This window comes from Amycolatopsis pretoriensis (assembly GCF_900107925.1).
GTDB classification, from domain to species: domain Bacteria; phylum Actinomycetota; class Actinomycetes; order Mycobacteriales; family Pseudonocardiaceae; genus Amycolatopsis; species Amycolatopsis pretoriensis.
On sequence record NZ_FNUJ01000018.1, the window covers coordinates 1 to 57,157 of the forward strand.

General features: G+C 66.9%; 52 protein-coding genes and 2 pseudogenes (1 of these 54 cut by a window edge). 27 read left to right on the top strand and 27 right to left on the bottom strand.

Annotated elements, in window-relative coordinates:
- From BLV96_RS51105 to BLV96_RS46590, 3 genes are all read right to left on the bottom strand, one after another.
- Window positions 1-137: FAD-dependent oxidoreductase (locus tag BLV96_RS51105; RefSeq protein WP_143051144.1), on the bottom strand; the 137-nt coding region annotated here is incomplete at its 3' end.
- A gap of 361 nt (window positions 138-498) precedes the next feature.
- Complete coding sequence (locus BLV96_RS46585) at window positions 499-1,323, bottom strand: helix-turn-helix domain-containing protein (RefSeq protein ID WP_086673363.1); 825 nt, start codon at window positions 1,321-1,323, stop codon at window positions 499-501.
- Complete coding sequence (locus BLV96_RS46590) at window positions 1,316-1,963, bottom strand: carboxymuconolactone decarboxylase family protein (RefSeq protein ID WP_244180979.1); 648 nt, start codon at window positions 1,961-1,963, stop codon at window positions 1,316-1,318. The genes BLV96_RS46585 and BLV96_RS46590 overlap by 8 nt, the downstream gene beginning before the upstream one ends.
- Before the next feature lie 29 nt (window positions 1,964-1,992).
- Here BLV96_RS46590 and BLV96_RS46595 point away from each other — a divergent pair, with 29 nt between their 5' ends.
- On the top strand, window positions 1,993-2,898 hold the full coding sequence (locus tag BLV96_RS46595) for an alpha/beta fold hydrolase (RefSeq protein ID WP_086673365.1): 906 nt from the start codon (window positions 1,993-1,995) through the stop codon (window positions 2,896-2,898).
- 156 nt (window positions 2,899-3,054) lie between these two features.
- Here BLV96_RS46595 and BLV96_RS46600 read toward each other — a convergent pair whose 3' ends face one another.
- Entirely contained in the window at window positions 3,055-4,002 is a 948-nt protein-coding gene (locus BLV96_RS46600; protein ID WP_244180980.1) for an NAD(P)/FAD-dependent oxidoreductase, read from the bottom strand.
- A gap of 158 nt (window positions 4,003-4,160) precedes the next feature.
- On the bottom strand, window positions 4,161-4,967 hold the full coding sequence (locus BLV96_RS46605; RefSeq protein ID WP_158104081.1) for a DUF1684 domain-containing protein: 807 nt from the start codon (window positions 4,965-4,967) through the stop codon (window positions 4,161-4,163).
- A 719-nt stretch (window positions 4,968-5,686) separates the two neighbouring features.
- Between BLV96_RS46605 and BLV96_RS46610 the strand changes: the two genes are divergently transcribed.
- From BLV96_RS46610 to BLV96_RS46620, 4 genes are all read left to right on the top strand, one after another.
- A complete protein-coding gene (locus BLV96_RS46610; protein WP_158104082.1) occupies window positions 5,687-7,087 on the top strand; it encodes an MFS transporter in 1,401 nt (466 codons plus the stop codon).
- 292 nt (window positions 7,088-7,379) lie between these two features.
- Window positions 7,380-8,543, top strand: coding sequence for a 4-hydroxybenzoate 3-monooxygenase (locus BLV96_RS46615; protein ID WP_086673372.1), 1,164 nt, complete (start codon window positions 7,380-7,382; stop codon window positions 8,541-8,543).
- Window positions 8,544-8,557: 14 nt separating this feature from the next.
- A complete protein-coding gene (locus BLV96_RS50185) occupies window positions 8,558-8,701 on the top strand; it encodes a hypothetical protein (RefSeq protein ID WP_158104083.1) in 144 nt (47 codons plus the stop codon).
- A 347-nt stretch (window positions 8,702-9,048) separates the two neighbouring features.
- Window positions 9,049-9,558: a DoxX family protein gene (locus BLV96_RS46620; RefSeq protein ID WP_086673374.1), complete on the top strand. Its 510-nt coding sequence runs from the start codon at window positions 9,049-9,051 to the stop codon at window positions 9,556-9,558.
- A gap of 539 nt (window positions 9,559-10,097) precedes the next feature.
- Here BLV96_RS46620 and BLV96_RS46625 read toward each other — a convergent pair.
- Window positions 10,098-10,778, bottom strand: a complete 681-nt coding sequence (locus BLV96_RS46625; protein WP_158104084.1) for a TetR/AcrR family transcriptional regulator — start codon at window positions 10,776-10,778, stop codon at window positions 10,098-10,100.
- A gap of 245 nt (window positions 10,779-11,023) precedes the next feature.
- Between BLV96_RS46625 and BLV96_RS50375 the strand changes: the two genes are divergently transcribed.
- Window positions 11,024-11,605 carry an SDR family NAD(P)-dependent oxidoreductase gene (locus tag BLV96_RS50375; protein ID WP_208608525.1) on the top strand — a complete coding sequence of 194 codons (582 nt, stop codon included), beginning with the start codon at window positions 11,024-11,026 and terminating at the stop codon, window positions 11,603-11,605.
- A 143-nt stretch (window positions 11,606-11,748) separates the two neighbouring features.
- On the opposite strand, the gene BLV96_RS46635 is transcribed toward BLV96_RS50375, so the two are convergent.
- Window positions 11,749-12,201 (bottom strand): Lrp/AsnC family transcriptional regulator, encoded by a 453-nt coding sequence (locus BLV96_RS46635; RefSeq protein WP_086673377.1) that lies wholly within the window; start codon window positions 12,199-12,201, stop codon window positions 11,749-11,751.
- A gap of 106 nt (window positions 12,202-12,307) precedes the next feature.
- On the opposite strand from BLV96_RS46635, the pseudogene BLV96_RS51110 reads away from it, so the two are divergent.
- A pseudogene (locus tag BLV96_RS51110) lies at window positions 12,308-13,453 on the top strand (pyridoxal phosphate-dependent decarboxylase family protein); the annotation flags it as partial.
- Window positions 13,454-13,750: 297 nt separating this feature from the next.
- On the opposite strand, the gene BLV96_RS50380 reads toward BLV96_RS51110, so the two are convergent.
- Together BLV96_RS50380 and BLV96_RS46655 are read right to left on the bottom strand one after the other, a co-directional pair.
- A complete protein-coding gene (locus BLV96_RS50380) occupies window positions 13,751-14,539 on the bottom strand; it encodes a GDSL-type esterase/lipase family protein (RefSeq protein WP_086673382.1) in 789 nt (262 codons plus the stop codon).
- A gap of 235 nt (window positions 14,540-14,774) precedes the next feature.
- Window positions 14,775-15,356, bottom strand: a complete 582-nt coding sequence (locus BLV96_RS46655; RefSeq protein WP_086673384.1) for a helix-turn-helix domain-containing protein — start codon at window positions 15,354-15,356, stop codon at window positions 14,775-14,777.
- A 223-nt stretch (window positions 15,357-15,579) separates the two neighbouring features.
- Here BLV96_RS46655 and BLV96_RS46660 point away from each other — a divergent pair, with 223 nt between their 5' ends.
- Entirely contained in the window at window positions 15,580-15,951 is a 372-nt protein-coding gene (locus BLV96_RS46660; RefSeq protein WP_086673386.1) for a peptidase inhibitor family I36 protein, read from the top strand.
- A 242-nt stretch (window positions 15,952-16,193) separates the two neighbouring features.
- Window positions 16,194-17,387: an IS110 family RNA-guided transposase gene (locus BLV96_RS46665; RefSeq protein WP_086673388.1), complete on the top strand. Its 1,194-nt coding sequence runs from the start codon at window positions 16,194-16,196 to the stop codon at window positions 17,385-17,387.
- 104 nt (window positions 17,388-17,491) lie between these two features.
- On the opposite strand, the gene BLV96_RS46670 is transcribed toward BLV96_RS46665, so the two are convergent.
- The 5 genes from BLV96_RS46670 to BLV96_RS46690 form a co-directional block, all read right to left on the bottom strand.
- Window positions 17,492-18,655 carry an epoxide hydrolase family protein gene (locus tag BLV96_RS46670; protein WP_086673390.1) on the bottom strand — a complete coding sequence of 388 codons (1,164 nt, stop codon included), beginning with the start codon at window positions 18,653-18,655 and terminating at the stop codon, window positions 17,492-17,494.
- Window positions 18,656-18,746: 91 nt separating this feature from the next.
- The gene (locus tag BLV96_RS46675) at window positions 18,747-19,442 is read right to left on the bottom strand and encodes an alpha/beta fold hydrolase (RefSeq protein WP_086673392.1); all 696 of its coding nucleotides are present in this window, start codon (window positions 19,440-19,442) and stop codon (window positions 18,747-18,749) included.
- A gap of 107 nt (window positions 19,443-19,549) precedes the next feature.
- Complete coding sequence (locus tag BLV96_RS46680) at window positions 19,550-20,500, bottom strand: GlxA family transcriptional regulator (protein ID WP_244180981.1); 951 nt, start codon at window positions 20,498-20,500, stop codon at window positions 19,550-19,552.
- A gap of 737 nt (window positions 20,501-21,237) precedes the next feature.
- Window positions 21,238-22,419, bottom strand: a complete 1,182-nt coding sequence (locus tag BLV96_RS46685) for an amidohydrolase family protein (RefSeq protein WP_086673396.1) — start codon at window positions 22,417-22,419, stop codon at window positions 21,238-21,240.
- A 418-nt stretch (window positions 22,420-22,837) separates the two neighbouring features.
- Entirely contained in the window at window positions 22,838-25,558 is a 2,721-nt protein-coding gene (locus BLV96_RS46690; RefSeq protein ID WP_244180982.1) for a TIM-barrel domain-containing protein, read from the bottom strand.
- A 612-nt stretch (window positions 25,559-26,170) separates the two neighbouring features.
- Here BLV96_RS46690 and BLV96_RS49515 point away from each other — a divergent pair.
- Entirely contained in the window at window positions 26,171-26,563 is a 393-nt protein-coding gene (locus BLV96_RS49515; RefSeq protein ID WP_143051147.1) for a glycosyltransferase, read from the top strand.
- Window positions 26,564-26,879: 316 nt separating this feature from the next.
- Entirely contained in the window at window positions 26,880-27,362 is a 483-nt protein-coding gene (locus tag BLV96_RS46700) for a hypothetical protein (RefSeq protein ID WP_086672149.1), read from the top strand.
- Window positions 27,363-28,001: 639 nt separating this feature from the next.
- On the opposite strand, the gene BLV96_RS49520 is transcribed toward BLV96_RS46700, so the two are convergent.
- From BLV96_RS49520 to BLV96_RS46710, 3 genes are all read right to left on the bottom strand, one after another.
- Window positions 28,002-28,154 (bottom strand): acyltransferase domain-containing protein, encoded by a 153-nt coding sequence (locus BLV96_RS49520; RefSeq protein WP_208608526.1) that lies wholly within the window; start codon window positions 28,152-28,154, stop codon window positions 28,002-28,004.
- Window positions 28,155-28,206: 52 nt separating this feature from the next.
- Window positions 28,207-29,712 carry an AMP-binding protein gene (locus tag BLV96_RS46705; RefSeq protein WP_208608527.1) on the bottom strand — a complete coding sequence of 502 codons (1,506 nt, stop codon included), beginning with the start codon at window positions 29,710-29,712 and terminating at the stop codon, window positions 28,207-28,209.
- Window positions 29,713-29,983: 271 nt separating this feature from the next.
- Window positions 29,984-30,559 (bottom strand): TetR/AcrR family transcriptional regulator, encoded by a 576-nt coding sequence (locus BLV96_RS46710; RefSeq protein ID WP_086672146.1) that lies wholly within the window; start codon window positions 30,557-30,559, stop codon window positions 29,984-29,986.
- 306 nt (window positions 30,560-30,865) lie between these two features.
- On the opposite strand from BLV96_RS46710, the gene budC reads away from it, so the two are divergent.
- The 6 genes from budC (at window position 30,866) to BLV96_RS46740 (ending at window position 36,436) form a co-directional block, all read left to right on the top strand.
- Window positions 30,866-31,699: a meso-2,3-butanediol dehydrogenase gene (gene budC, locus BLV96_RS46715; RefSeq protein ID WP_086672143.1), complete on the top strand. Its 834-nt coding sequence runs from the start codon at window positions 30,866-30,868 to the stop codon at window positions 31,697-31,699.
- Window positions 31,696-32,094 carry a winged helix-turn-helix transcriptional regulator gene (locus BLV96_RS46720; RefSeq protein ID WP_086672142.1) on the top strand — a complete coding sequence of 133 codons (399 nt, stop codon included), beginning with the start codon at window positions 31,696-31,698 and terminating at the stop codon, window positions 32,092-32,094. The genes budC and BLV96_RS46720 overlap by 4 nt, the downstream gene beginning before the upstream one ends.
- A gap of 684 nt (window positions 32,095-32,778) precedes the next feature.
- Window positions 32,779-33,264 (top strand): hypothetical protein, encoded by a 486-nt coding sequence (locus BLV96_RS46725; RefSeq protein ID WP_091390433.1) that lies wholly within the window; start codon window positions 32,779-32,781, stop codon window positions 33,262-33,264.
- A gap of 2 nt (window positions 33,265-33,266) precedes the next feature.
- Window positions 33,267-35,168, top strand: coding sequence for a S8 family serine peptidase (locus BLV96_RS46730; RefSeq protein ID WP_086672140.1), 1,902 nt, complete (start codon window positions 33,267-33,269; stop codon window positions 35,166-35,168).
- Between the two features lie 302 nt (window positions 35,169-35,470).
- Window positions 35,471-35,971: a rhodanese-like domain-containing protein gene (locus BLV96_RS46735; protein ID WP_086672138.1), complete on the top strand. Its 501-nt coding sequence runs from the start codon at window positions 35,471-35,473 to the stop codon at window positions 35,969-35,971.
- 39 nt (window positions 35,972-36,010) lie between these two features.
- Complete coding sequence (locus BLV96_RS46740; RefSeq protein ID WP_086672135.1) at window positions 36,011-36,436, top strand: MFS transporter; 426 nt, start codon at window positions 36,011-36,013, stop codon at window positions 36,434-36,436.
- A gap of 202 nt (window positions 36,437-36,638) precedes the next feature.
- Here the strand turns inward: BLV96_RS46740 and BLV96_RS46750 are convergent, their stop codons facing one another.
- Window positions 36,639-37,490, bottom strand: coding sequence for a LysR family transcriptional regulator (locus tag BLV96_RS46750; RefSeq protein ID WP_086672131.1), 852 nt, complete (start codon window positions 37,488-37,490; stop codon window positions 36,639-36,641).
- A 116-nt stretch (window positions 37,491-37,606) separates the two neighbouring features.
- Here BLV96_RS46750 and BLV96_RS46755 point away from each other — a divergent pair, with 116 nt between their 5' ends.
- Both BLV96_RS46755 and BLV96_RS46760 read left to right on the top strand, forming a co-directional pair.
- Window positions 37,607-38,413 carry an EamA family transporter gene (locus BLV96_RS46755; protein ID WP_086672129.1) on the top strand — a complete coding sequence of 269 codons (807 nt, stop codon included), beginning with the start codon at window positions 37,607-37,609 and terminating at the stop codon, window positions 38,411-38,413.
- 29 nt (window positions 38,414-38,442) lie between these two features.
- Window positions 38,443-39,711 (top strand): alpha/beta fold hydrolase, encoded by a 1,269-nt coding sequence (locus tag BLV96_RS46760; RefSeq protein WP_086672127.1) that lies wholly within the window; start codon window positions 38,443-38,445, stop codon window positions 39,709-39,711.
- A 601-nt stretch (window positions 39,712-40,312) separates the two neighbouring features.
- Here the strand turns inward: BLV96_RS46760 and BLV96_RS50195 are convergent.
- Entirely contained in the window at window positions 40,313-40,504 is a 192-nt protein-coding gene (locus BLV96_RS50195) for a hypothetical protein (RefSeq protein ID WP_086672125.1), read from the bottom strand.
- On the opposite strand from BLV96_RS50195, the gene BLV96_RS51610 reads away from it, so the two are divergent.
- Complete coding sequence (locus BLV96_RS51610) at window positions 40,496-40,600, top strand: rhodanese-like domain-containing protein (RefSeq protein WP_425266228.1); 105 nt, start codon at window positions 40,496-40,498, stop codon at window positions 40,598-40,600. The genes BLV96_RS50195 and BLV96_RS51610 overlap by 9 nt on opposite strands.
- 29 nt (window positions 40,601-40,629) lie before the next feature.
- On the opposite strand, the gene BLV96_RS46770 is transcribed toward BLV96_RS51610, so the two are convergent.
- From BLV96_RS46770 to BLV96_RS46790, 5 genes are read right to left on the bottom strand one after another with little or no spacing between them, the layout of a single operon-like run.
- On the bottom strand, window positions 40,630-41,739 hold the full coding sequence (locus BLV96_RS46770) for a glycoside hydrolase family 88 protein (RefSeq protein WP_208608529.1): 1,110 nt from the start codon (window positions 41,737-41,739) through the stop codon (window positions 40,630-40,632).
- Window positions 41,740-41,741: 2 nt separating this feature from the next.
- Window positions 41,742-42,983, bottom strand: a complete 1,242-nt coding sequence (locus tag BLV96_RS46775) for a CaiB/BaiF CoA transferase family protein (protein WP_086672121.1) — start codon at window positions 42,981-42,983, stop codon at window positions 41,742-41,744.
- Window positions 42,980-44,122: an acyl-CoA dehydrogenase family protein gene (locus BLV96_RS46780; protein ID WP_244180984.1), complete on the bottom strand. Its 1,143-nt coding sequence runs from the start codon at window positions 44,120-44,122 to the stop codon at window positions 42,980-42,982. Before BLV96_RS46780 ends, BLV96_RS46775 begins: the two co-directional genes overlap by 4 nt.
- A 3-nt stretch (window positions 44,123-44,125) precedes the next feature.
- Window positions 44,126-45,292 carry a CaiB/BaiF CoA transferase family protein gene (locus tag BLV96_RS46785; protein WP_086672119.1) on the bottom strand — a complete coding sequence of 389 codons (1,167 nt, stop codon included), beginning with the start codon at window positions 45,290-45,292 and terminating at the stop codon, window positions 44,126-44,128.
- On the bottom strand, window positions 45,289-46,629 hold the full coding sequence (locus tag BLV96_RS46790) for an MFS transporter (protein ID WP_086672116.1): 1,341 nt from the start codon (window positions 46,627-46,629) through the stop codon (window positions 45,289-45,291). The genes BLV96_RS46785 and BLV96_RS46790 overlap by 4 nt, the downstream gene beginning before the upstream one ends.
- A gap of 194 nt (window positions 46,630-46,823) precedes the next feature.
- On the opposite strand from BLV96_RS46790, the gene BLV96_RS46795 reads away from it, so the two are divergent.
- Window positions 46,824-48,023: a PucR family transcriptional regulator gene (locus BLV96_RS46795; protein ID WP_086672114.1), complete on the top strand. Its 1,200-nt coding sequence runs from the start codon at window positions 46,824-46,826 to the stop codon at window positions 48,021-48,023.
- 155 nt (window positions 48,024-48,178) lie between these two features.
- Here BLV96_RS46795 and BLV96_RS51510 read toward each other — a convergent pair.
- Window positions 48,179-48,799, bottom strand: a pseudogene (locus BLV96_RS51510) (N-acyl-D-amino-acid deacylase family protein); the annotation flags it as partial.
- 810 nt (window positions 48,800-49,609) lie between these two features.
- On the opposite strand from BLV96_RS51510, the gene BLV96_RS46805 reads away from it, so the two are divergent.
- Window positions 49,610-50,947, top strand: a complete 1,338-nt coding sequence (locus tag BLV96_RS46805; RefSeq protein ID WP_091390437.1) for a S53 family peptidase — start codon at window positions 49,610-49,612, stop codon at window positions 50,945-50,947.
- Window positions 50,948-51,083: 136 nt separating this feature from the next.
- Here the strand turns inward: BLV96_RS46805 and BLV96_RS46810 are convergent, their stop codons facing one another.
- Together BLV96_RS46810 and BLV96_RS51405 are read right to left on the bottom strand one after the other, a co-directional pair.
- On the bottom strand, window positions 51,084-51,755 hold the full coding sequence (locus BLV96_RS46810) for an IS3 family transposase (RefSeq protein ID WP_086672111.1): 672 nt from the start codon (window positions 51,753-51,755) through the stop codon (window positions 51,084-51,086).
- Window positions 51,643-51,957, bottom strand: a complete 315-nt coding sequence (locus BLV96_RS51405) for an IS3 family transposase (protein ID WP_086672110.1) — start codon at window positions 51,955-51,957, stop codon at window positions 51,643-51,645. The genes BLV96_RS46810 and BLV96_RS51405 overlap by 113 nt, the downstream gene beginning before the upstream one ends.
- 602 nt (window positions 51,958-52,559) lie before the next feature.
- Between BLV96_RS51405 and BLV96_RS46820 the strand changes: the two genes are divergently transcribed.
- From BLV96_RS46820 to BLV96_RS46840, 5 genes are all read left to right on the top strand, one after another.
- Window positions 52,560-53,003 (top strand): peptidase inhibitor family I36 protein, encoded by a 444-nt coding sequence (locus tag BLV96_RS46820; RefSeq protein WP_158104064.1) that lies wholly within the window; start codon window positions 52,560-52,562, stop codon window positions 53,001-53,003.
- A 22-nt stretch (window positions 53,004-53,025) separates the two neighbouring features.
- Window positions 53,026-54,732, top strand: a complete 1,707-nt coding sequence (locus BLV96_RS46825; protein ID WP_086672106.1) for an AMP-binding protein — start codon at window positions 53,026-53,028, stop codon at window positions 54,730-54,732.
- 180 nt (window positions 54,733-54,912) lie between these two features.
- Window positions 54,913-55,176, top strand: coding sequence for an acyl carrier protein (locus BLV96_RS46830; RefSeq protein WP_086672104.1), 264 nt, complete (start codon window positions 54,913-54,915; stop codon window positions 55,174-55,176).
- Window positions 55,173-56,399: a cytochrome P450 gene (locus BLV96_RS46835; protein WP_086672102.1), complete on the top strand. Its 1,227-nt coding sequence runs from the start codon at window positions 55,173-55,175 to the stop codon at window positions 56,397-56,399. The genes BLV96_RS46830 and BLV96_RS46835 overlap by 4 nt, the downstream gene beginning before the upstream one ends.
- Window positions 56,396-57,157, top strand: partial view of a beta-ketoacyl-[acyl-carrier-protein] synthase family protein gene (locus tag BLV96_RS46840; protein WP_086672100.1) — the 5' portion only. 243 nt of this gene lie beyond the right edge of the window; 762 of the gene's 1,005 nt are visible here — the first part of the coding sequence; it begins with the start codon at window positions 56,396-56,398; its stop codon lies off the right edge, out of view. Before BLV96_RS46835 ends, BLV96_RS46840 begins: the two co-directional genes overlap by 4 nt.

Below are 57,157 nucleotides of genomic sequence, written 5' to 3' on the forward strand. Positions count from 1 at the left end.
ATCAGCGCGCCGCCGAACTGCGTGCCCTCGAACACCAGCGGTTCCAGCTGGGCTCGTGCCGCGTAAACGGCAGCGGTGTATCCGGCAGGACCCGACCCGACGACGATCAGGTTCCGGACTCGTTCTTCCTCAGGCATGACACCCTCCACGGTCAGGGACGCCGGCACGGCACCCGCGCCGACCACCCGACCGATGCTCCCGGCGACTCACCGGACTCGGCAATGTAACTTGCCAAAAACGCAACGAGCCAGGACACGGCCTCCCCCGAGCTTTCAGCACATCGATATCGGCCGAGAACCACCGCCGGCTCGACGCCCGGCGAACAGCAAGATCTTCCATCCCGGTGCGTGCTCACCGGGAGCCACGTTCAACCCCGCCGCCACCACGGCCAAGTTACACAGAGCGGGTTGAGCACAGTGGACATAGAGACCGAAACCGCACCGGGTGCACACCCGCCTTCCTGAGGACCTTTCGGCTCGTCGACATCGCCTGTGGCGCTCAGAGAACGGCAGCCCGATCCGTTCCAGCTGCCTCGGCCAATCCCCGGGCACGCTCCCGGGTCTCGTCGTTCATCGGGAAGAAGCACTCGATACGTAGTTCCTGCAGCGTGACATCCTGCGGTGTACCCAACGTGGTCACCGTGGAGAAGTAGTCGAATCGTCGTCCATCGCGTTCGTACCGGATCGGCACGATCGGGAGGATAGGGGCTGTCGCGTCCATCACCCGCAAATGCGACGGCACGCCCGGGTAATCCAACACTTCGTCAAGGATTCCCTGTGCCCGCTCGTCAAGGACACCACCGATCGCCTCTCGCCGGGCTCGCCGAACCAAAGCCTCGGTGACCTCCAGCCAGTTCGTGACATGCTGTCGTACGCCGTCCGGGTGAAATAGCCGGCGGAGCACATTGGGCGGCCCGGGTGGCTGTTCCGGCTGTTCACCCTGGATGAAGGCGAAGAACCGGCGGGCCGCGGCGTTGACGTGCCGGATGTCCCAGCTGCGATCCATCACCAGAGCCGGGTACGGTTCTTGCTGGACCAGGATGGTTTCCAGTGCTTCCCGCACTGCGGCCAAGGATGGTGCGTCCAATGCGGACTCCGTGTACTCGGGGGAGAATCCGGCGCTGAGCAGCAACGTGTTGCGCTCCCTCAGGGGGACATCGAGCACTTCCGCGAGCTTCAGCACCATGGCACGGCTCGGGTTCGCACGTCCCGTTTCCACGAAGCTCAAGTGACGGACCGACACCGCGGCCTCGGCGGCCAGCGCCAGCTGGCTCAGCCGCCGAGTACCGCGCCACTGTTTGAGCAGGGAACCTACGTCACGCACCCGCCAAGTATCCCGCCTTCCAGGCGTGCGGCAACACCGCGTCCTCCAGCGGCGGCTGGGAGAGGCTGGCCGTGTAGTTCGTCATCGTAGAGATCGCCACGGCGGTGATCACTTCGAACACCTGCTCTTCGGTGAAGCCCGCCGCCTTGAACATCTGCACCTCCGTGTCCTCGACGTGCCCCCGCTTCCCGATCAACGACTGGGTGAACGCCGATAGCGCCGCCATTCGCTGGTCGGCGGGGACCTCGCCCTGCCGGATTGCCTCGACGACGGCCGGCTGGACACCGTCCTGAAGCGCCTCCAGCGTGTGGAATGCCACCGCCCACTCGCTGCCGTTGGCGACCGCGTTGGACAGCAGCAGTACCTGCCGCTCATCCGCTCCGAACGTGCCACCGCCGCGGAAGTGCCCGAAGGCGGAGAAGAAGGTGTTGATCAGCGCCGGCGAGTTCGCCATGAGGCCGGCCGCGGCGGGCACGAAACCGAATGCGCCTTCGAGAACCTTGAGCGGCTCCCTCGCGGCTTCGGCGGCGGTGGCAGCAGTGTGGATCTGGTAACTGGTCATGACCCGAGTCTGCTGCACCTGGCATCCCGAACCAATTCCCTCGGAGGTAAACATCGTCAAGCTGAGTGACAGCGGCATGCAGCGCCCGACCATGCGACAATCGATCCATGGGTTTCTCCTCGGCAAAGCGCGTGAGCACCTCCACTTTGGACGTGGCCTACGAGCAAGCGGGCCGACCGGACGGCATCCCGGTCGTCCTGCTTCATGGTTTCCCCTACGACGTGCGGGCATTCGACGAGGTCGCACCCCTACTGACTGCCCGGAACGCTCTGGTTCTAGCTCCCTACCTCCGGGGATTCGGCACGACGTCGTTTCGAGCTGAGTCAGCGATGCGCTCAGGACAGCAGGCCGCTTTGGGACACGACCTCATCGAGTTCATGGACGCACTCGGGATTGGCTCCGCGGTCCTCGCCGGTTACGACTGGGGCGGCCGGGCGGCATGCGTCACGGCCGCGCTGCATCCGGAGCGCGTGCGCGGGCTGGTCACTGTGGACGGCTACAACATCCAGGACATCGCCGCCGCGAACGAACCCAGCAGGCCCGAGTGGGAGCAAACCTTCTGGTATCAGTTCTACTTCCACTCCGAGCGGGGGCGGCAAGGACTGGAACGCAACCGCGAAGAGCTCTGCGCACTGCTGTGGCGCACTTGGTCGCCGACGTGGTACGGAGCGGAGGAGGCTTTTCCGGCGAGCGCGTCAAGTCTGCACAACCGCGACTTCGTCGAAGTGGTCGTCCACTCGTACCGGCACCGCTACGGGCTCGTCGAGGGTGATCCCCGTTACCAGCGGGCAGAGGATCTTCTCGCCGAGCAACCCCGCATTACGGTTCCTACTGTCATGTTGGAAACGGGGGCCGACGGACTACTTGGTCCGAGCTCGTCCGGTGACCGCTCGTACTTCACCGGACCGTACGAGCACCGTCTCCTCGAAGGTGTCGGGCACAATCCTCCTCAGGAAGCGCCGGAGGAGTTCGCGGACGCGGTCGCGGTCTTCCTCCGGCGCGAGTTTGGATGACTATCGACTGCACGGTGCTAGTCAGCATCGATGTCGGTTGCCGAATTTCAACCGGCTCGTCGTGATCTGGAACTGGTGTTGCACCGACCAGCAGTCCGGTTACCGCACGAACGGGTGGTTCCCGGACGCAACCCATCGAGTTTCCCCCCTACGCCCTCAATCTTCGCGAGCCGCCTGCACCGCGTTCTCAGCGTCCTCGATGGTCAGATTGGCGTTGATCGTCGCGGCCGCGGTAACTCCGGAAGCAGCCGATTGCATGACACCGGCCGTCACGTCCAGCACGTTGCCGGCCACCCACACGCCCTCGACACCGGTGAAACCCGTGGGATCGGCTTCGACCTGCTCACCGATCCCGAGCGGGTGCTCGACCGTCCTGATCCCGAGCGGGCCCAGCAGTTCGTGCCGAGACTCGAACCGCGGGCCGACGACGACAACCGATCGAGCGTGCGTCTCCCCCGATTCCATCCGGACGCCGACGATCCGGTCATCGTCGATTTCGACGGCCGCGACTTCGCCGTGCACGACCTCGATGCCCCGGGCCGCGAGCCGGGCGAGCTCTTCTTCGGACAGTTCGGGAGCGGCGTGCTGGAACAGGATGACGTCGTCGCTCCACTGCCTCCACATGAGAGCTTGCATGGCGGCCCCGGGTCCCGCGCCGAGGATCGCCAGCGGCTGATCCCGGTGCTCCCAGCCGAAGCAGAACGGGCAGTGCACAACATCGCGACCCCACCGCTCGCGCATGCCGGGGATGTCCGGGTAGCGATCCACCAGCCCCGTGGTCACCAAAACCCGGCGCGCTGTGTACCGTGCGCCGATCCTGGTGGACACCACCAAACCGCCGTCGCCACGCCGCTCGATGCCCTCAACGACGTCCTCGACGATTGTACCGCCGTAACCCCGAACCTCCGCCCGGCCCCAGGTGAGTAGCTGCAGCGGAGGTGCACCGTCGCGAGTCAGGTAACCGTGTGAGTGCGCCGCCGGCGCGTTGCGCGGGTGCCCCGCATCGATCACGACGACGGAACGGCGCGCACGGACGAGTGTCAGCGCCGCGCCCAGCCCCGCCAGGCCACCGCCGACGATCACGACGTCCAGAGCCGTGTCCAAACCGGCCTGCGATGAAGGATTCTTCTGTGTATCAGCCATGTGCCCGACTATCCACTGTACACGAACTATCGGCAACTGGAGTTGCCAAAAGCGCAAATGTCGGGCCGGCGGCCGGCTGACGCTGAGTCAACCGGGACGCCCGAGACCCTCTTGGACAATCACATCTCTTTTTCCAGAGGGATCTTCTCCCCCGCCTCCACCGCGAACGGCAGCCGGTTACGCGGCGGCGCGGCAGGGCAGACCGGGACGAAATCCGAGAACGCGCAGGGCAGGTTGTAGGCACGGTTGAAATCAAGCGTAACCGTGCCATCGGCAGCCGGCGCCTCGATGTTCAGAGCACGGCACAGCGGGTAAGTCGTCACGCCGCTGGTCGCGTCGGCGAAGACGGTGTTCATGCCCGCCGTACCTTGGAGTACGAGCAGCTCGTGCTCTTCGGCACCGTATTCGAACCGGACCACACCAGGGGTATCGTGTTTGTGACGTCGCCAGCTCACGCTGTCCAGCGTGACCGACTGCACTTCGGCGTGCGGCTCGAACCGACCCTTGAGCACCCACGCCGGGTTGGCGTCGAACGTGGGAACCCCCTTGAAGCCGCGGCGCTTTGGCGGATCCGGCTCGTAGCCCACGATCATGTACAGCTCGCGATAGGTGATCCCCACCTCGACGTCACCAGCCACGATGCGCACTTCGTCGTCGACACCGACCAGGGAGAAGCTCTTCTCCGTGGTGAACTTCTCGTCTCCGAACGTCATTTCGAGACCCTGCGGGTCGATGTGCACGTCGCCGCCCTCATGCCACCACAAGCCGGGAATCCCGTCGTAGCTGCGCGGAGTCCCGTCCAGCCAATTCATCGACACGGCGGACAACCAGCCGAACGGCCGACTCAGCCACTGCTCCCAGCCGTCCCTCCACACGCGCCAATCGGCAAGGTATTTCTCCACATCTTTCACGTTGTTTTCCAGCACGGCACTACCTTCCATTTTGGGTGTTCCCAGCGACATCTTCACGGCGCCGCCGGAGAAGTGGCAAACTAGTTTGCGGATTTGGCAAATCCAATTCGATAGCCTGCGACCGCTGCCACGAGCAAACCGCCGCACAAAAGGGGCAGCACGCGGAGCCACCTGCCGACCTCCGAGAGCACCGGCCGCCGCGGCACCAGCGAGCGGCGCCAGCACGCACCAACCCGGCGAGGACCGGCCCGAGTCCCGAGCGCCGGCCGGCTCCTGCGGACCGGCAGATTTCCGCCACACGCCGACTGCAACGGCGGCTACGACGACCAGCGCGGACACTACGAGAAGCGCCCTGGCGGGCAGCCCGGCGGTCACGAGCGAGCCAGCCAGCATCGAGCCGACTGCCCCGATCGCTGCCGGACCAGGGCACCGGAGCCAGTGCACGTCGCCGCGTGATGATGAGAGTTACGACACCCGCCACCACGGCTAGCCCGACGATCACCGGGGATCGGTGGTCGCCTGACCGGGAGACCGCCCGAGCAGTACGGCACACCCAGCGCCTACGTCCTCTCTGCGAGCAAACGCCTCGGTCCGAGGACCGCTTACGGGAATATAAGGACAGTCAGGCGGACAGTCTCATCTTCTTTGCGTAAATGGCAACTGTTGTTGCTCATTTACCGCTGTCGCCGCAAAGTCGGTCGAGCGCAAGGACACACAAGGAGGGTGAGGACGAGATGACTTTTTCCCATGCCGAGGCCGCTGAGATCGGCTCGCGGCTCCGCTCGAGGATGCGCTGGGCCGGGATCGCGATGCTGAGCTTGTCGCAGCTTGTGCTGTCGGTGGACACCAGCGTCGTGAACGTGGCGCTGCCCCGGATTCAGTCCGCGCTGGGATTCTCCAGCGCCGGGCTGAGCTGGGTCGTCACGGCCTACGCTCTGGCTTTCGGCGGCTTGGTCCTGCTGAGTGGCCGGATCGGCGCGATCATCGGACCTCGCCGCGCCCTTCTGCTCGGGACGGCGATCTTCGTAATCGGGTCCGCACTCGGCGGCCTGGCGTCCTCCCCGGGGATCCTGGTGACAGCCAGGGCCATCCAAGGCGTGGGGGCCGCCCTCGCCGCACCGAGCACGCTGGTGCTAATCATGGGCATCACAGAACCGGGCACGCAGCGAGCACGGGCGATGTCCTTCTTCGTAGCCGCGCTCGGCAGCGGCGCCGCTATCGGCCTGGTGCTCGGCGGGGTACTCACCACCACGCTCGGCTGGCGCTGGGTCATGTTCGTCAATGTCCCGCTCGGCTTGTTCGTGCTGGCTGGCGTGCGCTGGACTGTTCCGCGGCTGCCGCGGGCCACCGCACGGCTCGACCTCATGGGCGCGGTTTCGTCGACCGTGGCGATGGCAGCCCTGGTCTACGGCCTGACGTTGGCCGCGTCCGACGGCTGGAGCAGCACGAGGACCTTGAGCTCGTTCACAGTCGCGATCGTGGCGCTTGGTATCTTGATCGCCGCGGAGCGGCGGCACCCCAGTCCGGTACTGCCCCTCGGCTTCTTCAGCCGGATGCGGTCGGCAGCGCCGTTCCTGGCGATGCTGCTGATTCCCGCGGGGCAGTTCGGCTTTCTGTACTTCGCCGCGTTGTTCACCCAGGACGCGCTTGGCTACAGCCCGCTGCTGACCGGCCTGGTCGTTCTGCCGTTCACAGCCGCGCTGGTGCTCGTCAACGTAGTGGTGCCCCGCCTGGTGGCTCGCTTCGGCGAGCGGGTGACGGGTGGCGCCGGGATGGCCGCGCTGACTCTCGGCCTTCTGTGGATGTCGCTGCTCGACGCGAGCAGCACGTTCCTCAGCGGTCTGCTCGGTCCGTTCCTCGTGCTGGGGGTCGGAGCCGGACTCACGGTCGCGCCGCTGACCAGCGTGCTACTGGCCCAGGGGCCGGAAGAACGCCTCTCGGCGGCGTCGAGCCTCAACCAAGGTCTGCAACAGTTGGGCGGGGCGGTCGGCCTGGCCTCCCTCACTACCGTCTTCACGGCCGCCGGCGGCGGCGTAGACGGCATCACGACGGCCCTGCTGGCGGGCACGGCGTTCCCGGCGCTTGCCTTTCTCCTGTTCACGACCGGGGCTCGCCGGATCGGAGACACCCGCTGACCGTCGGCGGTCTGGATCCAGCCCAATCTGCTCGTTGTTGACGAGCACCACGTCGAGCAGACCGGTCCCGGCAAAGGCGACAACAGCGTCGTGGTCACCGGCCGCTATCCGCTTCTCGCACCGCACGCACCGACTCGGTGACGAGGGGCGGCCGCCGTCGCCGTGGTGCACGAAAGCGCAACTTCACCATCTGAAATACCCCTGTGCCCACCGAGCAATTGTCCGATGGCCATCAGGCGGAGGAAGGTCGTCAGTCGTTGACGGGCCGCCGGCCGTCGAGCAGGAGCGAAACATGATCGACGAGACTTCCGTACTTATCGTGGGCGCCGGACCGGCAGGCTTGGTGCTGGGCAACGTGCTCCAAGCCAATGGGATCCGCACCCTCATTCTCGAACAGCACACCCGTGCGCGGGTACAAGCCCGAGCCAAGGCGGGTTTCCTCGGGCCACGCACCGTGCGGGTGCTGACCAGGCACGGACTCGCTACAGGGCTCCTCAACAAGGGACGCGCGCACGGCGTGTGCGCGTTCCGGGATGCTCGCGGGGAGTTCGCACTCGACTACGGCAAGCTCGGGCACGGCGAAGTTCACACGATTTACCCGCAGCAAGATCTCGTCACCGATCTGATCGCCGAGTACCTCGGGCGCGGCGGAGAGGTCAAGTTCGGTGTGACGGTCACCGAGGTGGACGCCGAGGCGGCCACAGTCCGCTTCAGCCACGCAGCTGGGAGCGGGGAGGCCCGGGGCCGGTTCCTCGCCGGCTGCGACGGAAGCAACGGTGTGACCCGGGAAGCTCTGGCTGGGCCGCGTCACCTCTGCGACCATGGCATCGGCTGGCTGGCGATCCTCGCCGAAGCTCCCCAGAGCATGCAAGCGGTCACCTACGCGATCCATGACAACGGGTTTGCCGGCCACATGGCTCGCAGCCCTCAGGTCACCCGCTACTACCTGCAAGTTCCGCCGGGAGAGAAGACAGCGGCTTGGACCGACGACCGTATCTGGGCCGAGCTGGCGGTCAGGATGCGCACCGCTCAGTTCGGCAAGCTGCGTCAAGGACCGATCAGCGAGCGGAGGGTTGTGCGGCTGCGCTCGGAGGTCGCTCATTCCCTGCAGGGAGGCCGGATGTTCCTGGCAGGGGACGCCGCGAGTGTCATCAGTCCGTCAGCCGCCAAAGGCGCCAACCTGGCCATCTTCGAAGCAGCGGTTCTCGCGGACGCCTTCTGTTCCGCGCTCTCGCTCGACGATGAGACCGGTCTCTCCGGTTACTCGGCCACTTGCCTGCCCCGGATCTGGCGCGCGCAGGAGTTCTCCCACTGGATGATCGGCCTCTTGCACGGCCCGGCCGGGCCTGAACCGTATACGGGTTTCCACCGTGGACTACGCCGGTCCCGGCTCGACACCTTGCGTGACGGCCGTACCCATCAAGTGCTCTTCGCCGAGAACTACGTAGGCATCTGATTAGCGGAATGGAAATGACCGCGACTACCGCTCCCGCCCTCGACCTGGTGGACGTAGCCCGCGTGACCGCAGCGGTGGAACTCATCAAGATCGCCACCTTCGCGTCGGTCCTCGAAGAGTCCGTGCCGTCGTCGACCGAGGCCGAACGCGCGCAATGAGCGGATCACGTCAGCTTTCCGCACGCCGCGGTGCTTGTCTCGTCAAACACGCTTGAAGGGATCGCGAGCAAATTGTGCACACGGATCGAAGGTCGCCATATCGGTTCGGCCGATATCCATACTTACTTATCTTCACAAGCTAGTCAGTAAATTCAATTCAGAGTACATGCTGAGAACTTCGCAGTCGAGCAGTCTTTTGGGCAGATCGAACAGCCGAACGCACTTCATGCCGAATATTTAATGGCCTACAGGCGATCCGGACCCTATTCTGAAAAAGTTCCGAACATCCGAGTTCCGCACACAGCAGTCGCATCGAAACTGTTCCTCCAATCCGATGGGATTCATTCATGACCGAGACCACAGCGGAAGCTGCGAACCCGACCCGGCCGACCGTAACGAGCCACCCCGGCGATAAGGCTCTGGGAGTGGTCCGGATCGTCGTCGGGTTCATGTTCGCCTGCCACGGCGCACAGAGCATATTCGGCCTTTTCGGCGGGCACCGGGCCGAGTTCGCGGCGTGGCCGAGCTGGTGGGCTGGCGTCATTCAACTGGCCGGAGGCCTTCTGCTGACAGTGGGATTGTTCACCCGCGTGGCTGCCCTGCTCAACTCCGGGTCAATGGCCTATGCCTATTTCACGGTGCACCAGGCGGCGGCCCTGCTGCCGCTGCAGAATAAGGGGGAGCCGGCTGCTCTATACAGCTGGATCCTCCTGCTTTTCGCGTTCCTGGGGCCGGGAGCTCTGGCACTCGACGGGATGCGGCGCCAGCAGTCTCGTCGAAGTTCGATGACTTACCGTTACGTCTTTAGCGGACCACGATCGGCCGACGACGCGAAGGTCTCGAGACAGACAATGTAACCGATGCCCCAAGACACTACGGCTCGCTGTAGCGGCCTGATCACCAGCCAGGTGATTCAGGCCTGCGAGCGAGTTGGTTGTGCCATGAGTGACCTCAGCTGGGTTAATTTGTCCACATGTGCATCACAAAGACGAGCCGCGTCACCGGCGACGAAATAGCACGGCCAAGTCGAAGAACTCGACGACCAGAGCGCCAGGATCGATGTAACTGCGTCCGCTCCCAGGTCAGTGACGACTCTTCGCCGACTCACTCCGCATCCACCCGGGCGGAAGTGAGGACCGAGCACCAGTGCACGTGGCCCGTGCGTGATGCGCGGCCAGCCTGACCAGCAATGAAATCCAGCGTTCACCCGAGAGGTCACTGCCACGCAGGGAATCCAAAGTGGGCACAATCAGCACGATACCTCCGCTCTCGGGCACACCGAGAGCGATACCGGCGACCTGGCAGTTCCGTTTCGGAAATGGCATCGCTCCCCGCCCGTCCGTTGATCCGGCGCAGGACGTCTCGACCGACGTGAGGTCGACTGCCAATCTGTCGGTCAGGGATTCGCCGCGCCCGGTTCGAGATCCGTGCCGGTGCGAGGCAGCAGCTGATCCACTTCGGCCTCGAAGAACCGGTCGGCGTCGACGCCCATCCGCTCGAGCACACCGTTGAGCTCGAGGCTGATCACGCCGCTGAGCCGGGTCCAGATCGTCAGCGCATGCAGCATCACTTCACCCGGGTGCCCTTGTACGGCCGCGGGCAGCGCGTCGGCGAGCGCCTCGGGACGCGGAAGTTCGGCGACTAGCAGGCAGATGGCATGAAACGGCCGCCGCTCCGGCGACACGATCGCGTCAGCCTCCGAAATCCGATTGTCCCCCAGGATGCCCTGGATGATCCGATACTGGATCGGGTGATCCACCGCCCAGTTCCGCGTCACAACGAGCAGCCGCCGCAGCCGTAGTCCGGGCTCCAAGCCGGCCGTATCGGCCAGTGTCCGCTCGGTCAGCGACGCGCTGGCCTCGAAGCTTTCGGCAATGAGCGCGCGGATAAGCTCCTCCCGGGACGGGAAATACCGGTACAGCGCTGCCGGCGACAACCCCAGGTTTTGCGCGATACCGGTCATCGAGACCGCAGCGAGGCTGTCATCGGCGATCTGCCGGTAGGCCTGGGCGTGGACGTCTGCCACCAATGCCGCGCGCAGCCGTTCGCGTCGGCTGGATCCGGTCTGTGCTCCCACTCGCCAGACCATACCCACGTGTCCACCGTCACACACGTGTTGCCATCGTCACCAAGTAAATGGACCATAACATTCCGACTTGCACGGCAGCCGACGAAGGATCACGATTGGACACCAGTGACTTCAGCGACCAGGTAGTGATGATCACCGGAGGGGCGGCGCACTGGGAGCGGCCATCGCGCGGCGGTTCGCCGCGACCGGAGTGACCCTGGCCCTGGTCGGGCGCACTCCCGACTCGCTGGAACATGCGGCAGCCACCTTGCCCGGCGACGCCAAGCACCTGGTCATCGCAGGCGACGCGACAGACCCAGGGGGGGATCGAATCGACGGTCGCCGACGTGGTCTCGGCACTAGACCACCTGGACATTCTGGTCAACGGCGCCGGGCGGGTCGTGCAGGGCACCGTCGAGCAGATCGACCTCGGTTCGTACCGCGAGATGATGGCCACGCACGTCGACGGCATGATCTACACGTCTCGGGCGGCTCTGACACACCTTCGCAACCGCCGCGGCTGCATCATCAACATCGGCTCGGTGTCGGGCCTTCGCGGTGACTGGAGTCAAGCCGCTTACAACGCCGCCGAAGGGGCGATCACCAACCTGACGAGAAGCATGGCGCTCGACCACGGTCACGAGATCCGGGTCAATTCCGTCCGCCCCGGCGCGATCATCACCGACGCCATAACCGAGCAGGCGTTCGCGAACGGCTCACCCATCGCGGCGGCGTGGAACGCCCGGATCCCGATGGGACGCGTCGCACGGCCTCGAAGACGTCGCCGGCGCGGTGACGTTCCTCGCCGGCGCGGTGACGTTCCTCGCCGGCGCTGACGCCCGCTACGTCAACGGTACTTGCATTCCGGTCGACGGTGGCCTGACGGCGTCCAACGGACAACCTCCGCTCCGGCCGTCCTCGGCGACGTCGTGCTCAAGTAGCGCAAGGGAAGCTGCAGTCGGCGTCCACCAGTCTTCGGTCACCACTGAAATCCCGGCGCGCCCTTGATGATCTTCATCGCGAACTGAGACCTCGTCCGGGCGACCCCGGGCAGGCGAGTCAGCTCCGCCATGTAGAACCGCTCGTAGGCTTCGATGTCGGCAACAGCGACCCGCAGAAGGTAGTCCGGTGCGCCGAACATCCGACGACACGCCAGGATCTCCTCGCGCGCCACGCAGGCCGCCTCGAAGGCCTCGATGGTTTCGCTGCGCTGGTCCGCCATATCGATGTGAACGAGGACATCCAGTCCACGTCCCAGCGCGCGAGGATCGACCGCCGCGTGGTAACCAGTGATCACCCCCGCCGCCTCGAGAGCACGAACCCGGCGCAGACACGGCGACGGCGAAAGGCCGACACGGTCGGCGAGCTCGATGTTCGGCAATCTACCGTTCTCCGCAAGCTGGGCAGTTATTGCGCGATCTACGGCGTCCATGAGTCATAGATGCTATACGAGACCTCCATACAGGCCGAATTCGCTATCGGTTGCCCACTCTCATGAATTAGTGTCGGACCGACGGAACTCCCGGAAAGGCACCACCATGGACGTGACCACGGCGAGCGGCGACCTCACCCTCGACGGGCCGGCACAGGCGACCGCCGCGAAGTTGCTGGCACGCTTCAGCCGAAGCTACGAAAAGTCAGTGGCCGTTCTCCCCATCGTCCCCGCAGTCGACCGCAATGTACTCACTGAGCTGCTCGACGAACCGTTCCCGGACCACGGGATCGGCGTGGAAGCGTTCTTCGCCGACGTCGAGGACCGCATTCTGCCCAACTCCACCGCCGTCGACCACCCAAGGTTCTTGGCCTACGTCCAGGGACCGTCCAACGGCATCGGGCCCTATGCGGAGGCGATCGCCGCGACGCTGAACCAGAACTGCAACTTCTGGCAGCTCTCCCCGGCGGCCAGCGTGATCGAGCGTTCGGTCATAGCCTGGCTCGGCGGACTCTTCGGCTGGGGTGCCAAGTCCGGCGGAATCTTGACTGATGGCGGCTCCGCCGCGACGAGGGACTCAATCACCGCCGCGCTCACGGCGCACCGCTCGGGATTCCGCGAGCACGGACTGCAGTCGGGTGAGCGGCAACTGGTGCTCTACACGTCTGCCGAAGCGCACCGCAGCGTTGACAAAGCAGCTGCGACGCTCGGGCTCGGCCTGGCCAACGTTCGGCATATTCCCGTGGACGACAGCTTTCGAATGCGGGCAGACCTCCTCGAAACGGCGATCTCAGCCGACCGGGCCGCAGGACTTGCGCCGTTCTGCGTGGTAGCCACCGCAGGCACGACCACCAGCGGATCCATCGATCCCCTCGGCGAGGTAGCCGATATCTGTGAACGAGAACGTCTGTGGCTGCATGTCGACGGTGCCTACGGCGCACTGTTCGTGCTGGCCGAGTCGACTCGTGAGATGTTTGCGCCCGTCTCACGTGCGGACTCCATCACGCTCGACCCGCACAAGATGCTGTTCGCTCCGATCGAGGCGGGAGCTCTCCTGGTGAAGGACCGCGAAAAACTTCGCCGCGCGTTCTCGTTCGCCGCCTCTTACCTGACCGTGTCCGAAGACGAGCTGATGCTCGACTTCATGGACTTCGGCCCGCAGCTCTCACGCAGCTTTAAGGCCCTGAAAGTCTGGGCAGCGTTACGGACCTTCGGCGTGGATTCGTTCCGCGTTGCCGCTCAACGATGTCTTGACCTCGCCGCACCTGCACACCCGCATGGCCGAATCATCGGGCTGGGAGGTAATGAACCCGGTGATCCTGACCGCCGTGTGCCTGCATATGCCGGGGCGATCGGCCGCCGACCACGCCCGGGTCCTCACCCAACTCCGCACCGAGCACACGGCGTTGCTCGGCCCCGCCGTCCTCGGTGGACAAGCCGGAATCCGTGCCTGAGTGACGAACCATCGCACGACCGTCTCCGACATCGATCTGGTGGCCGATCGCTTGATCGAAATCGCCAGCACCGGATGACTAACCGGGATGCCGACTCAGCCGACAGCGCCGTCAAGCGCCGGAAGGTACCCCTGCGCGTATCCGGCCGCCAAGGGGTGGAACGAGTTCGACAGGGGGTTCGCGATGCCCTGAATCCACGGCGCATCGGTCGCACATATCCCGTGGCCAGCAAACCTTTCCCGCACGTCGACAAAGGTGAAACCGGCGCGACCCGCCGCCTCAGCGGTCGCTTCGTCGAGCGCATCGGCTCCACGGTTCAAAGCCACCCGGGAATCACGACTCGGCGCACTCGCGCAAGACTCGGCCAACTCGAACAGTCGTGGATACCCCAGCACCACGACCTTGGCGGCCGGGGCCGCGGCACGGATCGCCGAGTAGAGATCGGCCAGTCGCGCGGGCAGGCTCTGAGAGATGAAGATTTCTGCCTTCTCGACGGCGGCTTGACAGCCTTCTGTCCCTTGCAAGACGCAGGTCGTCATCACGTCACTGAAACCCGCGTCGTCACCGCCTGCGGTCACAGACACCAAAGTGGGCGCCGGCACCAGGGCACCGATTTGCTTGCTGATCACATCGGTAGCCGTAGCACCCGTGCACGCGACGGACGTGAACTCGGTCCCGGCATGCCCCGAGGCCCACAAAGCCGGAAAGGACGCCGGCGATCGTTGACATACGTCCCCGTTGCTCAGCTGGGTCCCTACACCTGCGGAATACGAATCACCCAGCGCGACATAGACACCCGAATTCGACGGGCGGCCACAGGCCATTCCGGTCAATGCTGTGACCGTGGCGATCGCAACGGCCAACACAGACGACGTCACCCGCATGAAACCTCTTTCTCGGAGCTTATTGCTCAGCGAGCGGCCGAGACCTCGCCGCGCTCGATGGAGCACAATGAGCTTCGCTCGAAAATATCATCATCGCAACCCGCCGCGCCACCCGCAAAGATCATGAAGATCGATATCTAAAAGGAACCAATGTCCTTTCGGGCAACAAGGGGCGCTCCCGACGCATCCGCGCTCGCGAAACACCGGGCACCACCCCAGCGGAGCGGCGTCACCGTCAACGAGACCGAGCTCGCAGGTGCGGCCGTTCCCCCTGCTGACCGAAGATGATCAAAACCTCGGCCGCGCGGTCCCCGGCGTTCGCGATCGCGTGCGGGACCCTGGTGTCGAACTCGGCGGCCTCACCCGCATTCAGCTCGAACTCCTGGTCGCCGAGCGCGAGCCGGAGCTTCCCGGTCAGTACGTAAAGCCACTCGTGCCCTTCATGCACTTGCTGTTCCAAGCTTTCTGGCCGCTCGTCGGCGACCGGCAGCAACTGCTTGAAGGCATTCAGACCGCCCGGTTCGCGCGACAGCGGTACCCACACAACACCGTCGCGAGTAATCGGCCGCGGGTGGATCCGGGGGTCGCCGGTAGCGGGCGCACCGACCAGGTCGTCCAGTGGGAGGTGGTAAGCCCGCGCGAGCGGCAGCAGCACCTCCAGCGTCGGACGACGCTGTCCTGACTCGATGCGCGACAGCGTGCTGACCGACATCCCGGTCAGGTTCGCGATCTGGCCGAGGGTGACGTGTCGCTGCTTGCGGATCGCCCGCAAGCGGGGCCCCACCGCATCGAGAGTTCGGTCTAAATCGTCGGACATACGGCAAGTCTGCGCCCACCGCGAACGGATCTCCACTCGGCCGCGCCGAAGCTCGCCCACGGTCGGCGCGCACAGCCGGCAGAGCAGGTCACCAACCCGAGGTGGTTTCCGTCAGATAGTTGCCCACCTTGCCAGTAACCTGGCATTTCGTGGTAGAAATCCGAGGATATGAACAACCGGATGTGTGTGTCACTCCGGCTCACTGCCCTTTATCGGAGGATCGATGCATCGCGTGATTCGGCGTGCGGTTTTCGGCTTTTCCCTAGCCTTGGCGTTGAGTGGAACGCTGACCCTGCCCAACGCTTCGGCGGCGACAACCGCCGAGCAGTGCGTTCCCGGCGGCGCAGATTGGGTGTGCCTCTACGACAACGCCGATTTTACCGGTCAGTTCTGGAGCCAGCCCGCCGTTGGGGTTTTCTGGCTGCCGCCGAGGTTCGACAACCGCGCCTCTGCGGTGGTCAACGCGAGCGACAAAGATCTGTGGCTCTACAAAGACGGCTTCGACCGCGGTGACAGCGTGCGCCTCGCGCCAGGCCAGCACTGGACAGCCCCGCCGGACTGGGACAAGCAACTGACCTCGATGTTCCTCTCGTAGCGAACCTCACCCCCGTTACCTTTTTCGTGGCTCCCGATCAGGGAGTTGTGGTCGCCAGGCCCGGCATGACTGACGCCCCCAGTCGAACCCATGATCCGGGGGGTGGTGTCACCGGGTCTGGTGGCATCGACCGACCGCTGACAGGGACACGGCCACCTTTGGGGTAGGTCTCGTCGTAACGTGGGTGCCGGCGCTCGATGCCTGATCGGTGGCCACATCGCGGCGAACGAACGGCATGGTGGATGAGCAACACTTTCAGCGTGTTCCTCGGCCTGGACGTCGGCAAGGACGCCCACCACGCGGTCGGTCTCGCCCCGGACGGGAAGCGTCTGCACGACGGGCCGCTGCCCAACAGCGAACCGACGCTGCGAGCCCTGTTCGACAAGCTCACCGCGCACGGAACCCTGCTGGTCGTGGTCGACCAACCGGCCACGATCGGGGCGTTGCCGGTCGCGGTCGCCCGCGCGGCCGGACACCAGGTCGCCTACCTGCCCGGGCTGGCGATGCGCCGCATCGCCGACCTTTACCCGGGCCGCGCGAAAACCGACGCCCGGGACGCGTTCGTCATCGCCGATGCGGCCCGCTCGCTGCCGCACACGCTGCGCCCGGTTGACGTCGGTGACGAGGCGCTGGCCGAGCTGGAGGTGCTGGTCGGGTTCGACGACGACCTGGCCGGCGAAGCCACCCGCATCCGCGGCCTGCTCACCGGCATCCACCCCGCCCTCGAGCACGCCATCGGCCCGCGGATCAGCCACCCGGCCGTGCTGGAGATCCTGTCGCGTTGCGGCGGCCCGAGCGGGATCGCCAAGGCCGGCCGCCGCAAACTCACCGCGATCGCCAAGGCCCACGCGCCCCGCATCGGCGAGAAACTGGTCGAAGCGATCATGACCGCGTTGGGCGAGCAGACCGTCACCGTTCCGGGCACCGCCGCCGCGGATACGGTCTTGCCGCGGCTGGCCGACAGTCTGAAGACTGTTTTGCAGCAACGGAAACAGGTTGCTGAACAGGTTGAGGGGATACTTGATGCGCACCCTCTTGCCGGGGTCCTGACCTCGATGCCCGGCATCGGCGTCAGGACCGCAGCCCGCATCCTCCTCGAAGTCGGCGACGCCTCCAACTTCGCCAGCTCCGGACATCTGGCTGCCTACGCCGGGATCGCCCCGGTCACGCGCAGCTCCGGCACCAGCATCAAGGGCGAGCATCCGGCTCGGACCGGGAACCGCCAGCTCAAACGGGCGTTCTTCCTCGCCGCGTTCGCTGCGTTGGCGGACCCGGTCAGCCGGGCTTACTACGACCGCAAGCGAGCTGAGGGCACGAAGCACAACGCCGCGCTGATCTGCCTGGCCCGCCGCCGCTGCGACGTCCTCTACGCCATGCTCCGCAACGGCACCCACTACCGCCACCCCGAACCAGCTCCCGTCCCCTCTGCGGCTTGACAACCACATAGGGACACCCCCCGCGGACGTCGAAGCCGGGTCGATGTGGCTCGTCCCCGACCCGGCTTGACTCTGCCGCTAGAACTTCCCGCGCTAAGCCTCGATCAGCGCAACCCCCTGAAAAACGCCCGCATGTCTTCCGCCACAAGACCAGGTTCTTCCCACTCCATGAAGTGGCCGCCGCGTTCGACCGAGGTCCAGCGATCGACTCTCGAGAACCGTTCGACCCACTCACGCGGCGTCGGGAACATGTCCTTCGACGACATGAGGTGCGCCGTAGGAACGTCCCACTCGGCGTCCTGTCGATAATCGGACTCCCCATAGAGCCGTATAGATGACCCGATCGTCTGCGTGAACCAGTAGATACTGATGTTGGTCAACAACTGGTCCTTGGTGAAGCGGCGTTCGACGTCTCCGTCGCAGTCGCTCCACCGGCGGAACTTCTCCACGATCCAGGCGGCGAGTCCGACCGGCGAGTTATTGAGTGCCGCGGCCAGCGTTTGCGGCTTCGTCGCCTGGATCGCGCCGTACCCCACCTCGGCCGCCCGCCACCGTTCGACGTCATCGATGTACCGGCGGATCGCCGGACTGGGGTCGGCCGGCGGATCGTCGGCGCGAGGCGTAGTACCGCTGAGGTGGATACCCAGTACCGCCCACGGGTACAGTCTGGCCAACGTTTCCGCGACGCTTCCACCGAAGTCACTGCCCCGGACCGCATACCGCTCGTAGCCGAGGACTTCGGTCATCAGTTTGTGGAAGACTTGTGCCATACGCGTCTCGGTCATCCCCGGTTCGGGGGGCGCCTCCGAGAAGCCGAAACCCGGCAGCGACCCGACGACGACGTCGAACGCGTCGGCCGGTGCTGCTTCGTGTTCGGCAGGCGCGGCAAGTAGCGGCAGCAGGTCGAGCATCTGCACAAACGATCCCGGCCACCCATGCAAAACCAGGACCGGGAGACCGCCACCGTCGCGGGCCATCTGGTGGACGTAATGCACACGCAGCCCATCGATCACGCTCCGGAACTGCGGGAACGTGTTCAACCGCCGCTCTTCGCTTCGCCAGTCGAATCCCTTGGCCCAGTAGTCGACGAGCTCACGCAAATACGCGGGGTCGGTGCCGTACCGCCACCCGGCTCCCTCGACGTGAGCGGACCAGCGGGTATGCCGCAGCCGGTACTGCAGGTCAGCCAGCTCGCTATCGGAAACAGCAATGCGGAACGGCTGCCGGTCTTCGCGCAATGAGCTCACCAGGCGACGGTAGATCGACATTCGCATTTCCGCAAACACGAGCCAGGTAGCAATGACCGCGATCAGTTCTTGCTCTCACGGAGGAAGCGAGAGCTGATCGCGGTCACGTGGCTCATTCCGCCGCGCTGAGGATGACTTCGGCCACCACATCGGGTCGCACCAGCGGGACGGCGTGAGAGGAGTCGACCTCCACAACCGTCGAACCGGCCCGCTCGGCCATCCAGCGCTGGGCCTCGGTCGGGATGGAGCTGTCCCGAGTAGACACGACTGCCCATGACGGGAAGGTGTGCCAGCTGGCCTTTTCCCTGAAGCTGCCTTCCAAGGTGACCGGGTTGAACGGCTTCTGGGCGGCGGCGAGGATCTTCTGGTCCCGCGCGCTGGCGTCACCGGCGTAGACCTCGCCGAATTTGTCCGGACGGAGGTAGATCTCCGCGCCACCGGGGTACTCGCGCACGACCAGGTTGTCCGGGACGAGTAAGCTGCCCGGGAACTTGCCGTTCAGTGCACCGGCGGTCTCCCCTGCGTCCTGCTGGAACGCGGTGACGAACACCAGCGACCGGACCGCCGCGGTCAACGCGTCGGGAGCCGAGATCACTGACCCGGCGTACGAATGCGCAGCGACCACAAGGGGGCCGTCGAGGGTACCCAGGAACTGCTTGAGGTAAGCGACGTCATCGTCGAAGTCGCGCATGGGCAGGGACGGTGCGATGACGGGGTGACCTGCGTCCTGCAGGCGTACGGAGACCCGGCGCCACACCGAGGCATCGGTCAAGGCGCCGTGGACGAGGACGAAGGTCGGCTGGTTCATGGAATCGCTCTCCTGAGGTCGAATCGGTCTGATACCGAGTCTCGCCTCGGGACGCACCCATCAACAGTGGCAGTACTGTCGACTATCGAAACTTTTCCGCCAGTCAGTCAGGCGCGGTCGAAGGTGAACGCCTTCCGGTGCTCGCGCGGCGAAACGTTCGTCGCGCGCCGAAACTGCACCCGTAGGTTGGTCGCGGTGCCGAACCCGACCTGGCGCGCGATGTCCTCGACGGAAAGCTCGGAGTTCTCCAGGAGCTCCTTGGCCCGGGCGATGCGCTGGTCGCGCAGCCAGGATAAGGGCGGCAGGCCGATTTTCTCCCGGAAACGCCGGTGAAGCGTCCGCTCCGACATGGCGAACCGGGCAGCGACGTCCTTCACCGACAAGTTCTGCTCCAGCGACAGCAGCATCCACTGCTGGGCTTGGGCGATGACGTCGTCACCGGGCGGGACGACCGTCTTCTCCACGAACTGCTGCTGACCGTCGGCCGGCCGCGGTGCCATGACGATGCGCCGCGCGACGTGTCGCGCGGCCGCCGGTCCCAGGTCGACGTTCAGCAGGTGCAGGCACAGATCCACGCCTGCGGTGACACCGCCCGAGGTGAGGACCGAGCCGGTGCCAGCCACCAGCACTGACTGATCGACCGTGATCGCCGGGAACCGCTCGGCGAGCGCTGCGCACAGCGACCAGTGCGTGGTGACTGTCAGTCCGTCGAGGACTCCAGCCCGCGCCAGGGCGAACGCCCCGGAGCAGATGGACACCATCCGGACACCTCTCCGATGTGCTCCCACCAGCGCGCGGAGCAGCGAACCGGGCAGTTCCCGGTCCACCGCGTCGGCGTAGCCGGGCACGACGATCGTGTCCGCCCGGCGCAGCAACTCCAGCCCACCGTCCGGAATCACCTTCGTCCCGCCGGCCACCGGCACCGCATCTCCGCCGACAGAGACTGTCACAAGGTCGTAGGCCTCCGACGCCTCTCGGCCGAAGACGTGAACCGGGATCGCGTAGTCGAGCGGCAGCACGTCCTCAAGGAGGACGACCGCCATCCGGTGTTTTGCCATGACAGTATTCTACCGGTACGCGGCCATGCTGCCGCCACGCACCGTAACCTGTTTCGGTGTACTCCGCTTGCCGAATGGCGCGTGTTTTGTCCTTGTGCAGCCGATTTCCCCAGCAGTAACCGGATCCGCTCTCGTATCAGCTGATCGAGCCTGGGATTCCGCAGTCTTCCCGAAGGTGCTGGCATCGAGCGACGCCGTAGGTCCGCCCGACCGGCTTCACCGCTTGGTGGCAGGCCCGGGTCGGAGATGACGGCGAGGTTACTGTCGCATGAAGGAATGCGTCGCCGCCGCTCTTCTCGCAGAGCAGTGCAGAGCGGTTTGCCCGCCTTGGCCGCTCGCCGTCATCGCTCTCGCCCAGCCCGCCTCGCCCGGCAGGTCCGGGTCATCTTCGGTGAACCACGCAACAAATTTCGCTCGGACAGACGAACGGGAGCGCGGCGATTCCGCCGGGAGCGAACGGGCCGGACAGGCCAGAGCAAGGGTTACGACGCGGGTGACGTTGCTTCCTCGTCACCTTGGTCCTGGCCGGAAGCATGAAGCCGAAGGAAGGATTCTTGTTGTTCGGGTTGCCGGCGAAGTGGGGTTGTCGGCCACTGCCGATGTGGTGAGGGTGGGGCCGTCGGAGCACGTGACGCCGCCGACTTGCACATCTTGGCCAATGCTGGTGCCGACCGCCGCACGCCCCGGCGGGCGAGGGTCGCAAGCTGGAGCTGAGACCGTTGCCGTCCGCACCTCATTCAGGAACCGAGTGACAAATCATTGCGGTCGTAGCGACATCCACGTTTTATCGTCGCTTGCACAGTGCGAAGGTTTCGCACGTCTTCGAGCGGATCCGAAGCAAGAACGACGAAGTCTGCGATCTTACCCACTTCGATCAATCCTCGGGAGTCGTCGGCGCCGGCCGCGCGCGCGCCGACGAGCGTCGCGGATCGCAAGACCTCGGCGGGCGTCAGTCCGCACTCGTGCACCAAGAACTCCAATTCGCGGTGCAAGGCGGGGAAGGGATCCGTTAGATCGGTCTCGTAGTCAGTCCCGGTGGAGATCTCGATCCCGGCTTGATGAGCCTGCCGTACCAGCCGCGCGGCGAAGACTGCCTCCGATGGGCGGCCGTCATCTCCGTCGCGTACTTCGTCACGGCGCTGGTACAAGGTCGCGGTAGCGTCCAAGATCGTGCCCCGGTTGCGCATTTCTCCGATCAGCGCTTCGATTCCCGGGTCGAATTCGCCTTCCAGCTCGGCAGCGCCGACTGGCTTTTTCTCCGCATAACCGGTAGGGCCGTGTGCAGAGCCAGCGTAGACGAACATGCCGACATGGGAGACGACGTCGACTCCGGTTGCGACAACGTCGTGAGGCATAGCAGGGAAGACTGCCGTGTGCGCCCAGACGTGGACGCCTTGACGATGCGCCTCGGCTACGATCGCCGCCACCATTGCAGCGGACAGGTCGGCGTAGAGCTTGATCGCCCGAGCGCCGGTACCCCGTGCCATCGCCACCGCCAACCGCAAGTCGGTTTCCGGCGTAATGGCCTGCATCCACGGCACAGAACCGGGGACTTCACCTTGCGAGACGGCGATCGTTCGCGGATCTGCGAAGAACTCCGGCCCGGCCATCAGCGCGGCGTAGACAATATCCGGACCGGCGATCTCCCCGACTAGTGTTGCCCGTCCCAGCTCGCCGACCTGACGCAGGTCGTCGGCCATGCTGCGGATCAGCGTTACTCCACCGTAGACCTGACGCCGCAGCAACGCTTCGGCATACGCGCGATTGGGGGGCGTCGCGATGTGCTGATGAGAATCGATCAGCCCGGGAATCACGAAGCGCCCGGCGAGGTCTTCTACGATCCGAGTTTCCTGCTCTGGCACGAACTCGGTACTCGGAGCAATGGCCACGAACTTCCCCCCTTCGACAACAACGGTCATGTCCGTACGAGACGTCCCGCCGACTGGATCGACGAGCGTCACTCCCTGGTACGCCGTCGAGACTGCACAGTTCAAGGTTCCACCTTCCGACAGTTGCACAATGGCATGCCAATCCTATGGCCAGTCGGACAGCGGTGACGCACCGACGAAACCTATCTCCTCTCGTACCAAGGAAGCGCGAGAGAGCCATGCCAACTCAAGATTTACCGAATGATCCGTATTGGATCGTCGAAGCGCGATTGCAGCCTCGATCAAAGGCCCCGGCGATCGGCAGGATCGGCGAGTGGATCCGGCAGACCGCGGCGAGCTCAACCCAGCTGGGGAGGTTCTTGCTCTCCAGACGGCCAGTGGATTCGAGGCCGCAACCGATCGACAGTGGCCCGATCCCTCCTCACTGACCGGGCCACTGCGTTGGAACTCAAGCGCCGCTGAACCTGATGGCGTGTCGGTTGTCCGCCCCGAGGGGCAGCGTCGTAACCGTGATAGTGCGGGATTTCCCATCGTACGACCACGCTGTCGCAGGTAGACGCAGGCCATCCAAGGAAACAGCCGTCGGTGCGGCGACATCCGCCACGCGCAGGGTGTAGACCCGGCGCGGGGCGGCGCCGGGAGCCGCGTCCACCGTCAGTGTCCTCGTCGCGTCCTGCCATCCGATACCGGTGACCGTGGACGGTCCAGTTCGTTCCCCACGGTCCTCGTACAGGGAGAACTTTCCGTTCGCCCCGGCCGTCACGTCCACGGTCAGCCGGTCAAGCGGCGCGGCCGCGTTGTCGACGTAGTTCGTTCGCGTCGGCAGGATCCCGCCGGCCTTGACGAGCACCGGCATCTCCGAGAGTGGCTTGGTGATCGTCGCCGTTGACGGTCCTACGTAGACGGTGCCGGTGAAGTAATCGGTCCACTTTCCGGGCGGGATCCACGCCGACACCGAGCCGCCGGACGAAGTGATCGGCGCGACGAGCACGTTGTCGCCGTAGAGATATTCCTGCGAGTTCGTGTAGGCGGCCTCCTGATCTGGGTAGTTCAGGTAGAGCGGCCGTGTGATCGGCACTCCGGTAGTACTGGCCTGCTGCGCAAGGGTGTAGGTGTAAGGCACGAGCGCCTCCCGCAGGCGCAGGAACTTCTCCGCGCTGTCGCCCGCCGCGCCAGGGTAGTCCCACGGCAGCCGGTCGCCGTGGTCGGAGTGCAGCCGGTCGACCGGCTGGAACGTGCCCAGCTGCACCCACCGCGCGTAGAGTTCGTCGGGCAGGTGGCCGCCGTGATAGCTGCCGATGTCGTGGCTGACGTTGCTGAGGCCGGCGGCCGCCTCGTCCGGGGTGAATCGGGCTTCGAACGCCAGCATGTCCCAGCTCGCTGGGGTGTCACCGGTGAATTGGAGGGTGTTGCGGCGTTCCGACCACGGGCCGACCGGGTAGTTGCTGTGGATGCCACCCTGCTCGGCGCCGCCGATGCGGCCGAAGGAGAACCCACGGAAGCCCTGCGCCGCTGCGTGGTCGGCGTAGGCCTGATTGATGAAGTTGTCCGGCGCGACACCAGGGGCCGAGGCAGTGGCACCGCCGCAGCTGGTGCAGTAGTCCAGCCACCATGTCCGTACGCCCTGCTGGTCGAAGGGCCGGTGCAGGTCGAAGTAGCTGCGCAGGTGCGCGGGGTTGGACCAGTCCCAGGTGTAGTTGCCGCCGCCGTCGGAGATCAGGCCGCCTGCAGTCGCATTCGCCGCGGCGAACTTCGGGTCGTCACTCGCGATGGAGGTGTGCACGTTGAGCGCGACGTCCAGCCCCTGCTGCTTCGTCCAGTTCATGAACCCCTGCGGATCGGGGAACAACGCGGTGTTCCAGTTCCAGCCGTTCCACTGCGAAGGCGACTTCCAGTCCGTGTCGACGACCAGCCAGTCGATCGGGGTGCCGGTGGACCGGAACTTGGGCAGCAACGTGCTGCGGTAGTAGTCGTCGGAGTAGCCGAAATACCGCGAATACCAGACGCCGTAGGCAGATCGCGGAAGCAGGACCGTGGGGCCGATGAGCGTGTTCAGGTCAGTCAGGCCACGCTTGAAGTCCCTGCCGTAGCCGAAGAAGTAGCCGTCCTGGTAAGGGTGCGTGCCGTGGGACGGCCGGCCGACGATTGTGCGGTCGGCGTTGAGCAGGGCCGTGCGGGTGTCGTCGAGCAGATACCAGCCATCCCGGTCGAGCAGACCGGGGTTTTGCTTCGTCGGCACGGCCTCCGGGTTGTCGAGCGACCGGTCCCAGCCGCCTAGCACGGACTTCGGCCCGGCTCCATAAGCGGTGCTGCGCAACGAGGTCTCGGCGGCGGGATAGGCCACCCCTGGTGACGTGACGGCCAGGCTGTCGATGTTGACGTTGCCCGAGTCGCCGGTGCCTTGGATGACGCTGACCTTGTTCGTCCCGGCGTTCAGGACTATCGGCACGGACACCGTCGCCCACGTGTCCCAGGACGACGTCACCGGCAAGATGAGTCGCGGCCCAGGTGCTCCGTTGACCACGGTGGACAGGGTTCGAGTGGTGTGCTGGCCGTCGCCGCCCTGCGCGTTCGCGTAGCGGACTGTCAGCTGGTATTGCCCAGCGGCTGGGATGGCGGAGACGTCTCGCGCGACAGCTGCGCCGAAACTCGTGAGCCCTGCGAGGAAACCCGATCCCGTGTAGCCGCCGTGGTCGTAAGCGGCCGAGGCCGAGCCGGTGGGCGCGCCGTTCTCCGCCTCACACACCGTGGAAAAAACGCAGTACGAGGGGAAGACCGGCGCGGCAGTACGACCGGTGGAGAGCAGCCGGGCTGAGAGGTTGGCCTGGGTGAAGGGGCCACTGTTCTGCCGATAGCGCAGGACCAGACTGGCCGTCCGGATCTCGCGATAGCCCCCGGCTACGTCCGTGGTGAACGCGGGTGGCGAGATTCCGCGGCCCACCGCGTTGAAGGTGAGCCGGTTTTCGAACCGACCATCCCCTGCGTATTCGAGCCGGATCAAGGTCGGCGTCACCACCTCGAACCGTGCATATCCATCTCGGACGAAACCGTCGATCCGCATCGCGTGGCTGTCCTTCGCCTGGGCCGGCGACAGTCCTGCCACCCAAAGGACAAGGACCACGACCGCCGTGGTGACCTTGGCCGGCCATGACGGTGGTGACGTGAACACATCGACCCCTTCCCTGTCCAGACATGGGAGCCTCGGCGACCACTTTCGGGCCTGTCCACAAGACATGTCCAGCCCCTCGACGGAAGCGGTCCGATTTCTTTAGGGGACTAAGATCCGAGAAGGATCCTAAATTACTTTTCGATACCTTTCGGGTTCATCCTCTGCCCGAATGACTGGCGACTGGCACCATTCATTCGGTGTTGGCCTGCGTGCCAGAAAGATCTTGTCTTCGGCCACTCCCCCCTACGATCACGTGCTGCCTCTTCTGCCGTAGGCCCGAGCGTCCCGTTCTCGCGGACACGATGTCGCCTTTCTCACCTTCGGTGAGCTCGCATCCTTGTTCCAGGAGGAGGAATTCGAGCATGTGCCCGCGAGCCCGACCGCGCCGGTTGTCGCGTTGTTCGTCGATTCTCGGCTCGATCTGGTTGCCGACGGGGCGATGACGTGTGCACACGCCTGACAGCCCCATCTCCTCGTCGCCGAGGTGTGCAACTACGCCGGCCCGTTGGTCGCTGCGAAGCTCGACGTACGATGGGCCAGTGTCGCGTATGGCCCGTCGCTACCGCTCGAGATGATGGAGCCCAGGCCGGGCACGCGAGCAGTACGCCGAGCGTGAGGTCGAAGCCGTCGATCCGACGTGGTTTCGTCACCCCATGTTCGCCGTCGCGGCCGGAGACCCACCCCGCTCGTGGCAGGGCAGCAACTGGTTCTTCGCCCGCCGACCGGCCGCGTACGCTGATTACCTTCGGCACCTACTTCACGAAGCCCGCGGTGCCCAACCCGATTCTCGGCGAGCTCTCTACGCTCGGTGTGAGCTTGACAGTCACGCTGGGGTTCGCGGCGAAGCCGGACGACTTCCCATCCGCCGGCACCCAGGTGGACTTAGTCTCCTCACCCCCGTTGGCCGAACTGCCGCCGAACGTGAACGCGGTACTGCCCCATGGAGGCGCCAGCACGACGCTCGGCGCCTTGGCATCAGGCATTCCCTTGTTCTTCGTCCCATAACGCGCGGACCAGTTCCTCCAGGCCAACCGAGTCGCCGAGGCACGAGTCGGCGCCCGCGGCCACCACGAGCGCGGTGCGGACCCTACTCACCGACACGGAACTCCGCGGCAACGCACGCAAGGTCGCGGCGGAAATCGCCGCACTACCATCACTCTAAGCCGTGGCGGCCGATCTGCAAGAGAAGATGCTGCACAGCAGATGAGCTCCGGCGGCTGTGCAGCCCATAAGGTCCACAATTTTGCAACTTTGGCAACGCGCCTTGCAGCGAGCTCCCAGCTGGACGACGGTGTCCGCAGGACAACCGAAAGGACCGGTCATGAGCCAGCAAAACTACCCCGAGCGCGCCGACCACCTCGACGTGCGAGGTTCGGCGACCCTGTTCACCCTCTCCGACAAGGCCGGCATCGGGGCCGTCACCGGAACCCTGGAAGGCGCCGCTTACGGCGAACCGACGAGCGAGCCGGCCGAACATGGCGACGGACGATTCACCTACACCATGTTCCACCATTTCTTCGCCAAGGACGGTTCCCGGTTGTTTACCCACGACCAAGCCATAATGCGACCCGCAACGCGCACCGAGGAGAAGACTGCGCTAGAGGTGGACTACACGATCGTCGAAGCGACCGGACGGTTCGCTGGCTTCAGCGGCACCTTCCACGGCAAAGGCTGGCTGAAGCCCGAAGGGGAGGGGGCGGTGGCTGGCAACCACACAACGGGCGTCATCCGGTTCGACGGGACGATCCATCGCGACGTGGCCAACGCGCAGCACACGAACCGCATCGCTCACGCGGCGTCCTGACGCAAGGGCTGCCAGGCCGACCGCAATACCGGTCCCCGTTTCGGCCGGCCACGACAAATCCACAGGCACGAAAGGGGCGCGTCCATTCGACCCAATGCTCTCACGGAACCGGATGAAGTGGGGGCGTAGTGCACGCGGATCCGCACCCAGCCCACCAGCGTCTGAAACCCGGGTTGGTCCTGGTGCAGCCGCCACCGGACGTCGACCACCTTCGACGGCTCGTGCTTCAGCCTCGCTGCTGGTGTTGGCGTCCGAGTCACCGGCCATCGCGCAGACCGGAACGTCAGTGAGGCGCGGCTTCGGAAAAGGCGATCCCGCAGTCGGCCGGTCGGCCACTCCATGCACAAGCCTGCGTCGTGGTCGGCCCGGGCAGCTAAGCCTGCGGCGAGAAGTGCTCGCCGGAGTCCGGCACCTCGGCGACGATGTCGCCGAACAGATCGTCACCGAACGCCAGGCGCGCTGGCAGTACACGAGCATCGGGGTTTCACTTGCCGCGCCCCGTTGAAGCGCCCGCCCCCGAGACCCTTGCGACGGCCGGGGCATTCGCCGGGTTCGGCGGCGACCACCGCCAGGACCGGTAGGCCGCCGGCGCCGCGACAGCACGACCCGGGGCACCTGCCGGGATGCTGCAGTCCGAGGTCACCGCCGCGGACCTGCTCTCGCCGATACGAGCGTCGCCGCGTTCTCGAGCGACAGCACTCCGGCGACATGCGCGGCGGCGATCTCGCCGACCAAATGCCCGATCAGGACGTCCGGTGGTAACCCCGACGACTCGCGATCAAGTCTCACCACATGATCGCGATGCTGGCACGGACGACGAGATAGGTGACATGGCAGTCCTTGTTCACCTGGCGCCTTCGGCCTGCGCGGCGTGCGACCGCAGCAGCTTCTTGTCCGGCTTGCCCGTGTCCGTCAGCGGCAACCGGTCGACGAAGGTGATGTGCGTCGGTACGTACATCGCGCCGCGCTGGTCCCGGACCATGGCTCGCAACGCGTCCGGATCGACCTCGGCTCCGGGGCTCAGCACCACGGCCGCGTGCACCTGTTCGGCATGGTCGTTGTCGCGTACGCCGAACACGGCGCTGTGCAGCACGTGGGGGTGGGAGTTGAGCAGGTCCTCCAGTTCGGTGGTGTACACGTGACCGCCGACCACGACGATCATGTCCTTGATCCGGTCGGTGATGGTCAGGTAGCCCTCGGCGTCGAGGAATCCGATGTCGCCGGTGTGCAGCCAGCCGTCCCGCAGCACCTCGGCGGTCAACTCGGGCTCCTTCCAGTAGCCCTGCATGATGTGACCGGAACGAACACAGATCTCGCCGTGTTCACCGTGGGGCAGGTCATTGTCGGCGGCGTCGCGGATCGCCACCTCGACGCCGGGCAGTACCCTGCCCGCAGTACGCAACCTCTCGGGGCGACGGGGGTCGTGATCTGCCGGTTCGAGGACGCTGATGGTGCCGGACTCGGTCTGTCCGTAGCCCTGCAGGAGGACGGGGCCCAAGCGGGCGATCGCGTCCGCGATGCGTGCCGGGGACGCCTTGCAGCCGCCGTAGTTCACCTGGCGCAGGCTGGAAAGGTCGGTGCGAACCGCGTCCGGGTGATCCACCAGCGAGTACAGCAACGGCGGCAATAGGTAGAGGTGAGTGATGCGCTCGCGTTCGATCGCGGCGAGCACCTGGCCGGGGTCGAAGTCCTCGAGCAGGACCACGGTGCCGCCCTCGGCCAGCACATGGTCAGCGATGAGCCCGGCGGCGTGCGCGAGCGTGGTGGGCACCAGCTGCCGGGGCGGGTCAGGCTTGCGCCTGTCGGGCGTGGGCCGCATCCTGCCGGCTCGTTCGAAGTCGGTGCAGATGCCCTTGGGGTGGCCGGTGGTGCCGCCGGTGTGGCGGATGGAGCAGATGTCCCCCGGGCGGGCCAGCCCCGAGATCCGCTCGGTGGGTGCGGCGGCGGCCAACTCCAGCAGGTCGGTTCCCTGTTCGCCACCGAGGGTCAGCACATGCGTGACCGGAATCTCGGCGGTGATCTCGGCGGCCCGCTGGGCATATGCTGGGTCCACGATCAGCGCCCGCGTCTCCACGTCACGCACGATGGCGGCCTGGGAGTCGGCGGAGAGCTTGTCGTAGAGGTTGACTTGACAACCCAGCAGGTTGGCAGCGTAGCGGGTGGCCAGTGCCTCGGGAAGGTTGCCGCTGAGCAGCGTGACGGTCTGTCCGCGTTGAAGACCCTGAGCGCGCAGGGCCTGCGCCAGCCGGTGGACCAGGTCGCGAAACTGGCCGGCGGTGATCCTGCGTCCGTAGTGCACCAGGGCCTCTCGCTCCGGGGCGGCCTCGAGTGAATCCAGGATGTCGTCCACGAACGACCGAAAGGGCTGGGCGACTCGGGGCATGGCAGATCTCTCCTACAGTGTGTGGTGGTCCGTCTTGACGCCGTAGCGCGCCATGACGGGCAGTGGAGCGTAAGCTGATTCGCCGCAGCCGCCGCTGTCCCCGCACGGCGGCACAGCGACAGCCGTTCTTCGACGTCGCCCGGCTCGGCGGCGATCGACGATGACCGCGCACGTCACGGGTTCGCGCCGCACCGACGGCCTGGTCCCGTGCCGCGCAACGCGTGACACGAGCAGCGGGTCAGGGCGTGTACCGGGTGCGCAGTAGGGCGTCGAGCCGGTCCAGCGCCCAGTCCCAGGTGTTGTCGGTGGCGGGGGCGCTGTGGTTGAAGCTGCCGGTCGTCTCCAGGCTGATGTAGCCGTGGATGACGCTGCCCAGCAGGCGCACGGCGTGCGTCTGTTCGGGCTCGATCAGGTCGTAGCCGCGCAGGATCGCCCGGAGCATCTGTGAGTGCCTGACGGCGGCGCTGTCAGCCGCCGTGTCCGGGTCGAGCCGGAACTGAGTCGCGGCGTAGCGGCCGGGATGCTGTCGGGCGTAGTCGCGGCAGACGTTGGCGAACGCGACCAGGGCGTCTTTACCAGCCCGGCCGGCAAGTTCGACGGCGACCTGGTCCGCCAGTTCTTCCAGCGCGAGCAAAGCGACCCGGGTCTTTAGGTCCTGCAGGTTGGCGATGTGCGCATACAGGCTCGCGGTCTTGACTTCGCACCTCCGAGCAACCTCGGTCGGCGTCACCCGGTCGAAGCCGAGCTCATCGGCCAGCTCCGCTCCCACTGCGACGACCCGGTCAGTGGTCAGGCCCGCACGAACTCGTGACATCGCCCCCTCTTCTCTTCAACTGTCTAATCCGACTATAGAGTAGCCTAATGTTATTAGGCAACCGGAGCGTCTTCCTTGGACACAAGCTGATCCACCTCGGACTCGAAGAACACGTCGGCGTTGATGCCCATCCGCTCGAGCATCCCGTTGATCTCGAGGCCGATCACCCCGTTAAGTCGCGTCCACGGCGTAAGCGCGCGCAGCAGGACGTCCGGCGAGAGCCGGGTCCGCCCGGCGCCATCAGTTCCAGGCAGACCCTACTCAAGTGGCCACAGTCACAAGTGTGTCGCTATCATCACAAAGTGAATGAATCATAACTTCTTAAAAGGAGCGGCCGTGGACACTCAAGCCTTCACCAACCAGGTAGTGCTCATCACCGGAGCAGGCGGCGCGCTCGGTGCGGCGATCGGTCGGCGGTTCGCCGCGGGCGGCGCCACTGTGGCGCTCGTCGGGCGCTCCGCCGATTCTCTGGATCGCGCGGCGGCGACCTTGCCCGGCGACGCGAAACACCAGGTCTTCACAGGCGACGTCACCGACGCGCAAAGCATCGGGTCGACCGTGGACGACGTGGCCTCGACACTGGGCCGCCTCGACGTCCTCGTCAACGGCGCCGGGCGCGTCGTGCAAGGCACCATCGAGCAGATCGACCTCGATTCGTACCGCGAGATGATGGCCACGCACGTCGACGGCACGATCTACACCTCACGGGCCGCGCTCGAGCACCTGCGCGCCCATCGCGGCTGCATCATCAACATCGGGTCGGTTTCAGGGCTCAACGGAGACTGGGGCCAAGCCGCGTACAACGCGGCCGAAGGCGCGATCACCACGCTCACCCGCGGCATGGCGCTCGACCACGGCCATGAGGTCCGCGTCAACTCCGTCCACCCGGGCGCCATCATCACCGACGCCATGACCGAGCAGGCGTTCGCGGACGGCTCTCCCATCGCGGCGGCGTGGAACGCCCGGATCCCGATGGGCCGCGTCGCGCAGCCCGAAGACGTTGTCGGCGTGGTGGCCTTCCTCGCGAGTGCCGAAGCCCGGTACGTCAACGGCGCCTGCATACCGGTCGACGGCGGCCTGACCGCGTCGAACGGGCAGCCGTCACTGCCGGCCATCCTCGGCGACATCGTCCTGAAATGACCCCTCAGTACCGGGCCCTGCTCCAAATCCTGGCCAACAAGTGGAGCGCGCCGATCATCGCCGAACTCGAGAAGGGCCCAAAGCGCTTCGGAGAACTACGCCACAACCTGCTCGGCGTGAATCCGAAGGTGCTGGTCCAGACGCTCCGGCGCTTGGAGGAGTTCGGCCTGGTCGAACGCAAGATCTATCCGACGGTGCCGCTGCACGTGGAGTACTCCCTGACCGAGCTCGGCCACCGGTCGACGGAGCCGCTCCGCGCGGTGCTGGCGTGGGCAGAAAACTACGTCGACCGATGCCGGCCGAGCACCGCGAGCAGCGCCAGCCTCCGTGTCCCGGCTGGGCGTCAGCCAGCTCGACCGTGCCCTTGCCGCGCTAGGACAAGGGCGCCGTCCTGACCGCGACCCTCCGGAATCCACGCCGTGACCGAACCGCCGGGCTAAGCCGCCCTTCAACGGGAAGCCGGTTCGTTCTTCCTGGCCGACCCCCACAGCAACTGACCACGGTCGACAGTGAGTACAGCTCCGGTCACCGCAGACCATCGCTGCCTGACGCGAGCATCGCGTAGTCCTCCGCGATGTCTCCCATCCCCGGCGCCGGTGGGCAACCTGAAGGCGGCACCTCCAATGCCGGAACCACCGCCGGCCACGAGGGCGACCTTGCCCTGCAGGCGTCTGAGGGCCCGAGTTTGCAGAAAGCGGGGGGTCGCAGTCATCAGGTCACTCCGGGACCAGGCGCCGGTGAGCCCGGAACCGGCGATCTCGTCGGCGCGGTACACGGTAAAAAGGTCGTCGACTTAGTGCATCGCGTTGATGGGCCGGCCATCAACGCGATGATGCGCAGTTCGGTGTCATCGATTCATCGAGACCTTCTGTCAGAGTGCTGCTCCACGCACGACCGCAGCAGAGACTGAGCCATCCGACACGGCGTATGGCCTTTCGTTCCCTTGTGGACGCAGCACTGACGGAACCGGAGACTCGCTTATCCGATCGCGTAAAACCGAAAAGAACGGATATTTGCCCTTTAGGGCACTTAAGTCAGGAGGCGATTGCCCGGCCGGAGCTTCTGTGCAGAATTCGCCCATGAGCAATCCCACCACCCATGCCGGGTTGAATGTGCGCGGCCATATCGCGCGGCCGACGACCATCACCATCGCCTTCTGGGCGTTCATCGCCTCCACGCTTCTGGGGCTGGCAAACGGAGTCGTGACCCTCCTCAGCGGGGACTCCGTGGGCCAGATCGCGCAAACCGCTATCGCCGGCGACAGGTCCGACGTGCCCAGCGTCCAGATCAGCCAGGTCACCACAGCGACCAATGCCAGCGCGCTGGTGTTCTCGGTGATCATGTCCCTGCTTTACGTGGTGTTCGCCGCCAAGGTGCGGGCGGGCCGCAACTGGGCTCGCATCCTGCTGACTGTGGTCGCCGGACTCCAGTTGCTTGCCATCACGTTCAGTCAGAGCACGACCACCCTCGGCTACATGGGCGCGCTCTGCGCCGTCGTCGGCGCTGTTGCGTGTTTAGCCAAGCCTTCCAACGAGTACTTCGCCGCTAAGAAGGCGGCACGCTGACCATGGGCAGATTTGGCAGGCTCTTGACCCACGCGACGCCCGTGAGCCTCAGCGCGGTTCTCCTGGCGACCGGCGTTTCGGCGGCACAACCGTCCACCACAGACGTTGCCGCGGCGCGTACCGAGGCAGGCATCGCCGCGTTGCAGGCGATCAAGGCCGGCCTGACGCGCACCGAGCTCAAGCAATCGAGCCGGCTCGTGATCGAGAAGCGGCTGCGAACCGACCCGGCACTGGCGGCGACGCTGCCGGGTTACCACTCCGGCGTCGACGTCAGCGCGACCGGCGTCGTAGCGGTGGACATCTCCGCCCGCGGTACCGCTGTCGCGGCCACGGTCCGGGACGCGGGCGGTACCGTCCGCGGCGTATCGCAGGTCGGCACCATCCGCGCCGACCTGCCGCTCTCAGCTCTCGACCGCATCGCCGGCCGAGACGACGTCGACGCGGTGAAGGCGGCTGTCGAGCCCGTGACCGGGGTCGTGCCGACCGACCGGCGGCCCCGGGCCGGTGACCGGTTGCGGGCTGCGGCGTCGACCGTGGTGTCCGAAGGGGACCGGACGCACGGCGCCGACAGCGCCCGCGCGAAGTACGGAGTCAGTGGCGCTGGTGTGAAGGTCTGTGTGCTCTCCGACGGCGTCGACTCATTGGCGAGGTCGCAATCCTCCGGTGAACTGCCCGCGGTGGACGTCCTCGCCGACCAGCAAGGCGAAGGTGACGAAGGCACCGCGATGCTCGAGATTATCCACGACCTCGCACCCGACGCCACTCTAGGGTTCGCCACCGTCACCGGTGACCAGGCCGGTTTTGCGGGCAACGTCCGCGCCCTGGGCACCACCGGCCGCTGCCAGGTCATCGTCGACGACGTCTCCTACTACGACGAGTCGCCGTTCCAGGACACCGAGGCCGCGCAGGCCGTCAACGACGTCACCGCGGCCGGCGTACTGTACTTCTCCTCGGCCGGCAACGAGGGCAACCTGCACGACGGCACCAGCGGGTACTACGAAGGCGACTTCCGTGCGTCCCTGGGAGCGATCCCCGGCGTCACCGGTGTCCCGCACGACTTCGACCCCGGCCCCGCCGTCCAGGACTTCGACCCGTTCACGCCGTCGACCCGCCCGCGGTCACCGTTTTTCGCCGATCCGGTGACGCTGTTCTGGTCCGACCCGTGGGGCCAGGCGGCCGACGACTACGACCTGTTCGTCACGGACCCGGACGGCAACGTCATCAGCTCCGGGGAGGACCGCCAGACCGGCACGCAGGATCCCTATGAGATCGCGCTGGTGCCCACCGGCACCGATTTCCGGCTCGCCGTGGTCAAGTACAGCGGTGTCGACCGGTTCATCGCCGTCAGCACCAACCGGGGGCAGTTCACGGCTTCGGGTGCGCTCAAGGCGTTCAGCACCAGCGGTACCATCGCCGGGCACGACGCTGCGGCGAACGCGTTCAGCGTCGCGGCCGCGCCGGCCGCGGCGGGGTTCGCGCCGGGCGAGCCGTCCGGGCCGTATCCGGGCTCGTTCACCGCGAGAAGCCCGTGGGAGCGTTTCTCATCCGACGGGCCGCGGCGGGTGTTCTTCCGCGCCGACGGTACGACATTCACCCCCGGCACCGTGTCTTCAACGGGCGGGGGGACCCGCCGGAAGCCGGACATTACCGCCGCTGACGGCGTGACAACGTCGGTACCCGGCTTCGAGCGGTTCAACGGCACGTCGGCCGCGGCCCCGCACGCTGCCGCCATCGCCGCTCTAGTGCTGTCGGCCAAGCCGGCGGCGACGCCAACGCAGGTCCGCACAGCCCTGCTGTCCTCGGCGCTCGACCTGGGCGCCCCCGGATTCGGCACGGTGAGCGGCAACGGCATGGTGATGCCCGGGCGGGCACTGGCCGCCCTCGGTGTCCGGCCGAAGTACTGAAGTCGCCATTTCGGCAAGGACGGGAGCCGCCGCCGCATGCGTTTCACCCAGTACTACCTCGAATGCTTGTCCCCTACTTCAGACCTGATCGCCGACGAGACCACCGGACACGCCGTGATCGTCGACCCGCACCGCGACATCGCCGAGTACACCGCAAATCTGCGCGCTCACGGGCTCACGCTCGCGGGAGTGATCAACACCCACATCCACACCGACTTCGTCGCCGGGCACCTGGAACTGGCCGCGGCAGCCGGCCGATCGACCCGGCGGAACTCCAACGGCTGCCGCATTCAGGCGCAGTTGTGCTCGAGGACCGCCCGCCGCAGGACTTCGCGGCCGGTCACCTACGCGACTCACTCATCGTCCCGGCCGACGGCCGGTTCGCCGAGCAGGCCGCCACCATCACCCCGCCGGGCAGCACCATCGTCATCGTCGCACCGGACGACCGGCAAGACGAGCTGGTGCCCCGGCTGGCCCGCGGGGGGTCGATGGCGTCGCAGGACACCTGGACGATCCCACCGCCGCACCGCCGACCGTCGCCGACGAGGTCGACCGCGCGAGCCGGATCACGGCGGACCACCTCCGCCGTAGTCACGGGGCCGCCGCGGCACCGGATGGTCGTCGATGTCCGCGGCGACGACGGGCGCGCGGCGGGCGTCATCGAAGGTTCACCGCACATCCCGTTGCCGCAGTTGCCGGAGCAGGTCACAAAATCACCCAGCCCGGTGCTGCCGCTGGGCTTCTTCGACCGGATGCGCTCGGTGGCGCCGTTCCTGGCGATGTTGTTGATTCCTGCGGGATAATTCGGTTTCCTGTACGTCGCTGCCCTGCACGTCGAGGACGTGCTCAGCTACAGCCCGCTGCTGGTGCTGCCGTTCACGGCCGCGCTGGTGCTCGACGTTGTGATCGTGCCCCGGCTGGTGGCGCGTGGGGGCGAGCGGGTGACGGGTGGCGCAGGAACGGCCTTGCTCAGCCTCGGTCTGCTGTGGATGTATCAGCTCGACGCGGACATGCTGGGGCTGGGCGCGGGTCTCACGGTCGCACCGCTGACCAGCGTCCTGCTGGCCCTGGGACCGGCCGAGCAGCTGTCCGCAGCGTCGAGTCCTAACCAGAGCGTGCATCAACTCGGCGGCGCGGTGGGCCTGGCCGCGCTGACGATGGTCTTCAGCGCGGCCGGCGGCGGTGTCGGCCGCATCACCACGGCCTTGCTGACGGGCACGACCAGCAGAAGGCCACGCCCAACGGCGACATCGCGCTGCTGCACCTGACGACCGCGGTGAACACGACGTACATGAAACTCGGCATCGGTAACCCGCCCACCGGGTCGACCCACGCGGCTGCGCTGACCCGCGCTGTGCACGTGGACCCCAGGCCAGCGGCTGGCGAGCCAGTCGTAGAACTCGTACGCCTACGTACCCGCACGCCAACGACGACTTCGACCCCTGTTGGGTTCGAGATACATTTGATCGGTCATGCGCGGTAGAGCTCGCCGAGCAGATTGAGCACCGTGCGAGTGGCGGGGTGGGGGTCGTCGCGCCACCAGACCAGTCGCACGGCGACCGGTTCGGCGTCGCGCACCGGCCGGTAGACGATGCCGGGGCGGGGATACTGGTCCACGACGGACTGCGCGGTGACCCCTATGCAGCGGCCGGTGGCAATGACCGTGAGCCAGTCGTCGATCTCGCGGCTCTCCTGTGTCGCCGGGCGCGCGTCCGCGGGCCACAGTTCCGCAGTGGTCGACCCGGTGCGCCGGTCGACGACCAGGACGCGGCTGCTGAGCTCGGCCAGCCGCACCGAGCGGCGCCGCGCCAGTGGGTCGGAGGCGGCCAGCGCGCACCAGCGTGGCTCGTGACCCACGGTGGCGCCCTCGAAGCGGCGGTCGTCTAACGGCCTGCGCAGGACCGCGAGGTCCGCGGTGCCCTCGACCAGACCGGCGCTCGGAGAGTTGATGCGAAGCAGATGCACTGGCGTGTCCGGCTGCGATTCCCGCCACCGGCGTTGAAAGGCGTGGGTGAGTCGGCCGAGCGCCGACCAGGCGTGGCCGATCCGCAGTTCGACATGACCCGAGGTCGTCAGCTGCACCAGGTTGTCGACCTCGGTCAGCACGCGCCGGGCGTGCGTCATGACGCGGAGTCCCGTTTCCGTCAGCGAGGTTTCGCGGGACGTACGGCGCAGCAGCCGCACGCCAAGGCGCTTCTCGAGCACCGCAATCGTTCGTGAGACCGCAGCCTGGGAGACGCCCAGAGCGATCGCGGCGTCGGTGAACGTGCCCTCGTCCACGATCGCGACGAGGCACCGCAGCTGACGCACTTCGACATCCATAACCAGATCGTATAGTTTTTGCGCGCCACGCATTTTGCCCGGAGTCCACCGTGGCACAGGATCACTGCGTGCCAGCAGCCCCGTCTCGCCCCGCGTCCATGGCCGGGGTTGTCACGATGCTCGCCAGCGGTCTTTCGACCCAGTTCGGCGCCGCGATCGGATCGCTGGCCTTCGCGGTGCTCGGCCCGGCCGGCGTCGTCGCGGTCCGCCAGTGCGTCGCGGCGGCGGTCCTGCTCGCAGTGGGCCGGCCCCGCCTGCTGTCCTTCACTCGGCAACAGTGGGGGCCGGTGCTGCTGCTCGCGGCGGTCTTCGGTGCTGTGAACCTGTCGCTCTACACCGCGATCGACCGGATCGGTCTTGGCCTGGCGGTGACCCTGGAATTCCTCGGTCCCCTCACGATCGCGCTGGCCGGCTCGCGCCGACGCGTGGACCTGGGCTGCGGCGTACTCGCCACGGCGGGAGTGGTCGTGCTGATGCGTCCTCGTCCCAGTGCCGACTACTTCGGCATGGGTCTCGCGCTATTCGCCGCCGCCTGCTGGGCCGCTTACATCCTTCTCAACCGCTCCATCGGCCAGCGCATCCCCGGAGCACAGGGCACGGCCGCCGCGGCGGGGCTGTCTGCGTTGGTCTACCTGCCCATTGGAGCCGACGTCGTGGTGCACCAACATCCTTCCGCCGGGGCGATCGGCGCGGCCGTCGCGGCCGGGATCCTGGCCTCCGCCTTGCCGTTCCTCGCGGACCTGTTCGCGTTGCGCCGCGTTCTCCCTGAAGCGTTCGGATTGTTCATGAGCGTGAACCCGGTGTTCGCCGCGGCCGTCGGCGCGCTCCTCCTAGGACAGAAGCTCGACGCGGCCGCGTGGTCGAGCATCGCCGCGATCATTGCGGCCAACACCGTCAGCATCCTCACGAAGCAGCGTCCGTGAGTTCACCCATCACCGCAAAGGAACCTTCCATGCCCGGCGTCACGCTGACCGACCACTTCTTCTCCGTCCCACTCGACCACGATCGGACGGAGGGCGAGCACATCGAGATCTACGCACGCGAGGTGGTGGAGACCGGACGCGAGCGCGAGCGACTGCCCTGGCTGCTGTTCTTGCAAGGCGGCCCCGGCATGCTGCCGCCGCGTCCGGTCGGCCGGGACTCCTGGCTGGACCGCGCACTCGACGACTACCGCGTCCTCCTGCTCGACCAGCGCGGCACCGGCCGTTCCACGCCGATCACCCGGCAGACGCTCCCGGCCCGTGGCGAGCCCGCCGCGCAGGCCGGATTCCTCACCCACTTCCGCGCCGATGCCATCATCCGCGACGCCGAGCTGATCAGGCGCGAACTGACCGGCAAACCGTGGTCGGTGCTCGGTCAGAGCTTCGGCGGCATGTGCACCGTCACCTATCTCTCGTTCGCCCCCGACGGCCTGCGCGAGGCAGTGATCACCGGCGGTCTTCCCGGGTTGCGCGTCACCCCCGACGAGGTCTACCGCGCCGCCTATCCACGCGTGCACCGCAAGAACACCGCGTACTACCGCCGGTATCCGCAGGACGCGGCCGCGGTCCGCTGCATCGCCGCGCACCTGATCGAGCGCCCGGCGCCGTTGCCGGATGGATCCCTGCTCACCGTCGAGGCCTTCCAGTCGCTCGGGATGGTGCTCGGCACGAGGGACGGCGCGGACGTGCTGCACTACCTGCTCGAAGACGCCTGGGCCGGGGCGGAGCTGTCCGACGGCTTCCTTGACCGCGTCACGGCTTCCCTGAGCTACGCCCAGCTGCCGCTGAAGTCACTCATGCTCGAACTCACCTACGCCCAGCGCGGCACCGGCGCGCCGAACTGGGCGGCCCAGCGGCTGCGCGGCGAGTTCCCCCAGTTCGACGCGCGCCGGGCGCTGGCGGGCGACGACCCGGTGCTGTTCACCGGCGAGACCACCTACCCGTCCCTGTTCGACCAACCGTGTATCGCGCCCCTGCGCGAGGCGGCCGAGGTGTTGTTCGCCCGCGGAGATTGGCCCGACCTCTACGACCCGCAGCGCTTGGCCGCGAACGAGGTCCCCGTGGCGGCTGCGGTGTACCTCGACGACATGTACGTCGATGCGACTTACTCGCTGCAGACCGCCGAGACGATCAGGGGCCTGCGGCTGTGGGCGACCAACGAGTACGAGCACGACGGGCTGCGCGTCAGCGACGGACGCGTCCTGGACCACCTGCTGCGAACGCTGCACGGCCAGGTCTGAAGCGGAGCGCCAATCGGCTGGGAGCCGCCACATAGCTAGCCGAATCGGGCCGTGAGTGCAATGGAACGAGAAATCTCGTCAAGCTAGTGAGCCACTGATAGACTGGACGGAGGCGAGCGCAGCGCGGTGTACATGGACGGGCACAGTCCGCCATGAATGCTGACAGCATTACCTTCGATCGCATTCCGCCGCCGAATCACGGGCTGGTCAAGGAGTCGCAGGACCGATCGGATGAGCCCTGCCGAGTGGTCTCCCCAGCTCGTTCGTGGAACGTGGCCCGGCGGTGGCTCCGTTTCGGCCCCCGAGGCGTTACAAGGAGCCGGTCGGTGTCCGGCACCCTCGACAGGTTCGGGGCCGATACCCTGCCGAGCTTCGCGCACCGGGGCGTCACTCGACTCGCTGAACTCGGGTCCGGGACGTCATTCCGACGCGGCCAGCTCTCTTTTCTCGTGCTGAGGTGATCGATCCGGCACGCCCCTGACCGTCCTGATCGCCGGCAGTTTGGCTCGGCGGCAATACGCTCCCTGTTTGCCGCCGAGCCCTACCTCCATCATGCGACGTGCGGTGCGCGAATCGCAGTCACCGTTGGGACGGTGGTGTCTTATGCCGAGCACGCCAGCAAGGTCACCGTGCTGTACCTCCGTCGCAACCGCACCACCGCCACGGCGCCAGTGGCGTCGACCTTCGCGGCGACGACCGCGGCCGGTGCCATCGCGGGTTCGCTGCGCATCCCGTTGGCCAGCTGCCGGAGCGGGTCGCGGAGATTCCCCTCGACCGGCCTGTCGTGCTGCACTGCACAGGCGGGCACCGCTCTTCGATCGCCGCGAGCGTCCTGCGGCGCGCTGGCCATCCCGACGTGCCCGATCTCCCCGGCGCTTATGCGGCTTAGGTCTGGGACGGGGCTGAGCGGCCGATGTGTCACACCGACAGTGGGTCCAGCTCGCCCGCCAGCACCGACAACGCCTCGGTCAGGTAGTAGTCGCCCCAGACCAGTTCGTGGGCCGTTGCCAGCCCGATGAGCTTGTTGTAGCACCCCTGCCCCAGTATCCTGATCGAAGGGGGCATTCCCGGCACGGTGCGCATGTAGTCGCCGATGAGCGCCTGGACGGTACGCCGGGCCAGCAGCCGGTACGGCTCCCCGTCGGTGACGAGTTCCGCCAGCTTGAGCAGCGCCGCCGCCGCGATCGCCGTCGACGACGTGTCCCGGACAGTACCCGGATCGTCGAAGTCCCAGTACGCCACCAGGTCGTCCGGAACATGGGCACTCCACCAGTCCGCGACCCCGATCGCGGTGTACAGCAGCTCCGGCCGGCCGGGCAGGCGGTGCGCCGCCATCGCGAACGCCAGCATCGCCCACGCTTGCGCCCGCGCCCAGGTGCTCTCGGCCGAGAAGCCTTTATGGCTGTAGCGGCGCACGATCGCACCGGTGTCGGCGTCGACCGTGCCCGACTGGCACACCGAACCGTCCGAGCGCACGCAGATCTCGATGTGCCGGAGGGCGTGCGAGGCGGCCGCCTCGGTCATCGCCGGGTCGGCGACGCGATCGGCTACCGCGGTGAGCAGGGAAACCACCGCCCCCACGGCGTCGATGCTCGTCTCGCTGTCGCCGACGCTGTGCGCTTCCTCCGCGGCCGTGCCCAGCGGCACGAGGCCCGCGGCCGGGTTGTACGCCTTCATCAAGCCCTCCGCACCGCGGACCGCGCGGTCCCACGCACCTTCGTCGCCGACGAGCCGGCCGCCCAGTAAAGCGCCGTAGTGGAAAAGGAAACCACGGAAGATCGTGGGTGAGTGTTCGCGGCCGTCGAGGCGAGCGGAGTACTCGCGCGCGGCGCCGAGGAACCGCTCGTCGCGTGCGGCAGCCAGCCACAGCTGGCCGACGAAATGACCTCCGGTCCAGTCGCCGTCCGGGGTGGTGGTCCATTCCCCGGTCCGCGGATCCGCGAAGTGCGGGAAGCCCGGCAGCCGGTCGGCGAGTGTTCGCTCGAGCCGACCGAGCATGAGCGCGCGAGCGGCGGAGATCGTGTCCATGGTCATTCCGGGTACCCCGATACGCAGTGGTGGGCGGTGACGGGCGGTTTCGTCGCGGGCAGGCGGATCGCGCCTTCCGCGTCGAGCGCGTCGATCTCGCCGGCGCCGAGCCCTAGTTCGGTGAGGACGTCTCGCGTGTCCTGCCCCAGCGCGGGAACCTCGCGGCGCACCTCGCCCGGGCTCCGCGACAACCGGATGGGATACCCGACCACCCGCGCGGGCTTCTCCCCCGCCACCCCGACTTCCACGAGGAGGTCGTTGGCGACGACCTGGGGCTGCCGAAGTGCGTCGGCCAAGCTCAGCTGCGGCGCGCAGAGCAGGTCGACGCTTTCGAACCGGGCCAACGCCTCTTCCGTGCTCAGGCGGGCCACCACGGGCGCCAACACCGCGTTGGCCACCTCGCGGTTGCGCGCTTGCAGCTCGGGCGTCGCCAAGTCCGGGCGGGCGCTGAGGTCGTCCACCTCCAGTGCGGTGCAGAGCAAGCCGACGGCGTTGTCGCGGAACAGCCCGAGGACCGTGACGACACCGTCGGCGGTCTCGAACGTCCCGCCGTACCACTGGCTGACCCAGTTGAGTTCGGTGCCGTGCCTGGTCTGCGCCGCCGCCTCCATCATCTGCATGGCGAGCGCCGTGTCCAGGAGGTTGACGCTGACCTGCTGCCCGCGCCCGGACCGTTCCCGCTCGAACAGCGCCGCGAGAATTCCCTGGACCAGCCCGGCACCCGAGGCGTAGTCGACTTGAGCGGTCGGGTTGAGGTATGAGTCGAGCCGCGCGTCGCCGACCGCCCGTGCCAGGCCGCTGACCGTCTGGGCGAGCATGTCCTGGCCGGGCTTGTGCGCCAGTGGCCCGTGGTCACCGAATCCCGACGCGCTGGCGTATACCAGGCGCGGGTACCGGTCGGCGAGGTTCGCATAAGACAGGCCGAGCCTGCGGACGGCGGCGGGACGGTAGTTGTGCACCAGCACATCCGCCCTCGCGAGAAGCCGATGCAGGATCTTCATCCCCGCCGCGGCCTTGAGATCGAGGCTGACACTGCGCTTGTTGCGGTTGAGTGCCACGAAGTAGGCCGAGGTCAGGCCACGGTCGGCCGCGTGCCGGTCGAGCGCGCGCATCATGTCGCCTCGGGGCCCGCGCTCGATCTTCACGACGTCGGCGCCGAGGTCGCCGAGGGTCTGCCCGGCGAGCGGCCCCTGCATGACCTCGCACAGTTCGATCACCCGGATCCCGGCGAGCGCGCGGCTCATGCCACACCTGCCACGGCGTAGGCTGCCTTGGCCACCAGCAGGCGCTGGATTTGGTTGGTTCCCTCGTAGATCTGTGTGATCTTCGCGTCGCGCATCATGCGTTCGACCGGGTAGTCGCGGGTGAACCCGTAGCCTCCGAAGAGCTGGACGGCGTCCGTCGTGACCGACATGGCGTTGTCGCTGCAAAGGAGCTTCGCCATCGATGCGCGGGCGCGGGCTTCGGGGTGGCCTGCCTCGATGAGCGCCACCGCCTCGTAGAGCAGCGCGCGAGCGGACGCCAGCCGGACCGCCATGTCGGCGACCATGCCCCTGATCATCTGGAACCGGGAGATGGACTGGCCGAACTGGGCGCGCTCGGAGGTGTACGCGAGAGCCGCGTCGAAAGCGCCCTGCGCGACTCCCAAGGCCTGCGCCGCGATGAGCGCGCGGCTGCCGTTGAGCTCGGCCATGATGTACCGGTAGCCCTCGGCCGGGTCACCGACGACCCGCAGGTCGGGGACGAAGCAACCGTCGAGGATCACGTCCGCGGTCGGGCTGCCCCGCAGGCCCATCTTCCGCTCGTGCGGGCCGAAGGACAGCCCCGGGTCGTCGCGGTGGACGATGAAGACGCCGTGCCGGGACTCACCGGTCTTCGCCAGGACCGCGTACCAGTCGCCCCAGGGTGCGTTGCTGATGAACCGCTTCCGGCCTGTGAGCAGCCAGCCTCCGCCGGTTTCGGTCGCGGTGGTGGTGAGCCCGGCGACGTCCGAGCCCGCGGTCGGCTCGGTCAGGCACCAGCCCGCGCCGGCCCGCCCGGCCGCGACTTCGGGGACCACCAGCTTCTGGAGCTCGGCCGAGCCCTCGGAAAGGATCGTGCACGTCCCGGCCCAGTTCACCAGCAGGACGTGCGAGGTCGTCATGCAGGCCGCGGCGATCTCCTCGACCGCGATCACCTGCGAAAGCAGATCGGCTCCGGATCCGCCGAGGTGCTCGGGATGGGCGAGGCCGGCCAAGTCGGCGTCCACAACGGCCTGCCAGGCTTCGTCGGGGAAACGTTCTTTCTCGTCGACGTCCGCGGCATAGGGCGCGATGCGATCCGCCGCGAGCCGGCGAACACTGGCCCGGAAATCAGCGTGGACATCGGACATGGAGTCGGTCATGACTCAGTTCTTCCTTTCCTGGATGGTGACCGGCGGCCAGCTCAGGTCGCCGCCGTCTCCGCCGGGCCGGGCGCTGACCCTCTTCGCCTCAGCCGGAGTCAAACCGAGGCGCACGAGGGCGGTGGTGGTCTCGCCGCGGTCCGGTGCGCGGCCGGGTACGGCCGCCGTGCGGGAGAATCGCGGTACGCCGGGAACCCGGTCGAGGGCGAACCCCGGATGCCGCGCCGCGATGTGCGGGTTGGACGCGAGTTCGCCGGGCTCCAGCACGGGCGTCACGCAGGCGTCGCCGCCTTCGAACCGCGCGGCCCACGCGTCCCGGGTCCTGCCGAGAAAGATCGCTTCCAAAGTGCGGGTCAGGCTCTCGGCTTCGCGCGGGTCGAGGTGGTCGGGAGCGTCTTCGGGCTCGCCCAGTCCCAGTCCGGACCACAGCTGCGCGAAGAACTTCGGCTCCAGCGCGCCCACGGCGACGTACCGGCCGTCGGCGCACTCGTAGGTGCGGTAGGCCGGCATGGTCCCGGCGAGCAGTCCTTCGCCGCGGCCGGGCAACGTCGGAGTTCCCCAGTCGGCGAAGGGCATCGCCATCATCGACAGGACACCGTCGACCATCGCGGCGTCCACGTGCTGTCCCCGGCTGGACCGTTCCCGTTCGAACAGCGCGGCCATGACGCCGAACGCGGCGAGCAGGCCGCCGCCACCGAAGTCGGCGAGCAGGTTCAGCGGGGGCACCGGCGGCGCCTGCGGGGGCCCGAACGTCCCGAGCGCGCCGGCGATCGCGAGGTAGTTGATGTCGTGCCCGGCACGGGGCGCCAGCGGGCCGTCCTGCCCGTAACCGGTCAGACTACAGGAGATGATCCGCGGGTTGAGGCGGCTGAGCCGGGCGTGGTCGACACCGAGCCGGGAAGCGACGCCGGGCCGGAAGCTCTCGAGCACCACGTCGGCGGTCGCGGCCATCCGGTCGAACAAGGCGCGGTCCGCTGCGGACTTGAGGTCCAGCTCGATCGCGTGCTTGCCCCGGCGCAGCGCCGGAATCGGCGCTCCCGTCCGCCCACCACCGATCATGACGACCTCGGCACCCAGGTCGGCCAGGAGCATGCTGCAGTAGGGGCCTGGGGCCAGCCGGCTCAGGTCCAGGACCCGGACGCCCTCCAGGATGCGCTTCTCGCCGCTCATGCCGGCCCCTCCGTTCGCGGCCGCAGGGCCACGGCGCTCGCCAGGCTGACGAGGGCCACCCCGGCCATGAGGACGCCGACCGCGAACACGCCGTGGGCAGCCGAAAGCGCGGCGGCGGCGAGCGGGACCACCGCGCCGCCCAGGACCCCGCCCAGGTTGTAGGCGAGCCCGGCGCCGGTGTACCGGCAGTCCGTTGTGAACAGTTCCGGCAGGTAGGCACCGACGGGCCCGTAGGCGACGCCGTACACGCCGAGCATCGTGGCGAGCGTGACTCCGAGAGCGACGCCGCTGCCGCCGCCCAGCAAGCCGAACAGCACGAGAACCAGCGGGACCGCGATGACGAACCCGGCGATGATGGTGCGGCGGCGGCCGATCCGGTCGGACAGGACGCCGGCCGCGATCGTGGTCGACGCGAGGACCGCCCCCGCCGCGATGCCCAGCTCCAGCACCGTGGACCGGCTCAAGCCCGCTCCACCGGCCGACGTGCCGAACGAGGTGAGGTAGGCGGTGGCGACGTAGAAGAGGGCGAACAGCACCGTCAGCACGCCTCCGCCGAGCAGGACCTGCCGCAGGTGGGTGCGCAGTACCTTCCGCAGGGGCGCGGTCTCCGGCCGGCGCACACCGCCGGCTTCGAGTTCGGCCTGGTACTCGCGGAACGCCGGGGTTTCGGCCACGACCATCCGAACGAACAGGCCGATGAACACCAGGACTGCACTGCTGAGGAAAGGAATGCGCCACCCGTACGCGAGGAATGCCTCGCTGCCGGCACCGACCACGACGTCGACCAGCAGGAACGTCCCGCTGGCGAGCATGAATCCCAGCGCGGGACCCAGCTGCGGGAAAACGGCGTAGCGCCCTCGCTGCCGTTCCGGGGCGTATTCGGCGGCGAACAGTGCCGCGCCCGCCCACTCCCCACCCACCGCGAAGCCCTGCAGGAACCGCAGGACGGCGAGCAGTACCGGGGCCGCGACGCCGATCGCGGCCGACGAAGGCAGGAGTCCGATCAGGACGGTGGCCACCCCCATCAGCAGGAGAGTTGCCACCAAGGTGTTCTTGCGCCCGAACCGATCGCCGAAATGGCCGCAGACGAGCGCGCCCAGTGGCCGCGCGACGAACGCGACCCCCAGGGTCGCGAACGAGGCCAGCGCCCCGGCCGCGGCACCGAGTGCGGGGAAGAAGACCTTCGGGAAGACCAGCGCCGCCGCCGTGCCGTAGACGAAGAAGTCGTAGAACTCGATCGTCGTGCCCGCACAGCTCGCCACCGCGACCCGTGCGAGCGACGCATCCGAAACGTCGGCTTGCCGCCGTCGTCGGCGCGCCACCACCTTGCCGACCATTGCCCATCTCCTTTGACGAGACCGTCGATGTTCCCAGTCACAATTACGTTTGCCGTCACTACAACGAAGGCCACCGTATGCGCAGCTAGAGTGGATTAACCATGTTCGACGACCTCATGTTCGGCGTCGCAGGTTGTGCGTGGACACAAGAAGGGCGATGCTGTACTCCACCCGGCACACGACGAGGAGACCTCATGGGAAACGTCGCCGACACCGGCGAATCCGGCGAATCCGGCGCTCGGCCGTTCGGCCCGGTCGCCGACAACCTGCGCGCGCACGCCGGCCGGCTGGCGGCCGACATCGCGGAGACGATCCTCGGTACCGTGCCGAACTACGCAAAGGTCGAGGTGGGATCGCTGCGGCGCTCGCTCGTTCAGCACATCGGGACCGCGGCGGCGTCGCTGATCGCCGGACAGGTGCCGGAGCACGTCCCCGACGTGTCCGTCGCAGCGGAGCGCGCGCGGTCCGGCATCCCGATCGAGCAGGTGCTACTCGCCATCCGGCTGTCGTTCCAGCGGCTGCGGGAATTCGTTGTCGAAACGGCGGTGGCCCGGCGGATCCCACCGGAACAGCAGCTGGAGGCGGTGCGCATCCTGTGGGAGGTCAACGACCTGGTCAGCCGTGAGTACGCCGTCGCCCATCGCGACGAAGACCTCGACATGGCCCGCACCGCCGAAACGCAACGGAGCGAGTTCGTCCGCCGCCTGCTCCAGGAGGGTGCCCGGGGCCCGGAACTGATGCTGCACGCAGGCTCGTTCGGTTTGGTCGCGGGCCGCCGGTACCGCACGTTCCGGGCGCGTGCCGCCGGCACCGAGGGCGCCACGCTGGCCGCCGTCCTGCGCTGGGCCGAGCAGCACCACCTCGAGCCGGTGGGCGCGGTCGTCGACGGTGACGCCGCCGGCACGCTCACCGACGGTCCCCTGCCGCACGACGGTCCGGTCCTCGGGGTCGGCCCCGCCGTCGAACTTCCCGATCTACCGGGTTCGTTCCGCCTGGCGACCCAGGCGCTGGAGGTAGCCGGGCAGTTCGACCGCTCTGGAGTGCAGACCCTGGAGCGGCTGTCCCTGCACGTCGCGGTGGCGGCGGAAAGCCACGTCGGCGACATGCTCGTGGCGAAGATCCTCGGGCCCCTCCAGGCGCAGGGCGACTTCGGTGCCGAGCTGATCGCGAGTCTCGACGCCTACCTTTCGGCCGACATGAACACCGCGTGGGCAGCCGGGCGGCTGACCGTCCACCCCAACACCCTGCGCTACCGGATCAACCAGGTGAAGCAGCTGTCCGGGCTGTCCCTGCGGTCAGCGCAGGAAATCAGCGAGGTGTGGTGGGCGTTGCGCCGGTACGAATGGCTCTCCCGGGCTACCGCCGCAGCACCCGCCCGTGGCGATCGGGACTGAGGGCTTCCCCCCGGAGGCGAACCGGCCCGTGAGGAGCACGTGCACGGTCCCCATCGCATACGAGAGCGGGGCCGGTAGGTCGCAGTGTCGGCGTACCGCTCCGGGTCGAAGACGACCACGTCGGCGATCTTGCCTTTGGCCAGGAAACCGCGATCGCACAGCCCGATCCGGCCGGCGGGCGCAGCGCTCAGCTTCCGGACCACCTCGGCCAGCTCCAGCACACCGCGGTCACGCAGGTACTCGGCAATGGCCCGGGCGAAGGCCCCGAAATGCCGCGGATGCGGATGCCCGGCCCCAGCGAGGTCGAGAAGCCATCCGTCGCTGACCACGGAGCTGAGCTCGTCGGCCAGCACGAACTCCACATCGGACTCGGCCATCGCGTGGTTGACGATCCACACATCGCCCTGGTGATCGCGCAGCAGGTCCAGGATGACGTCCACGGGTTCGCGCGCGGTCGCCGCGGCGATCTCGGCCACCGACGAACCCGACCGGTCGCTGAACGGCCCCGCGGGCAGATCGGCGACGATCGTCCCGGCCGGGAGCACGGTCCGGCCGATCCGCTCACCGAGCTCCGCTCGGATGGCGCCCCGCAGGCCGGGGTCCCGGAGGCGTCCGTCCGGCCCGCCGTCCAGAGCCCAGTCCGGCAGCCGGGAGCTGAGCCGGGTCGAAGAAGCCGCGTACGGGTAGACGTCGCAGGCGACGTCCACGCCCGCGGCCGACGCCGCCTTGATCCGGCGCAGTGCCGCACGCACCTTGCCGTGGTTGGCCGGCCCCATGGCCTTCAAGTGCGAGATTTGGAGCCGGACCCCACTGCGCGCGGCGGTGTTCAGGCCGACGCGTCGTCGAGCGACCCAGGCACCACGTGCCAGCCTCCTCCGGGAACGGCAATTCGCCCGCGGAAGCGTCGGGGACGTGAGTTCTCAAGAATTTTTGGCCACCTGCGGCGACAGGTCAGGCAACTGTTGCGCCGACGTGCTGGGCAACAACACGCACTGCTCGGCGAGATTGTGGTTCCAGCCAAGAACGGGAGAGTCGGACTCCTGCCGGTCACTCAGCCGCTGGCAGCGCTCCGTGGGTCGAGTCGGCTGGTCGCCGCACGCGACCGCGTACCACTCATTTTGGTCGACCTAGGCTCCCACTGCATCAACGTGCCGATGATCTTGGCGACCGTCTCCGCCAGGAGGAAGCGGCGGATCGCGCGTGCGGTTCTGTCGAACCGATCCCCTCGCCGCGATACCGCCACCTGTCGCAGCTGACGACGGGTACCGACCAGTGCCATCGCACTGGCCCCCTGGTCACGCCAGTCGCCGCAGGGGTCAGACGACAGACAGCGAAAATTCGCTCTGCCAGTGCTGTTCGCAGCATTACCTTCTCAACGCACTCCGGTGCGAATCAGAGAAAATCACTCAATCTCAGTTCCTTTTGGTGACCAATAAGCACAAACGGAAGCGCCGGTGGGCGCGTGAATTTGATGTGGCACTTGCCGTGGCAGGCGGCTTGGTTAAGGTTGAGCACGCGGCGGGTACGCCGCTCTCTCGATTTCGCATTCTCCTTATCCCGCCGTTCTGCCCCTGTCAGGAGGACAAGTGCCGAGATCCTTCCGCAGATCCATCGTGCTCGCCGCAGCCCTGGTCGTTGCCGGCGCCGGCGCCGGCATGCCAGTCGCCCAAGCGGTCGCCGATCCACATACCGTCCTCCCGCAGGTGCAGTCCTTGCGGTCGCAGGTGCGCAATGGGACGCTGCTCGAAGCTCACAGCACCACAGAGTCATGCGCTGTGTGCCAGGCCCACGCGGTGACCGCCGCACCAGGATCGAAAATCCTGCTTTCGACCACCGTTCCGATCGGTTATGGCGCCGACGAGCTCGCCGCCGCCTATCACCTGCCCGACGCCGCCTCCGGCGCCAAGGGCACCATCGCGATCATTGACGCCGGGGCGTACCCCAGTCTCGAGTCCGACCTCGACACTTATCGGACGCAGTACGGGCTGCCGCCGTGCACCGTTGCGAGCGGCTGCCTAAAGGTCGTGGACCAGCACGGTGGCCCTCCGCTCGCGCCCGCCACCGAGCTCTTGGACGTCGTCCACGAAGAGTACGTCGCCGTCGAAACCGCGCTCGACATGCAGATGGCCTCCGCAGCCTGCCCCACCTGCGATCTGATCGAGCTGCAGGTGCCCGTCGGGGACGCCGTCGCCGGCGACGCCGCTCAGGACCACGCCGCGATGGCCGACTTCGGTGACGCGGTCAACACCGCAGCCCGGCTAGGCGCGACCGCGGTCAGCATCAGTTACCAGTTCCCCAGCTACCCGGACGTCGAGTTCGGAAAGCCAGGTCTGGATCTGTTCCACCCGGGCGTGGCCGTCCTGGCCTCTTCGGGTGACGGGGGGTACCAGGGCGACAAGCACACCGGCTGGCCGCAAAACCTGCCGTGGGTAGTCTCGGTCGGGGGCACGTCGCTGCTGCAAAGCGGCGGCCACTACACGGACATCGTCTGGGGCGGCGCGGGCAGCGGTTGCGAGACCGATCTGCCCGCGGCCATCGGTGCTCCGGCAGCGGTCAGCGCAAGCTGCGGCGGCCACCGCGCGTCCGCGGACGTGTCCGCAGACGCCGATCCCGCAACCGGTGTCGCCGTCTTCGATACATATTCGCCGTTCAGTGGCCAGCCGCTGAACTGGCTCGTCGTTGGGGGCACAAGCGCTTCGTCGCCGTTCGTCTCGGGGTTGTACGGCCGGGGAGGCCACACCTCGCAGGTACTTGGGCCGAACACGCTCTACACCGCGTCGGCGGGCGCGTTCACCGACGTGACGCTGGGCCAGAACGCCCCTGCACACGCCTGCCCGGCCGCCACACCGGCGTTGTGCGTGGCGCAACCGGGCTGGGACGCTCCGACCGGAGTGGGCGTGCCCAACGGATTGTCCGGGTTCTGATTACTGAAGGGACGGAGCGAGCGGCGGCTCGCTCCGTCCCCGGTCACCCGGCGCTGCCTGACCGGATGCGACCGCCACCACACCCGGACGGCGGAGTTCGGCTCTTTGTCAAGCCCCGGGTTTGATAGAGACTGGATTAACTGGTTTCCAGGGTTGCGGTGACCGGGTTGGTCATCGCGTGCGCTTCGTATTCGGCGGGTGGGACGTGCCCGAGCTCGCCGTGCAGCCGCCGGTTGTTGTACCAGTCGATGTACTCGACGGTCGCGATTTCCAGGTCGTCGAGGCCTTGCCAGGGTCCTTTGTTGCGGACGAGTTCAGTCTTGTAGAGCGAGTTGAATGCCTCGGCCATCGCATTGTCGTCGGAATCTCCTTTACTGCCAACGGATGCGGCCGCGCCGGCGTCGGCGAGGCGCTGGGTGTAGCGGATGGCTCGGTATTGCACTCCTCGGTCGCTGTGGTGAACCAGCCCGGTCAGGTCGGCACCGGTGGCCTGGCGGCGCCAGAGCTCCATCTGCAGCGCGTCCAGGGCGAGGTCGGCGTAGAGGCTGGTGGCGACCTGCCATCGGACGATCAGGCGGGAGAACACGTCCAGGATGAATGCGGCGTAGACCCAGCCGCCGACGGTGCGGACGTAGGTCAGGTCCGCGACCCACAACTGGTTCGGCCCGGCGGCGGTGAAGTCGCGTTCGACCAGGTCACCTGGCCGCCTGGTCGGCGGCCGGGCGGGTCGTGCGCGGGCCCTTGTCCCGGAGCAGGCCACGCAGCCCGGTCTCGCGCATGAGCCGCTCCACCGTGCACCGGGCCACATCCACGCCGTGGCGGTTCAGCTCGGCCCAGGCCTCCTGGCCCCGTAGACGCCGTGGTGTCCTCGTGCACGTGCTCGATCTTCTCCGCCAGCACCCGGTCGGATGCCGTGCGGGCGGACTCCGGGTGGGACTTGGCCGCGTAGTACGTCGACGGCGCGATCTCGGCAGGCGTCTGCTCGAGTGCCTCCAGGACCAGCTGAACACCGTGTTCCTCCCGCTAGGAGTCGACGAACTCGACCTTCACCGTGACGGACGATCCAGCTCCGCTGCGAAGAAGGACGCCGCTGACTTCAAGATTCTGGTTCGCCCGGCGCAGCTCACGCACCTCACGTTCCAGCTCCGCGACCCGCGGCCGCCTCGGTTGTGGTCGTGCCCGGCCGTGTTCCCTCGTCGGTCTCGGCCTGCTTCACCCACGTCCGCCGGTGGGGTCGGAGCTCCAAACTGGCGAATGCGCACCCGAGTGTCAACGTTGCCCACAAGACAAGTCAGCCACTGAATGCTGTATCTCGACATCGCGCGCACGTCGCCTTGGCCGACCGGAGGCGGCAATCGGGCAGGACGCATACCTGAGCCGGTTCCCAATGGGAAGTTGTGCGCCTTGCGGGTAACCCGCCACTCTGTGATAATACTGAAACGTGCCGACAGTGCGACAGTGGCTCATGCCATTCTTGGGAAAGATGCGAATCCACTGGTGCGTCGCTGCTCACGTCCCGGATCGCAGTAAATCGACCTGAAACAACGACTGTTCAGTTATTTCTGCCCTGACCAAGTGGCAAAAGTTCCACTCCGAATCGAGGATGTCGCTCATGACTTCGAGTACCTGGTCCACCTCTTTCAAGCTGGCCACCGGGGCTGCGGCGGCGGTGCTGCTCGCCGGAAGTTCCGTCTTGATGGGTGCCAATCCGGCGTCTGCGGCCCAAAGTGACTGCAAGAACAACTTCCCGGTCCGAGGGAACAACAACTTCTGTGCCTGGGGGGACACCAACTACGGCGGCACCATCTACCCCGTGTTCGTGGACATGGAGGTCGGAAATCCCTGCATCAACACGACGGGGATCTTCAACGACACGTTCTCCTCCATTTACAACGGCAGCAACCACCGCGTGCTGGTCTACCGGGACGCCGATTGCGAGGGTCAGTCGTTCATGGTGCACGTGGGGGAGGCGATCCCTGACCTGTCGACCTTCAACGACGTGCTCATGCAGGGACCCTGGAACGATCAGATCTCGTCCGTGCGGCCGCTCTCGTAACGTCCCCAGAAAGGACTGGCAAGTGGTCGAAACCGAGGTGATGGTCGACTCAGCCCAATCTTCTGTGTCCTGGCGCGACGAGACGGCGTCGTCGAATACAATGGCCGACCTCGTCTCGGTGATGGCCGGTCGAACCGAGGGCAGCGTGGTGTTTCCCGAAATCGGCACGAGGATGTCTCACCGTGAGTTGGCGGGTCGTGCCTACGGCGTGGCCAAGGTGCTGACCGACGTTCGAGTGCCCGCCGGTGACCGGCGAGATCACGGCGGGCGGGTGGGCATCCTGGCCGACAACTCCCCGGAGTTTGTCCACGGGCTGTTGGGAGCATTCGCGGCTGGCCTGACTGCGGTGCCCCTCGCGCCGCCGGGCCTGAGCAGCGAACCAAGCGTCTTCCTCGACCGCCTGGTGCGGGTATCGAGGAAGGCCGGAGTGCGTTCCGTTCTGGTGGGGCCGCCGTTCGACGGCGGCATCGAGGCTCTGCGCGGAGCCGGTCCTGAGCTGGATTTCTTTGCCCTCAGTGAATGCGGGAGCGCCGCCCCGCCCACCGTGCGCCCTCCGATCGAGTCCGGCGACCTGGCCGTGGTGCAGTTCAGCTCCGGCAGTACCTCGGAGCCTAAAGGGGTGATGATCGAACACGGTGCCCTGCTGGCGAGTATCCGCGGCACGGCGAGCCGAAGCGCCGTCCTCTCTACGGACGCGTCGCTGCTCTGGGTACCGTTCTTCCACGACTTCGGCTTGGTCACCCTGTTGACGCACCTGCTCACCCGCAGCGACCTCCACGTCGTCAAGCCGGCGACCTTCGTTCGCAAAACGGCCGAGACCGTGCGCTACCTCGCGCGGGAACGCATTTCGTCCTTCACGGGACCGAACTTTTCCTACGAACGGATCTTGAAGGCGGCCGCAGACGGCGAACTGCAAGGGATCGACCTGAGCTCCTGGCGAACCGCGGTCAACGCCGGTGAACCGGTCCAGGCGCGCACGGTCCGCCGGTTCCTCGGGCTGCTAGGGCCCTTGGGTGTCGGGCCGAGCGTAATGAACCCGGGCTACGGCATGGCCGAATTCTGCGTGGGGATCTCCTACCAGGCGGCTGGCCACGTCGCACGCATCGTCAATGTCACACGGGCGTCCCTCGATGACGGTCGGCAGATCGAGATGACGGAAGCAGGATCTGCTGGTTCAATGCCGGTCGTTTCGCAGGGACCTGCGTTCCCGGATGTTCAGCTCCGTATTCGCAGCGCCGATGGAATTGTGCTGAACGACGGATATTTCGGGGAAATCGAAGCCCGGGGGCCGAACATGCTGCGGGGTTACCTGGACGACGCCGAGGCGACCCGGACCGCCTTCGACGACGGCTGGTTCCGCACCGGTGACACGGGCTTCCTACTGGATGACGAACTGTATGTCATTGGCCGGAAGAAGGACATGATCATCTGTGCCGGCCGGAACTTCCACGCCCAAGACGTCGAGGCGGTCGTGGGCGGTGTCGAGGGGATCTACCAGCGCCACGTGGTCGCGGTGGCCGACCAGGAGAAGGAAAGCATGGTCGTGATCGCAGAGACTACGCTCGCGGATCGGGCCGGCCTGGCCGGCCGGATCCGCGCTCGGGTGGCGGGCGAACTAGGCCTGGCGGGGGTTGAGGTACGACTGGTTGAGCGGGGCTGGTTGCCGCGCACCACCAGTGGGAAATGGCAGCGTACCGAGGTGGGCCGTCGCCTCTTCGAAACCGGCTGATCCCGGCGCCGGCGCCCGCCTTGGGGGCGGATCGCGGGTGCAGGTGTTGTGCCTTCGTGCTGAAGCGAACAGCGTGGTCAGTTCGCCGAGCGCAGTTCGTCGCAATAGGTCACTGGTTGACCCCGTTCGTTGTCCAGGCGCCGGGATCGGAAAGTACGGAACGGAAGAGAGGGCCGATCGATGGCCACAGAAGAGGTGCTCGACGTCGTTGTGCGCTACCTTGCCGGCGCTCTTGAACTGCCAAAGGCGAACATCTCGCAAGATTCCCAGCTCAGCTACCTGGAGAACGCGGATTCGCTGAGGTTGATGGATGCTATCGCCGCCATCGAGAACGATCTCGACGTGCGGATCAACGGTGACGACCTGGTCTTCACGCGTACTGTGTCGGACCTGGCCGAGCTGGTCGAGGCGACCCTCGCCCGATCGGCGGGTCGGCGAAAATGACGTTCCGGCTGAATATGAGGACGAACCAGGCGGAAAGCGACACCCTACTCGACGGGTTGCGGGAGGACTCCGGTGTCCAGGAAGCTTTGCTGAACACAGGCCTTCGCGTCTGGGTGGTCGCCCGCTATGCCGAGGCGAAGGCCGCCTTGCTGGATTCCCGTCTGGTCAAAGATCCGCGCAAGCTGCCCGGTGGGTCGCGTCCGTTCGGTGGACGCCGTCATCCCGAGGACGCCTTCGCCGTCCTCGGCCGTCACGCCCTGAACACCGACGGAGCCGAGCACCGCCGGTTGCGTGAATTGCTGGCCGAGTGCCTCTCGCCATCGATGGTCGAGCAACGCCGTGCTCAGGTCGAAGAGATCATCTATCGCGGGGTGACGGGGCTCGGCCGTGCCACGCGTCCCGATCTGGTCACCGGCTTCGCCAATCCGGTACTCGCCGCGGTACTGGGCGAGATAGTCGGGATAGAGCCGGAGTTGATGGCGGAGCTGGTCTCGACATCGCGGATCGTGATGAGCGACGCCGACCCGCAGGCCCCGGAAATGCGGGACGCCTACGAAAGGTACCGTCAGCTCGTACTGAGGGCGGTCGCCGAACACGACGAGTTCCCAGCTGACGGCACGCTGCTCAAGCGTGCTTTCCGCGACTACCACCCGCGGAAGAAGCTGAGTCTCTCGGAGATCACGACGATGCTGGCCGTGGTGATCTTTGCTGGCACCAACACCTCCGCGACGCTGATCGCGTACGGCGCCGCTGTGCTGTCCACCCGCCCCGACCTCGTTGACCGGCTGCTCGAAAGCGAGCAGGGATCCGCTGCCGTCGTCGAAGAAGTGCTTCGCTACCACCCGTCGGCCCCCTTTGCTTCTTGGCGTTTCGCCACGGAAGACGTCGAATTGGGCGGTGTCGTGATCCCGCAAGGGGCGACGGTGCTCGTAGCCTTGGCCGCCGCGAACCGGGATCCCCGGGCGTTCGACAACGCGAATGAGGTCGATTTGACCAGGATCCGGTTGCCCCGGCACCTCAGCTTCGGGCATGGCCCCCATTTCTGCGTTGGCGCGCCCCTCGCCCGATCCGCCGCCGGGGTCGCACTGCAGGCCCTGTTCGTCCGCTATCCACAAATCATCATCGCAGGCCGGCTGGAAGACCTGCGCTGGAGCACGAACCTCGGAGACCGTCACTTGAGCTCATTGCCCGTTGTCCTCGAGCCGGAAGCGGGGTCTCAATGAAGGTCGCCGGCAGGGTGCGGATCTCCGCCGCCAAGACGTGGCTGCCTCCTTGGCGCTGCTCGTCCGGCCAAGCAGCCGACGCAGGGATCGTCACCGAGGCTCAGCTCGCGGGAGCGTTATGCCGCGACGTTCCCGTCGCACGGGACATCCCAGCTTGGCAGATGGGCTTGGACGCGGTCCGGCTGTGCTTCGAGCAGGCGGCGGTCGACCCCGCCGCCATCGACCTGCTCTTCTACGCCGGTATGACACCGGTGGAGGAAGAGCCGTGGTCGCCGTCGTCGAGGATCGCCCGCCTCGCCGGCGCGACACGCGCGGTGGCTATCGGAATCGCCCAGATGTCCAACGGGAGCGCGGCCGCGCTCGGTCACGCCGTCGCGAACATGCTGGCCGACCCGGACGTGAGGCACGCGGCCTGCGTCAGCGCGGGTAACTTCTCGGAACTGCCGTACGACCGGTGGCGGACAGCGCCGACCACTGTGTTCGGCGACGGCGCGACCGCGGTGCTGCTCGGCGCGACCGGTGGACCCCTCGCGATCCGGTCCATCGGGACGGCCGGCAACCCGATGCTCGAGTCCACCTATCCCTCGAACCATCCCTACCGCCCGCTGAAAGAGGTGCCGACGGAGGAAAAGCTGGATGCCTTCGGATTCGCCGCCAACGCGCAAGCGTTCCGCGTCGCGGTGTCATCCGCGGTGGAAGTGGCTCTCGCCCACGCCGGTCTGACCTCGCAGGGTCGGCGAAGCCGGGTGAAGGTGGTG

Bases quoted from the DNA above. Each gene is read 5' to 3' on its own strand.
- BLV96_RS46590 (WP_244180979.1), bottom strand. From the start codon at position 1,963: ATGCCGCTGTCACTCAGCTTGACGATGTTTACCTCCGAGGGAATTGGT.
- BLV96_RS46595 (WP_086673365.1), top strand. From the start codon at position 1,993: ATGGGTTTCTCCTCGGCAAAGCGCGTGAGCACCTCCACTTTGGACGTG.
- BLV96_RS46610 (WP_158104082.1), top strand. From the start codon at position 5,687: ATGACTTTTTCCCATGCCGAGGCCGCTGAGATCGGCTCGCGGCTCCGC.
- BLV96_RS46615 (WP_086673372.1), top strand. From the start codon at position 7,380: ATGATCGACGAGACTTCCGTACTTATCGTGGGCGCCGGACCGGCAGGC.
- BLV96_RS50185 (WP_158104083.1), top strand. From the start codon at position 8,558: ATGACCGCGACTACCGCTCCCGCCCTCGACCTGGTGGACGTAGCCCGC.
- BLV96_RS46620 (WP_086673374.1), top strand. From the start codon at position 9,049: ATGACCGAGACCACAGCGGAAGCTGCGAACCCGACCCGGCCGACCGTA.
- BLV96_RS50375 (WP_208608525.1), top strand. From the start codon at position 11,024: ATGCGGCAGCCACCTTGCCCGGCGACGCCAAGCACCTGGTCATCGCAG.
- BLV96_RS46635 (WP_086673377.1), bottom strand. From the start codon at position 12,201: ATGGACGCCGTAGATCGCGCAATAACTGCCCAGCTTGCGGAGAACGGT.
- BLV96_RS50380 (WP_086673382.1), bottom strand. From the start codon at position 14,539: ATGCGGGTGACGTCGTCTGTGTTGGCCGTTGCGATCGCCACGGTCACA.
- BLV96_RS46655 (WP_086673384.1), bottom strand. From the start codon at position 15,356: ATGTCCGACGATTTAGACCGAACTCTCGATGCGGTGGGGCCCCGCTTG.
- BLV96_RS46660 (WP_086673386.1), top strand. From the start codon at position 15,580: ATGCATCGCGTGATTCGGCGTGCGGTTTTCGGCTTTTCCCTAGCCTTG.
- BLV96_RS46665 (WP_086673388.1), top strand. From the start codon at position 16,194: ATGAGCAACACTTTCAGCGTGTTCCTCGGCCTGGACGTCGGCAAGGAC.
- BLV96_RS46670 (WP_086673390.1), bottom strand. From the start codon at position 18,655: ATGTCGATCTACCGTCGCCTGGTGAGCTCATTGCGCGAAGACCGGCAG.
- BLV96_RS46675 (WP_086673392.1), bottom strand. From the start codon at position 19,442: ATGAACCAGCCGACCTTCGTCCTCGTCCACGGCGCCTTGACCGATGCC.
- BLV96_RS46680 (WP_244180981.1), bottom strand. From the start codon at position 20,500: ATGGCAAAACACCGGATGGCGGTCGTCCTCCTTGAGGACGTGCTGCCG.
- BLV96_RS46685 (WP_086673396.1), bottom strand. From the start codon at position 22,419: ATGACCGTTGTTGTCGAAGGGGGGAAGTTCGTGGCCATTGCTCCGAGT.
- BLV96_RS46700 (WP_086672149.1), top strand. From the start codon at position 26,880: ATGAGCCAGCAAAACTACCCCGAGCGCGCCGACCACCTCGACGTGCGA.
- BLV96_RS46710 (WP_086672146.1), bottom strand. From the start codon at position 30,559: ATGTCACGAGTTCGTGCGGGCCTGACCACTGACCGGGTCGTCGCAGTG.
- budC (WP_086672143.1), top strand. From the start codon at position 30,866: ATGAATCATAACTTCTTAAAAGGAGCGGCCGTGGACACTCAAGCCTTC.
- BLV96_RS46720 (WP_086672142.1), top strand. From the start codon at position 31,696: ATGACCCCTCAGTACCGGGCCCTGCTCCAAATCCTGGCCAACAAGTGG.
- BLV96_RS46725 (WP_091390433.1), top strand. From the start codon at position 32,779: ATGAGCAATCCCACCACCCATGCCGGGTTGAATGTGCGCGGCCATATC.
- BLV96_RS46730 (WP_086672140.1), top strand. From the start codon at position 33,267: ATGGGCAGATTTGGCAGGCTCTTGACCCACGCGACGCCCGTGAGCCTC.
- BLV96_RS46750 (WP_086672131.1), bottom strand. From the start codon at position 37,490: ATGGATGTCGAAGTGCGTCAGCTGCGGTGCCTCGTCGCGATCGTGGAC.
- BLV96_RS46755 (WP_086672129.1), top strand. From the start codon at position 37,607: ATGCTCGCCAGCGGTCTTTCGACCCAGTTCGGCGCCGCGATCGGATCG.
- BLV96_RS46760 (WP_086672127.1), top strand. From the start codon at position 38,443: ATGCCCGGCGTCACGCTGACCGACCACTTCTTCTCCGTCCCACTCGAC.
- BLV96_RS46770 (WP_208608529.1), bottom strand. From the start codon at position 41,739: ATGGACACGATCTCCGCCGCTCGCGCGCTCATGCTCGGTCGGCTCGAG.
- BLV96_RS46775 (WP_086672121.1), bottom strand. From the start codon at position 42,983: ATGAGCCGCGCGCTCGCCGGGATCCGGGTGATCGAACTGTGCGAGGTC.
- BLV96_RS46780 (WP_244180984.1), bottom strand. From the start codon at position 44,122: ATGACCGACTCCATGTCCGATGTCCACGCTGATTTCCGGGCCAGTGTT.
- BLV96_RS46785 (WP_086672119.1), bottom strand. From the start codon at position 45,292: ATGAGCGGCGAGAAGCGCATCCTGGAGGGCGTCCGGGTCCTGGACCTG.
- BLV96_RS46790 (WP_086672116.1), bottom strand. From the start codon at position 46,629: ATGGTCGGCAAGGTGGTGGCGCGCCGACGACGGCGGCAAGCCGACGTT.
- BLV96_RS46795 (WP_086672114.1), top strand. From the start codon at position 46,824: ATGGGAAACGTCGCCGACACCGGCGAATCCGGCGAATCCGGCGCTCGG.
- BLV96_RS46810 (WP_086672111.1), bottom strand. From the start codon at position 51,755: ATGTGGCCCGGTGCACGGTGGAGCGGCTCATGCGCGAGACCGGGCTGC.
- BLV96_RS46820 (WP_158104064.1), top strand. From the start codon at position 52,560: ATGACTTCGAGTACCTGGTCCACCTCTTTCAAGCTGGCCACCGGGGCT.
- BLV96_RS46830 (WP_086672104.1), top strand. From the start codon at position 54,913: ATGGCCACAGAAGAGGTGCTCGACGTCGTTGTGCGCTACCTTGCCGGC.
- BLV96_RS46835 (WP_086672102.1), top strand. From the start codon at position 55,173: ATGACGTTCCGGCTGAATATGAGGACGAACCAGGCGGAAAGCGACACC.